Annotated in this window: 61 protein-coding genes (2 of these 61 running past the window's edge); 53 read left to right on the top strand and 8 right to left on the bottom strand. The window is 38.9% G+C overall.

Features of this window, described 5'->3' with window-relative positions:
- The 10 genes from MLOOGBEN_RS15925 to MLOOGBEN_RS15880 all read left to right on the top strand — a co-directional run.
- A protein-coding gene (locus MLOOGBEN_RS15925) for a phosphoribosyltransferase family protein (protein WP_179159241.1) crosses the window boundary here: on the top strand, positions 1–967 show its 3' portion. 365 nt of this gene lie to the left of the window's left edge; the window shows 967 of its 1332 coding nt (coding positions 366–1332); its start codon lies off the left edge, out of view; the stop codon is at positions 965–967.
- A gap of 14 nt (positions 968–981) precedes the next feature.
- Entirely contained in the window at positions 982–2103 is a 1122-nt protein-coding gene (locus MLOOGBEN_RS15920; RefSeq protein WP_179159240.1) for a cysteine protease StiP family protein, read from the top strand.
- Positions 2100–2909 carry a hypothetical protein gene (locus tag MLOOGBEN_RS15915; protein WP_179159239.1) on the top strand — a complete coding sequence of 270 codons (810 nt, stop codon included), beginning with the start codon at positions 2100–2102 and terminating at the stop codon, positions 2907–2909. Before MLOOGBEN_RS15920 ends, MLOOGBEN_RS15915 begins: the two co-directional genes overlap by 4 nt.
- A 503-nt stretch (positions 2910–3412) precedes the next feature.
- The gene (locus tag MLOOGBEN_RS15910) at positions 3413–5050 is read left to right on the top strand and encodes a YceG family protein (RefSeq protein WP_179159238.1); all 1638 of its coding nucleotides are present in this window, start codon (positions 3413–3415) and stop codon (positions 5048–5050) included.
- A 33-nt stretch (positions 5051–5083) separates the two neighbouring features.
- Positions 5084–6157, top strand: coding sequence for a toxic anion resistance protein (locus tag MLOOGBEN_RS15905; protein WP_483296395.1), 1074 nt, complete (start codon positions 5084–5086; stop codon positions 6155–6157).
- Positions 6158–6197: 40 nt separating this feature from the next.
- Positions 6198–6824, top strand: a complete 627-nt coding sequence (locus MLOOGBEN_RS15900; RefSeq protein WP_179159236.1) for a TerD family protein — start codon at positions 6198–6200, stop codon at positions 6822–6824.
- 60 nt (positions 6825–6884) lie between these two features.
- On the top strand, positions 6885–7463 hold the full coding sequence (locus MLOOGBEN_RS15895; protein WP_179159235.1) for a TerD family protein: 579 nt from the start codon (positions 6885–6887) through the stop codon (positions 7461–7463).
- A gap of 148 nt (positions 7464–7611) precedes the next feature.
- Positions 7612–8316 carry an anthrax toxin lethal factor-related metalloendopeptidase gene (locus tag MLOOGBEN_RS15890; protein ID WP_179159234.1) on the top strand — a complete coding sequence of 235 codons (705 nt, stop codon included), beginning with the start codon at positions 7612–7614 and terminating at the stop codon, positions 8314–8316.
- Between the two features lie 77 nt (positions 8317–8393).
- Positions 8394–9188, top strand: coding sequence for a thymidylate synthase (locus MLOOGBEN_RS15885; protein ID WP_179159233.1), 795 nt, complete (start codon positions 8394–8396; stop codon positions 9186–9188).
- Positions 9185–9685, top strand: coding sequence for a dihydrofolate reductase (locus MLOOGBEN_RS15880; RefSeq protein WP_179159232.1), 501 nt, complete (start codon positions 9185–9187; stop codon positions 9683–9685). The genes MLOOGBEN_RS15885 and MLOOGBEN_RS15880 overlap by 4 nt, the downstream gene beginning before the upstream one ends.
- 63 nt (positions 9686–9748) lie before the next feature.
- Here MLOOGBEN_RS15880 and MLOOGBEN_RS15875 read toward each other — a convergent pair whose 3' ends face one another.
- Positions 9749–9988 carry a hypothetical protein gene (locus tag MLOOGBEN_RS15875; protein ID WP_095250552.1) on the bottom strand — a complete coding sequence of 80 codons (240 nt, stop codon included), beginning with the start codon at positions 9986–9988 and terminating at the stop codon, positions 9749–9751.
- Positions 9989–10297: 309 nt separating this feature from the next.
- Between MLOOGBEN_RS15875 and MLOOGBEN_RS15870 the strand changes: the two genes are divergently transcribed.
- The 15 genes from MLOOGBEN_RS15870 (at position 10298) to MLOOGBEN_RS15800 (ending at position 23072) form a co-directional block, all read left to right on the top strand.
- A complete protein-coding gene (locus MLOOGBEN_RS15870) occupies positions 10298–10492 on the top strand; it encodes a twin-arginine translocase TatA/TatE family subunit (RefSeq protein ID WP_045524138.1) in 195 nt (64 codons plus the stop codon).
- A 123-nt stretch (positions 10493–10615) separates the two neighbouring features.
- Positions 10616–11362 carry a twin-arginine translocase subunit TatC gene (gene tatC / locus MLOOGBEN_RS15865; RefSeq protein ID WP_179159231.1) on the top strand — a complete coding sequence of 249 codons (747 nt, stop codon included), beginning with the start codon at positions 10616–10618 and terminating at the stop codon, positions 11360–11362.
- 217 nt (positions 11363–11579) lie between these two features.
- The gene (locus MLOOGBEN_RS15860) at positions 11580–12659 is read left to right on the top strand and encodes a hydrogenase small subunit (protein ID WP_179159230.1); all 1080 of its coding nucleotides are present in this window, start codon (positions 11580–11582) and stop codon (positions 12657–12659) included.
- The gene (locus tag MLOOGBEN_RS15855; RefSeq protein ID WP_179159229.1) at positions 12652–14373 is read left to right on the top strand and encodes a nickel-dependent hydrogenase large subunit; all 1722 of its coding nucleotides are present in this window, start codon (positions 12652–12654) and stop codon (positions 14371–14373) included. Before MLOOGBEN_RS15860 ends, MLOOGBEN_RS15855 begins: the two co-directional genes overlap by 8 nt.
- 11 nt (positions 14374–14384) lie before the next feature.
- The gene (gene cybH / locus MLOOGBEN_RS15850) at positions 14385–15179 is read left to right on the top strand and encodes a Ni/Fe-hydrogenase, b-type cytochrome subunit (protein WP_179159228.1); all 795 of its coding nucleotides are present in this window, start codon (positions 14385–14387) and stop codon (positions 15177–15179) included.
- Positions 15172–15654 (top strand): HyaD/HybD family hydrogenase maturation endopeptidase, encoded by a 483-nt coding sequence (locus tag MLOOGBEN_RS15845; protein ID WP_179159227.1) that lies wholly within the window; start codon positions 15172–15174, stop codon positions 15652–15654. Before cybH ends, MLOOGBEN_RS15845 begins: the two co-directional genes overlap by 8 nt.
- Entirely contained in the window at positions 15641–16072 is a 432-nt protein-coding gene (locus MLOOGBEN_RS15840) for a hypothetical protein (RefSeq protein WP_179159226.1), read from the top strand. The genes MLOOGBEN_RS15845 and MLOOGBEN_RS15840 overlap by 14 nt, the downstream gene beginning before the upstream one ends.
- Positions 16065–16424 (top strand): hydrogenase maturation nickel metallochaperone HypA/HybF, encoded by a 360-nt coding sequence (locus tag MLOOGBEN_RS15835; protein WP_179159225.1) that lies wholly within the window; start codon positions 16065–16067, stop codon positions 16422–16424. The genes MLOOGBEN_RS15840 and MLOOGBEN_RS15835 overlap by 8 nt, the downstream gene beginning before the upstream one ends.
- Complete coding sequence (gene hypB, locus MLOOGBEN_RS15830; protein ID WP_179159224.1) at positions 16421–17080, top strand: hydrogenase nickel incorporation protein HypB; 660 nt, start codon at positions 16421–16423, stop codon at positions 17078–17080. The genes MLOOGBEN_RS15835 and hypB overlap by 4 nt, the downstream gene beginning before the upstream one ends.
- Positions 17065–19374, top strand: coding sequence for a carbamoyltransferase HypF (gene hypF, locus MLOOGBEN_RS15825; RefSeq protein ID WP_179159223.1), 2310 nt, complete (start codon positions 17065–17067; stop codon positions 19372–19374). Before hypB ends, hypF begins: the two co-directional genes overlap by 16 nt.
- Positions 19347–19583, top strand: a complete 237-nt coding sequence (locus MLOOGBEN_RS15820) for a HypC/HybG/HupF family hydrogenase formation chaperone (RefSeq protein ID WP_179159222.1) — start codon at positions 19347–19349, stop codon at positions 19581–19583. The genes hypF and MLOOGBEN_RS15820 overlap by 28 nt, the downstream gene beginning before the upstream one ends.
- Positions 19555–20667, top strand: a complete 1113-nt coding sequence (hypD, locus tag MLOOGBEN_RS15815; RefSeq protein ID WP_179159221.1) for a hydrogenase formation protein HypD — start codon at positions 19555–19557, stop codon at positions 20665–20667. The genes MLOOGBEN_RS15820 and hypD overlap by 29 nt, the downstream gene beginning before the upstream one ends.
- Positions 20667–21668 (top strand): hydrogenase expression/formation protein HypE, encoded by a 1002-nt coding sequence (gene hypE / locus MLOOGBEN_RS15810; RefSeq protein ID WP_179159220.1) that lies wholly within the window; start codon positions 20667–20669, stop codon positions 21666–21668. The genes hypD and hypE overlap by 1 nt, the downstream gene beginning before the upstream one ends.
- A gap of 179 nt (positions 21669–21847) precedes the next feature.
- Positions 21848–22099 (top strand): DUF2535 family protein, encoded by a 252-nt coding sequence (locus tag MLOOGBEN_RS15805; RefSeq protein ID WP_179159219.1) that lies wholly within the window; start codon positions 21848–21850, stop codon positions 22097–22099.
- Between the two features lie 130 nt (positions 22100–22229).
- Positions 22230–23072 carry a DegV family protein gene (locus tag MLOOGBEN_RS15800; protein ID WP_179159218.1) on the top strand — a complete coding sequence of 281 codons (843 nt, stop codon included), beginning with the start codon at positions 22230–22232 and terminating at the stop codon, positions 23070–23072.
- Positions 23073–23101: 29 nt separating this feature from the next.
- Here the strand turns inward: MLOOGBEN_RS15800 and MLOOGBEN_RS15795 are convergent, their stop codons facing one another.
- A complete protein-coding gene (locus tag MLOOGBEN_RS15795) occupies positions 23102–23989 on the bottom strand; it encodes an MBL fold metallo-hydrolase (protein WP_179159217.1) in 888 nt (295 codons plus the stop codon).
- A 195-nt stretch (positions 23990–24184) separates the two neighbouring features.
- Between MLOOGBEN_RS15795 and MLOOGBEN_RS15790 the strand changes: the two genes are divergently transcribed.
- From MLOOGBEN_RS15790 to MLOOGBEN_RS15765, 6 genes are all read left to right on the top strand, one after another.
- Entirely contained in the window at positions 24185–25702 is a 1518-nt protein-coding gene (locus MLOOGBEN_RS15790; RefSeq protein ID WP_179159216.1) for a spore germination protein, read from the top strand.
- Between the two features lie 11 nt (positions 25703–25713).
- On the top strand, positions 25714–26835 hold the full coding sequence (locus tag MLOOGBEN_RS15785; protein WP_179159215.1) for a GerAB/ArcD/ProY family transporter: 1122 nt from the start codon (positions 25714–25716) through the stop codon (positions 26833–26835).
- Positions 26819–27976 carry a Ger(x)C family spore germination protein gene (locus MLOOGBEN_RS15780; RefSeq protein ID WP_179159214.1) on the top strand — a complete coding sequence of 386 codons (1158 nt, stop codon included), beginning with the start codon at positions 26819–26821 and terminating at the stop codon, positions 27974–27976. Before MLOOGBEN_RS15785 ends, MLOOGBEN_RS15780 begins: the two co-directional genes overlap by 17 nt.
- A 75-nt stretch (positions 27977–28051) precedes the next feature.
- Complete coding sequence (locus MLOOGBEN_RS15775; protein WP_179159213.1) at positions 28052–28630, top strand: SCO family protein; 579 nt, start codon at positions 28052–28054, stop codon at positions 28628–28630.
- A gap of 108 nt (positions 28631–28738) precedes the next feature.
- Positions 28739–29563 carry an SGNH/GDSL hydrolase family protein gene (locus MLOOGBEN_RS15770; RefSeq protein WP_179159212.1) on the top strand — a complete coding sequence of 275 codons (825 nt, stop codon included), beginning with the start codon at positions 28739–28741 and terminating at the stop codon, positions 29561–29563.
- A gap of 8 nt (positions 29564–29571) precedes the next feature.
- Positions 29572–30147, top strand: coding sequence for a YpmS family protein (locus MLOOGBEN_RS15765; RefSeq protein ID WP_179159211.1), 576 nt, complete (start codon positions 29572–29574; stop codon positions 30145–30147).
- Between the two features lie 32 nt (positions 30148–30179).
- On the opposite strand, the gene MLOOGBEN_RS15760 is transcribed toward MLOOGBEN_RS15765, so the two are convergent.
- Positions 30180–30926 (bottom strand): DUF4397 domain-containing protein, encoded by a 747-nt coding sequence (locus MLOOGBEN_RS15760; RefSeq protein ID WP_179159210.1) that lies wholly within the window; start codon positions 30924–30926, stop codon positions 30180–30182.
- A gap of 307 nt (positions 30927–31233) precedes the next feature.
- Here MLOOGBEN_RS15760 and rsgA point away from each other — a divergent pair, with 307 nt between their 5' ends.
- From rsgA to msrB, 3 genes are all read left to right on the top strand, one after another.
- A complete protein-coding gene (gene rsgA, locus MLOOGBEN_RS15755; RefSeq protein ID WP_179159209.1) occupies positions 31234–32304 on the top strand; it encodes a ribosome small subunit-dependent GTPase A in 1071 nt (356 codons plus the stop codon).
- 162 nt (positions 32305–32466) lie between these two features.
- Positions 32467–33009, top strand: coding sequence for a peptide-methionine (S)-S-oxide reductase MsrA (msrA, locus tag MLOOGBEN_RS15750; protein ID WP_179159208.1), 543 nt, complete (start codon positions 32467–32469; stop codon positions 33007–33009).
- Positions 32999–33433, top strand: coding sequence for a peptide-methionine (R)-S-oxide reductase MsrB (gene msrB, locus MLOOGBEN_RS15745; protein ID WP_179159207.1), 435 nt, complete (start codon positions 32999–33001; stop codon positions 33431–33433). The genes msrA and msrB overlap by 11 nt, the downstream gene beginning before the upstream one ends.
- 24 nt (positions 33434–33457) lie before the next feature.
- On the opposite strand, the gene MLOOGBEN_RS15740 is transcribed toward msrB, so the two are convergent.
- Positions 33458–34048: a DUF502 domain-containing protein gene (locus tag MLOOGBEN_RS15740; RefSeq protein ID WP_179159206.1), complete on the bottom strand. Its 591-nt coding sequence runs from the start codon at positions 34046–34048 to the stop codon at positions 33458–33460.
- 119 nt (positions 34049–34167) lie between these two features.
- Here MLOOGBEN_RS15740 and MLOOGBEN_RS15735 point away from each other — a divergent pair, with 119 nt between their 5' ends.
- Positions 34168–34311 (top strand): YjcZ family sporulation protein, encoded by a 144-nt coding sequence (locus tag MLOOGBEN_RS15735; RefSeq protein ID WP_179159205.1) that lies wholly within the window; start codon positions 34168–34170, stop codon positions 34309–34311.
- 181 nt (positions 34312–34492) lie between these two features.
- Positions 34493–35959 (top strand): NAD(P)/FAD-dependent oxidoreductase, encoded by a 1467-nt coding sequence (locus tag MLOOGBEN_RS15730; protein WP_179159204.1) that lies wholly within the window; start codon positions 34493–34495, stop codon positions 35957–35959.
- Between the two features lie 168 nt (positions 35960–36127).
- Here the strand turns inward: MLOOGBEN_RS15730 and MLOOGBEN_RS15725 are convergent, their stop codons facing one another.
- Together MLOOGBEN_RS15725 and MLOOGBEN_RS15720 are read right to left on the bottom strand one after the other, a co-directional pair.
- Entirely contained in the window at positions 36128–37057 is a 930-nt protein-coding gene (locus tag MLOOGBEN_RS15725; RefSeq protein ID WP_218781206.1) for an NERD domain-containing protein, read from the bottom strand.
- A gap of 319 nt (positions 37058–37376) precedes the next feature.
- Positions 37377–38741 carry a TrkH family potassium uptake protein gene (locus MLOOGBEN_RS15720; RefSeq protein WP_179159202.1) on the bottom strand — a complete coding sequence of 455 codons (1365 nt, stop codon included), beginning with the start codon at positions 38739–38741 and terminating at the stop codon, positions 37377–37379.
- A 142-nt stretch (positions 38742–38883) separates the two neighbouring features.
- Here MLOOGBEN_RS15720 and MLOOGBEN_RS15715 point away from each other — a divergent pair, with 142 nt between their 5' ends.
- The 10 genes from MLOOGBEN_RS15715 (at position 38884) to MLOOGBEN_RS15670 (ending at position 52661) form a co-directional block, all read left to right on the top strand.
- Positions 38884–42846, top strand: coding sequence for a tetratricopeptide repeat protein (locus MLOOGBEN_RS15715; RefSeq protein ID WP_179159201.1), 3963 nt, complete (start codon positions 38884–38886; stop codon positions 42844–42846).
- A gap of 103 nt (positions 42847–42949) precedes the next feature.
- The gene (locus MLOOGBEN_RS15710; protein WP_179159296.1) at positions 42950–44296 is read left to right on the top strand and encodes an aspartate aminotransferase family protein; all 1347 of its coding nucleotides are present in this window, start codon (positions 42950–42952) and stop codon (positions 44294–44296) included.
- Positions 44297–44989, top strand: a complete 693-nt coding sequence (locus MLOOGBEN_RS15705) for a CoA transferase subunit A (RefSeq protein WP_179159200.1) — start codon at positions 44297–44299, stop codon at positions 44987–44989. It abuts the gene before it with no gap.
- Positions 44974–45639, top strand: coding sequence for a 3-oxoacid CoA-transferase subunit B (locus tag MLOOGBEN_RS15700; protein ID WP_179159199.1), 666 nt, complete (start codon positions 44974–44976; stop codon positions 45637–45639). The genes MLOOGBEN_RS15705 and MLOOGBEN_RS15700 overlap by 16 nt, the downstream gene beginning before the upstream one ends.
- A 34-nt stretch (positions 45640–45673) precedes the next feature.
- A complete protein-coding gene (locus tag MLOOGBEN_RS15695; RefSeq protein WP_179159198.1) occupies positions 45674–46942 on the top strand; it encodes a peptidase in 1269 nt (422 codons plus the stop codon).
- Between the two features lie 76 nt (positions 46943–47018).
- A complete protein-coding gene (locus tag MLOOGBEN_RS15690) occupies positions 47019–48440 on the top strand; it encodes an aldehyde dehydrogenase family protein (protein ID WP_179159197.1) in 1422 nt (473 codons plus the stop codon).
- A 69-nt stretch (positions 48441–48509) separates the two neighbouring features.
- Positions 48510–49364 carry a putative beta-lysine N-acetyltransferase gene (gene ablB, locus MLOOGBEN_RS15685; protein ID WP_179159196.1) on the top strand — a complete coding sequence of 285 codons (855 nt, stop codon included), beginning with the start codon at positions 48510–48512 and terminating at the stop codon, positions 49362–49364.
- Between the two features lie 53 nt (positions 49365–49417).
- Positions 49418–50803, top strand: coding sequence for a sigma-54 interaction domain-containing protein (locus tag MLOOGBEN_RS15680; protein ID WP_179159195.1), 1386 nt, complete (start codon positions 49418–49420; stop codon positions 50801–50803).
- A gap of 132 nt (positions 50804–50935) precedes the next feature.
- Positions 50936–52369: a lysine 2,3-aminomutase gene (gene kamA / locus MLOOGBEN_RS15675; RefSeq protein ID WP_179159194.1), complete on the top strand. Its 1434-nt coding sequence runs from the start codon at positions 50936–50938 to the stop codon at positions 52367–52369.
- A 10-nt stretch (positions 52370–52379) separates the two neighbouring features.
- Positions 52380–52661 carry a YokU family protein gene (locus MLOOGBEN_RS15670; protein WP_179159193.1) on the top strand — a complete coding sequence of 94 codons (282 nt, stop codon included), beginning with the start codon at positions 52380–52382 and terminating at the stop codon, positions 52659–52661.
- A gap of 36 nt (positions 52662–52697) precedes the next feature.
- Here the strand turns inward: MLOOGBEN_RS15670 and MLOOGBEN_RS15665 are convergent, their stop codons facing one another.
- The gene (locus tag MLOOGBEN_RS15665; protein ID WP_179159192.1) at positions 52698–53801 is read right to left on the bottom strand and encodes an AI-2E family transporter; all 1104 of its coding nucleotides are present in this window, start codon (positions 53799–53801) and stop codon (positions 52698–52700) included.
- Between the two features lie 116 nt (positions 53802–53917).
- Between MLOOGBEN_RS15665 and MLOOGBEN_RS15660 the strand changes: the two genes are divergently transcribed.
- Together MLOOGBEN_RS15660 and MLOOGBEN_RS15655 are read left to right on the top strand one after the other, a co-directional pair.
- Positions 53918–54139 (top strand): YozE family protein, encoded by a 222-nt coding sequence (locus tag MLOOGBEN_RS15660; RefSeq protein WP_283955837.1) that lies wholly within the window; start codon positions 53918–53920, stop codon positions 54137–54139.
- Between the two features lie 127 nt (positions 54140–54266).
- Positions 54267–54977: a hypothetical protein gene (locus MLOOGBEN_RS15655; protein ID WP_179159190.1), complete on the top strand. Its 711-nt coding sequence runs from the start codon at positions 54267–54269 to the stop codon at positions 54975–54977.
- A gap of 3 nt (positions 54978–54980) precedes the next feature.
- On the opposite strand, the gene MLOOGBEN_RS15650 is transcribed toward MLOOGBEN_RS15655, so the two are convergent.
- Positions 54981–55148 (bottom strand): hypothetical protein, encoded by a 168-nt coding sequence (locus MLOOGBEN_RS15650; protein ID WP_179159189.1) that lies wholly within the window; start codon positions 55146–55148, stop codon positions 54981–54983.
- A 178-nt stretch (positions 55149–55326) separates the two neighbouring features.
- Between MLOOGBEN_RS15650 and MLOOGBEN_RS15645 the strand changes: the two genes are divergently transcribed.
- From MLOOGBEN_RS15645 to MLOOGBEN_RS15625, 5 genes are all read left to right on the top strand, one after another.
- Positions 55327–55500, top strand: a complete 174-nt coding sequence (locus MLOOGBEN_RS15645) for a YozD family protein (protein ID WP_081954691.1) — start codon at positions 55327–55329, stop codon at positions 55498–55500.
- 172 nt (positions 55501–55672) lie between these two features.
- On the top strand, positions 55673–55852 hold the full coding sequence (locus MLOOGBEN_RS15640; RefSeq protein WP_179159188.1) for a hypothetical protein: 180 nt from the start codon (positions 55673–55675) through the stop codon (positions 55850–55852).
- Between the two features lie 44 nt (positions 55853–55896).
- The gene (locus MLOOGBEN_RS15635) at positions 55897–56658 is read left to right on the top strand and encodes a serine/threonine protein kinase (RefSeq protein WP_179159187.1); all 762 of its coding nucleotides are present in this window, start codon (positions 55897–55899) and stop codon (positions 56656–56658) included.
- Between the two features lie 13 nt (positions 56659–56671).
- The gene (locus MLOOGBEN_RS15630) at positions 56672–57442 is read left to right on the top strand and encodes a sporulation protein (protein ID WP_179159186.1); all 771 of its coding nucleotides are present in this window, start codon (positions 56672–56674) and stop codon (positions 57440–57442) included.
- Positions 57443–57540: 98 nt separating this feature from the next.
- Positions 57541–57671, top strand: the 5' portion of a protein-coding gene (locus MLOOGBEN_RS15625) for a YodL domain-containing protein (RefSeq protein ID WP_179159185.1). 178 nt of this gene lie beyond the right edge of the window; 131 of the gene's 309 nt are visible here — the first part of the coding sequence; its start codon is at positions 57541–57543; the stop codon falls past the right edge of the window.

Genomic DNA, 57671 nt, shown 5'->3' with positions numbered 1-57671 from the left:
CGGATTTGCTGAGACTGCGACGGCACTAGGGCATGCTTTTTTTGATTGCTTTGAAGAGGCAGAGTTTTTCCATACGACACGAGAAGAGATTAGTAGTTTAACACCTAGTATAACATTTGAAGAAGAGCATTCTCATGCTACCTCGCATCGCTGCTATATTCCACTGGATATGATAAATAATGAACGTGAAATTATCTTAGTAGATGATGAAATGACCACGGGAAAAACAGCCATCAATATTATTCAATCCATCCATGCTCAGTTTCCTAGGAAGGAATATAGTGTTGTATCGATTTTGGATTGGCGCTCTGAGGAAAACAAACAACAGTTTGCACAGCTAGAAAAAACACTTGGGATAACGATTAACATTGTAAGTTTGATAAGTGGCAAGGTTCAAGTAGAAGCGAAAGGTAAGCTTCAAGAAATAGTGCAACCAAATACACATCCAAGGATTAAATCATCTATTGAAGAAGTCTCATTATCAGCTATCTTTGATAAAGCTTGTACCTCAATTAATAATAAAACTCCACTTATCAAAGAAACAGGTCGCTTTGGGACAAATAGCTATGATAATCAAGTACTTCATAAGAAAATAAATGCTGCAGCTGCTTTGTTAAGACAGTACAGGACGGGAGATAACACTCTTTGTTTAGGAACTGGGGAATTCATGTATTTGCCAATGAAATTGGCTGCGGAAATGGGTAGTAATGTCTTCTATCAATCAAGTACTAGAAGCCCCATCTATATTCAAGATATAGAAGGCTATGGGGCAAGACATGGAATCGGTTTTCCCAATCCAGAGGACCAGGATGTTGCCCATTTCGTTTACAATATTCCTCCAGGGGAATATGATGAACTATTTGTCTTTTTTGAGAGAAAAGTACAGGCTGAAAACCTTCAGCCATTATTAAAACAAGTAGAAAAATTACAGATAAAGTCGATTAAAATCGCCTTTTTCTCGAATTAATAGGGGTGAAAAGAATGTCGATCATAACCAATCAGCCCGCGAAAATGGGAAGCTATTCTGAGGAAGATGTTCTTTTTCTATTAAAGGATTTAAGTGATATTGAACTCGAAGATTCTACCGTGAATCGAGAATTGAGAGTTCAATCTGGTCAGCATTACAGTGAATCACTGCCGATTGAATACCAGCCGCCAAAGGAATATGTAGATTTGTTTTGGAATACCACCAGTGAATATAAAACGAAGGTTGCTTTATGCGTTGGGATTGTTGCGGAGCAAATCTATCGTCTAAAGGGGAAACAAGCCATTCTTGTATCCCTTGCTAGAGCAGGAACGCCTGTTGGAATTCTGTTTAAAAGATATATTCATTTACGGTACGGCATCTCTTTACCGCATTATAGTATTTCTATTATCCGCGACAGAGGCATAGATGAAAATGCGCTTCACTATATCCTCGCTAAACATCCTGAAGGAAATATTCAATTTGTGGATGGCTGGACAGGAAAGGGAGCCATTTCGATTGAACTGACAAAAGCATGCCAGGAGTTTGAAGAAAAGTATCAAATCAAACTTGATGATAAACTTGCCGTAATTGCTGATCCTGGTTATTGTACCACGCTTTTTGGCACGCGAGAGGACTTTCTAATTCCGAGTGCTTGTTTAAATTCAACCGTTTCAGGTCTTGTTAGCCGGACTGTATTAAATAATCAATATATTGGAAAATATGATTTTCACGGTGCTAAATATTACAGGGAGCTTCTATCCAGTGATGTCTCCAATGAATATATCAAAATGATTGCAGCTGAATTTCCAGCCATTATGGACGAGGCTGAAAAAGCTGCTTCACAAAACGTAAAAGAAGAGATAAAAACAGAATTTTTGGGTATGCAGGATGTTAAAACCGTCCTGGCAGAATTTGAGATTGATAGTACGAATTATATAAAACCAGGAGTAGGGGAGACCACACGTGTCCTTCTCCGAAGAGTCCCATGGAAAATCCTAATGCGCGATCCTTCTAGCCCTTTTGTGAAACATATACTCATGCTCGCTAAAGAAAAAGACGTAGAGGTCGTTGCCTATCCAAAAATGAATTATCTATGCATGGGCTTAATTAAATCGGTTAAGGGGACTAGCAAATGATTACAGCATCAGATCTTGATCGAACACTCATGTATTCCAATCGGGCACTCGAAGAATTCGGTATCCCGGGGAATATCGTGTTAAAGCCGGTTGAATTTTATAAGGGAAATTGGACTGGATATATGACGGAAGCTGCTTTTTCTATGTTAAAAGAAGTCAGCTCGCATAGCTTGTTTATACCCGTAACAACGCGAACGACAGAACAATTTAAGAGATTTGTGATATTTGAAAAAGAAATACCCTTAACTTATGCGATTACTACAAATGGAGCTCATATATTGTATAAAGGAGAACCTTTAAAGGATTGGTCTGAACAATTAATCATTCAATTAAAAAATGGATGTGCATCAGAAGAAGAGGTGCTTTCTGCCTTAAAAAGATCTGGAATTACATTGGATGGGGTAAGAAAACAGGCTGAGAATCTATTTTTTTACTTTATATTAAATTGTCTTCCGACCCCATCTGAACTGATAGAAATCCGTGAGCTTACAGCCCAATATGGCTGGAAAATGAGCCTCCAGGGAAGAAAACTCTACTTTATTCCAACTGCTATTAGCAAGGGGAAGGCACTTGAATTTATTTGTAACCGAGAAGGAATGAAAGCAATGGCAGGCGCGGGTGATTCTGTTCTAGATTGGGATTTTCTAAAAAACTGCACCTATCGATTCGTCCCAAGCCATGGAGAACTGCTTAAAGTGATGGGACCAGATGATATCACGCTGACAAACCAGCTCGGCGTTGCTGCAGGTGAAGAGATTCTTGAGCGTTTCCTAAATACATTATCACTCAAAGTTAACTTTTCTTAATATAAGGGTAAAAGAAATAAAAATAGATACAATTGAACAAAGCAAAAGAACCGCAAAAAAATAAAACTGACATACTAACAGTGGCAAGGACGGGAGAAAGTAACAGTGTGAAAAGTAAGCATAACCAGAACAAATCGATCATAACGAAGGTTTTTGAGACCATTAATTCCATAATGATACTTAATTCCTCGCTAACATCTTCCATTCTTGGCCGCTTATATATAAACCGCATGAAGTCACCTACTTATATGTGAGTACTCCAATAATATGTAAGGACAGGGAAAAAGGTGAAAAATGAGGAAATTCCATAGGAAAAAATGATTTGCTTTTTTCCCTCGGAAAAATGAACTGCTTTTTTCCACTAGGAATGAAACATTTTACGATTACTTTCGTATAAACAATGAACCAATTATTTAACTGTGATATGATGGTAAAGAATACCCTTACATAATTTTACTATATGAATAAAAAATCTTTCGCTTTTTTGAGGGAAGGGATTATGAATGAACTTACCATACAACCAACTGAATGTCCGACCTGTATCCCTTTCATATGAAAATTGGCTTGATATGCTGAAAACGCCCCTGTCAGAACGGCCAGAATTTTCAATAGACAAGGGAACTATTCAGATTGGGCAAGTACTGGGGAAATTTCTTGGAATTCCAATTGACAGTGATGAGTATTACAATCAGCTTTTTGAGTATGTTTCATCACCTGACCCTGACTTACATTTAATAAGTGAGGAGTCACTAAATAAAAATATTGATAATCAGCATTTTCAATCAATTCAAAAGGTGTTTAATATCGGTCAAGAACAAAAGCTTTCAATTAATCGGTTCACCGCTTTTCTAGATGGTGAGCAGCTGCTTTATAAATCAAAAATCCCAGCCATACATCGAAAAGTAAGGGAAGCCATGATTGGGACTCTCGAACTTTTTACTCATCGTGAAAAGGACGGATTAAAAAATCATGAACTAAGAAGGGTTCTAGTCGACGTGATCAAGTGGTCGATGAACCATCTAATTCCTTTATTAGAGAGTGTTGACATGCAAAAGGGAATGCCAAAATTCCTTTGGTATGGCGATATGAAAAGAAGTCAGCCTTATTTTGTTTATTATTTAATAAAGCTTGGCTGCGACTTAGTTATTTTCCATCCTGAGGGGAAGGATGAGTTAGCTGGATTTCTCGATGAAGATATCTTTACACACCATTTCCCTAATAAACAGCAGCCTGAACCTTTTCCAAAAGAGAGAAGAAACCGTCAGACCACTGTCGCTTATCGAGCATCAAGGGAAATTGAGACCATACTCAATCAAGAAGGCTCTGGGTTATATAAACCCTGGCAGTTACGGGATTACACACCATCTTCTATTACCTTAAAAACAACCTATGACGAACTGTTTATTCTTGGAAGAGAAATGGCAATGGTTCGCCCGGGTTTTGAGGTGGTGGCTGGACAGGTGAAGATTCCTTCCCTGTTTTCGAAAATACAAGGAGTAAGTAAAAATCGAAAAGAGTACTGGGATCGAATTCAAAATCTCACAGAATTCGAACATTGCTTGTTGATTCGTCAGCTGCCGTTTACATGGTCAAGCTCCAACGATTTTCGCTTTCATTATCGAAACGCGCTTTCTAGTGAAGGATTGTTGAATCCTGAAGTCATGATGCAGGCCCATTATTGGCCGTATTCATTCTTGCCAACTGGCTTACAAAAAGGGATTGCTAATGCAATACGGCGAATTTGTGAAAAGCCGGGTTTAAAGTCGTTACCAGGGGAAAGCATGGAAGAGGTAAGCATTTATTTATTTAGTCATGCGATGTTTACACCAAAAGAGATTATTCAGTTAATGGAGAAATTTGATTATTCCCAGCATGTACCGAAGCTAATTATTTATAACAATGAAAATCGCGGTATACTATCTCGATCCGATGCAGCTCTTATTTTACTTTTAAATCAATTTGGAATTGATATTATCGTTTATAACCCGCCAGGTCATAACGATATTGAAAACTTCCTTCAGGAAAGTCTATTTGATACACACTGGCTAGAGGATGTTGTTTTTGATCTAGAATATAAAGAACCTTTTAAGTTGAGAAGAAAGTTCTTTCAAGGAATCTTAAAAAATTTAAGGGGAGACTAAATCATGAATCTACAAAAACAATCTGCTGACTTAATGACGACAACTACAGATGATACACTGAGTAAAGCGAAGATTTCAGACATTAAGCTTGCCCTTCGGAAGGAAACAGAGGTTCAGAATCTCGCAAGGTCGATAGATGAAAGAGACCAGATTAAGATTTTGGAATTTGGTAAAGAGCCTGCGGTTCAAATATCTCGTTTTTCGGATCAAATTTTAGGCAATATGCGCACCACAAAGGTTGAGGACTCTGGTGAGCTTTTGAAACAGCTGACCAAAATAATGGATAGGTTTGACCCGAAGGATTTTCAAAAAACCTCACCCGGATTTTTCGGGAAGCTCTTTAAGAAGGGCGAAAAGATGATTGAAAAGGTTTTCGGCAAATACCAATCAATGGGTTCTGAAATTGATAAGGTATATGTGGAAATTTCAAAGTACCAGCATGAAATGGTAGATTCCACAAAAATGCTTGAGCAAATGTATGAGCAGAATTACCAATACTATATGACCCTTGAAAAATATGTGGTTGCTGGTGAAATGAAGGTAGAAGAGCTAAAAAACAATCAATTGCCACAGTTAGAAGCACGTGTTGCTGCAGGTGATCAGATTGCTTCGATGCAACTAGATACACTAAAAAATTCGATTGAGGCCCTAGAACAGCGAATTTATGACCTTGAAATGGCGAAAATGGTTTCGTTGCAGACAGCTCCGCAAATCCGCTTGCTGCAACGAGGAAATACGAAGCTGATTGGTAAAATTAATTCAGCCTTCGTAACCACAATTCCAATTTTTAAGAATGGTCTTATTCAGGCGGTTGCGGCAAAAAGGCAGAAGCTTGTCGCTGATTCGATGAGTGAGCTTGATCGTCGTACCAATGAAATGTTGCTAAAAAATGCGCAAAACATTTCTAAGCAAAGCACAGATATTGCAAGGCTCGCCGGTGGTCCAAGCATTAAAATCGAGACCATTGAAGAATCCTGGAACATTATCATTAAAGGTATGCAGGAAACACGAGTCATTGAAGAAGAAAACAAGCGCTTACGTGTAGAAGGAACAAAGCGTTTAGAACAGCTTCAGGATAACTTTAAAAAATTGAAACAACAATATTAATTGTTATATAAAACCAAATCTTATAATGAGGTGAATGAAATTGGCTATTAGCTTACAAAAAGGTCAACGAGTAGATTTAACAAAAGGAAATCCAGGATTATCTAAAATCATGGTAGGATTAGGCTGGGATCCAGTTCAAAGCGGTAAAAGTGGAGGCGGGGGTCTCTTCGGTGGATTGTTTGGCGGCGGAGGAGCAGGCGGCGGTGCCAATGTTGACTGTGACGCTTCCGTTATCATGCTTGGTGCCAATGATAAAATCCAAAACAACAATGACGTTATTTACTTCGGTAATCTTAAGAGTAAAGACGGCAGCGTGCAGCACTCTGGCGACAACTTAACAGGTGATGGAGACGGTGACGACGAACAAGTCATGGTTGACTTAAGCCGCGTTCCTACAAGCGTACAAAAGCTTGTTTTCGTTGTTAATATCTATGATTGCGTAAAAAGAAAGCAGCACTTTGGTATGATCCGCAATGCGTTTATTCGAGTGGTAAACCCATCTAATAATAATGAAATGATTCGCTACAATTTATCCGATGATTACAGCGGTCAAACATCATTAGTGGTAGGCGAAATTTATCGTCATAACACTGAATGGAAGTTCGCGGCTGTAGGTACTGGTACAACCGCAGCAAGCCTAAGTGAAGTAGTTCGTTCTTACAGTTAATGTCAGAGGAACAAGCCCAGCTTGTTCCTTCCAATATTTAGTGCTAAAGAGGTGATCTTGTTGGGCATCAATTTATCTAAAGGACAAAGAATTGATTTAACCAAAACAAATCCTGGATTAACAAAGGCGGTTATTGGTCTTGGCTGGGATACAAATCGCTATCATGGCGGTAACGACTTCGACCTTGACGCATCTGCATTTCTAACTGACGTCAATGGCCAAGTAACACAGGACTTAGATTTTATATTCTATAATAATTTAGTTCATACGTCTGGCGGAGTCGAGCATACAGGCGATAACCGCACAGGTGAGGGTGACGGGGACGACGAACAAATTCGTATTGATTTCAGTAAGGTTCCTTCGCACGTGCACCGGATTGCGATTGCGGTCACAATTCACGATGCAGACTCCCGGAACCAAAACTTTGGACAGGTTTCAAATGCCTTCGCTAGGTTATTTGACGAAGAGACCAATCGTGAAATCCTGCGATTTGACCTAGGCGAGGATTTTTCTGTTGAAACCGCCGTCGTGATCTGTGAGTTATATCGTCACAACGGCGAATGGAAATTCAACGCCATAGGAAGCGGTTTTTCAGGCGGATTAGCTGCACTTTGCCGCAATTATGGACTAGAAGTATAGTTTTTTCAGAAAAGCTGCCCAATTGGGCAGCTTTTCTGCAATTATATGGGGAATTTTTAGTTTGTAGAATCAAAAATTACCAAATCTACCTGCTCATCTACCATGTTATAATTCTAGTATATGATAAAACTACTAGGAGGATCATAATATGCGTAAATGGGTCGTTTCCTCCGTCATTGCCGGATTATTTATGTCGATGATTACCACCTCTAAAGCCTCATTTGACAGCATTACACTTGGTGAGTATCCAAGAAACTCTGAACTCTACCAATTTATAAATAACGAAAACTCCCTCCAACATCTATACCAAATGATTATATTACCAAACAGCCTTTTTGATGAAAAAGCAGCTGCCGGAATTATTAATAGAATGGCAAACTTGCCTGAAACGCTACTTGAAAAAATAAACCAAAATGATATTACTCTTAAACTGTTTACAGGAAAATTAACGGATAACAAAACAGCTCGATATCTAGCAGGGCAGATACCAAGAGGCTATCATTCACAAACAACGTGGGATGCAGTCCCGGGAATTGGCGGCTCACAGGTGGTTTTAGTGAAAATAGGACATAGCGAAAAAGGAAAAGGGCATGGATCGGTTAACTTAGAATTACATGAAATGGCACATTCAGTTGATAAGTTAGTTTTCGAGAATGTTAGCAAAAATAAAGAATTTCAACTGATTTGGGAACAAGAGAGAGGAATATTGTTTCCCGGAAACTCTTATTTCATCCTGCATGTGGAGGAATATTTTGCGGAGACATTTGCGATGTACCATTTAAACAAAGAAACAAATAAACAATTAAAATCCGCCGCTCCTCTTACGTATCAATTTATTAGAAATCTTCACTAACCTTTCATGTTAAATTGGAAGGTTTATTCTTTTATGGTAAAATGAAAAACATATGTAAGACAAGGGGAGTGTCGGTTTTGAAGCAATATTTAGAGCTATGCGAGCATGTTTTGAAAAATGGCCAGGAAAAGGGAGATCGCACCGGAACAGGGACGATTAGTACATTTGGCTATCAAATGAGATTTGATTTAGCAGAAGGCTTTCCATTATTAACAACTAAAAAGCTTCACTTAAAGTCAATTATTTATGAATTGCTTTGGTTCTTAAATGGTGATACCAATGTCCGTTATTTGCAGGAAAATGGTGTGCGAATTTGGAATGAATGGGCGGATGAAAATGGGGAGCTGGGTCCTGTTTATGGACATCAATGGCGTTCATGGACCGGTGCTGATGGAACGACGGTAGACCAAATTAGTGAGTTAATTCATCAAATTAAAACAAATCCTAATTCACGAAGACTGATTGTGAATGCCTGGAATGTCGCAGAGATTGATAAAATGGCGTTAGCACCATGTCATTGCTTGTTTCAATTTTACGTTTCAGATGGTAAATTATCCTGTCAGTTGTATCAGCGCTCTGCGGATGTGTTTCTTGGCGTACCGTTCAATATTGCCTCTTACGCGTTATTGACCATGATGATTGCGCAGGTATGTGATTTGGAGCCAGGTGAATTTATCCACTCGTTTGGAGATGTACATATCTATCAAAATCATATTGAACAAGTCAATATGCAGATGGACCGCGAGCTTCGGACATTACCGAATGTGAAAATAAATCCAAACGTAAAAGATATTTTTTCTTTTGCCTTTGAAGATTTCGCTTTAGAAGGTTATGATCCGCATCCACATATTAAAGGAGCCGTCTCTGTATGATTTCCTTTATTGTGGCTATGGATGAAAACAGAGTCATTGGCAAGGATAATCAATTGCCATGGCATTTACCAGAGGATTTAAAGTTCTTCAAACGAACAACAATGGGGCACCCGATTGCCATGGGCAGGAAAACACATGAATCTATTGGACGAGCTCTTCCAGGCAGAGAAAATATCGTGATTACCCGGCAGCTGGATTATAAGGTCAATAATGTGAAAGTTTTCTACTCTATGAAGGAATTTGTTGAATATTGTAGAAAACAGGAAGATGAAATCTTCGTAATTGGCGGGGCAGAAATTTTCAAAGAAACGTTTGAATACGCAGACCGTCTTTATATCACACATATTGAGGAAGAGTTTGAGGGGGATACCTACTTCCCAGAGTTCAATGATCGTCAGTGGGAACTTGTCTCCTCTGTAAAAGGAATAAAAGATGAGAAAAATCCTTATAAGTACGAATATAGAATTTATGACCGCATTAAAAAAGGCAGCCGTTAACTTTCGCAGGTAGAAATATACATCATAAAGAAAGAAGCATCGACAACGATGCTTCTTTTTGTGTTAAAAATATGCGCCATTTAATTCATAATCAGTAAGTTTATCAAGCATCCCTCTGAATTCATCTGGATGGCAGAAGTCTTCCTCATGGAAATGAGCTTTCACCCATTGAATTAATTCATTAGGGCTATTAAAGTATTCCCCACTTCGGTCGCTCTTGCGAATCATGTACCTTCCGTTCTCTTCATCGATGGTGACTTCTACAGGCAGGGCTCCATCAAAACTACTGAGTGAAAATTCCATCTTCATCACATCCATTCATTTGAGTTTCCAATAGTATATGTTCCTATTGATGAAATTATAAACGAACAAATACCTAATTGTCAAAATATTTATACAATTCAGTATGCCATTTTACATTGACTTCATGTGCCGTTCTTGGTAAATTGTTAAGAGGAAAAGGTTCATATATAAATGCCGAATATCACATCTAGGTAATTTTTCATAAATAATGTGAATTTAATATGAATTATTACGTATATTTAACTCAAAACGGTATATCAATACTATAATCGTAGTAGAAAGATAATTAACTAAAGGGGATGTAAATGCATGTTCTCAAATATTGGAATACCAGGATTAATCCTTATCTTAACTCTAGCTCTCATTATTTTTGGACCTAAGAAATTACCTGAAATCGGCCGTGCCTTTGGACAAACGTTGAAGGAGTTTAAAAAGTCTACTCGTGAATTAACAGACGATGTAATGAAAGACATCGATGAGGAAAAACAAAAATTGACTAAATAAGGTGTAAGAATCTTTCTTGCACCTTTTTTTCTTCAATTTTCTTTTAAACTATAAAAACGGTGTCAATCTAGTTTTTCTAAAGAATGATTACTTTTCAACCTTTGAAATTGGCAGGGGAAATACATGGAAGATAAAGAATTGCAATTAGTTGATCATTTAGATGAACTGCGTAAACGGATTATTATTTCCGCAGTTGCTTTTGTTGTTTTTTTCATTGTTGGATTCATTTATGTTACAGATATCTACAGTTGGTTAGTTCGTGATTTAGAAGTGAAATTGATTGTCCTCGGACCAAGCGATATTATTTGGGTTTACTTTATGATTGCGACTATTATTGCTATTGCAGGTACCATCCCAGTGCTCGCAAGCCAATTATGGGCGTTTGTTAAGCCGGCGCTTAAACCTATCGAGAGAAAAATAACCCTTTCGTATATACCAGCGCTGTTTATTTTATTTATTGTTGGACTTGCTTTTGGTTACTTTATCATTTTCCCAATGGTGCTAGAGTTCTTAGTTAAAATGGGAGCTGAAATGTTTGTAACGAACTTTACGGCTGACCGATATTTCCGTTTTATTTTGAATATGACCCTTCCGTTTGGTGTATTATTCGAGCTGCCAGCGGTAGTTATGTTCTTAACATCATTAGGAATTATTAATCCATTCGTGTTAGCGAAAATTCGTAAATATGCATACTTCGTGTTAATCCTAATTGCAATCGTTATTACACCTCCGGATTTTATGTCGGATTTTGTAGTAACGCTGCCATTGTTACTACTTTATGAAATCTCGATTAACTTATCGAAGTTTGTCTACAAGAAACGAATGAAAAAGCTTCAAGAAGAAGAAAAAGAGTTTGCCGAAGAAGCATAATTACTGTGAAAAAGGCCTTCAGAGATTCGATTCTCTGAAGGCTTTTTTTTCTGAAATAACATTATTTACAAGTTAAAAACTAAAATCAATATACTTATACACTTAAGGATTCTTTGTGTATTTTTTTGAAAATTCAGGACGAAGGGAGTCGTTTTATACTACAATTTTTTTGAAATCATGTTTTTAACCTTATTAGTGTATATGGGAGGGGAAACGGATGAAGAGACAGAAAACCGTGTATGAAGCGGCTATGGACCATGGGTTTAGCCGTCGTGACTTTCTCAAGATGTGTACAGCATTAGCAGCGACATTAGGTCTAGATTATACACAGTCCAATCAAGTGGTAAAAGCTATGGAAATTAAAAATCGAGTACCAGTGGTTTGGCTGCAATTCCAGGATTGCACAGGCTGTTCAGAATCGTTTATTCGATCTTCACAGCCAAAAACCGAAAGTGTACTACTAGAAATGATTTCACTCGAATACTCCGAAGTACTATCCGCACCATCTGGCCACCAAGCAGAAGCATCGATGAAGCAAGTTTTAAAAGATTACAAAGGCGAATATATCCTTGCAGTTGAAGGAAGTATTCCAGATGACGACGCCTTCTTAACAGTCGGCGGCGTGTCAGCGAAAGAGACTTTTCTTGAAATGGCAGCAGGAGCTCAGGCAATCATCGCATATGGATCATGCTCATCATGGGGAGGAATTGCTGCGGCACATCCAAATCCAACAGGTGCTAAACCAGTTACTAGCTTTATTAAAGATACTCCAACCATTCTTGTCCCTGGCTGCCCTCCAATCGCAGAGGTCATGACAGGTGTGATCGCACATATCATCACATTTGGAAAACTTCCAGAATTAGATCATTTTGGCCGGCCAAAAGCCTTTTATCGCCACCGTATCCATGATAAATGTAATCGTCGTGCTTATTTTGATGCAGGGCTTTTTGTCGAGTCGTTTGACGATGAAGGAGCAAAGCAGGGATATTGTTTATACAAGGTCGGCTGTAAAGGTCCAACAACTTATAACTCCTGTGCAGAAATGCGCTGGAATAGCGGCGTAAGCTACCCAATCCAATCTGGAAATCCATGCTTTGGCTGCTCTGAACAAGATTTCTGGGATAATGGACCATTCTACACCCGCAGAGCAAAAATTCCGGGAACACAGACCACCATTAATCCAGATACCGTTGGTTTAGCTGTTATCGGTGCAACCACTGCTGGAATTGCCGTCCATGCTACTGGAACAGTAATTAAGAAAAAGATAGATGACAAACGGGGTGAAGAACATGAGTGAACGAATAGTAGTAGATCCGATTACGAGAATTGAAGGTCATCTTCGTGTTGAAGTAGATATAGATGAAAACGGTGTCATAAAGGACGCTTTTAGTTCTGGTACTTCCGTCCGCGGACTCGAACTCATTGTAAAGGACAGAGACCCGCGTGATGTTTGGGCATATGTACAAAGAATATGCGGTGTTTGTACAACCGTCCATGCCCTGGCTTCTATTCGTTCTGTGGAGGATGCCTTACAAATAAAGATTCCGAGAAACGCTCATCTTATTCGTGACATCATGAACGAAACATTGTTTATTCATGACCATGTTGTCCATTTTTATCATCTGCACGCTCTAGACTGGGTGGATGTAGTGAGCGCTACAAATGCAGATCCAGCTGAAACCTCTAGAATTGCTCAATCCATCTCAAGCTGGCCCAAATCTTCACCAGGCTATTTTACTGATGTTCAGAATAAGGTCAAAAAGTTGATTGCAAGCGGTCAATTAGGGATTTTTGCAAATGGCTATTGGGGTCATAAAGCCTATAAGCTTCCTCCTGAAGTGAACCTTCTTGCCGTTGCACACTATTTAGAAGCATTAGATTGGCAGAAAGAAATAGTGAAAATCCATACGATATTTGGCGGTAAAAACCCACATCCGCACTATGTTGTCGGTGGTATGGCGACACCGCTTGATATTGATAGTGATAACGGAGTACATGCTGAACGATTAATGCATGTTTCACGACTTATTGATGAAGCGCAGCAGTTTGTTAATCAAGTCTATATTCCTGATTTACTCGCAATTGGTTCTTTCTATAAGGACTGGACCTATGGCGGCGGAATAAACAATTACCTTTGCTATGGTGATTTCTCGACTGGAGATATTTATGATACAAAGCTATACAGAATGCCTAGAGGAATTATCCTTAATGGCAACCTCAACGAAGTATTAGATGTCGATTTAAAAAATCCTAAGCATGTTCAGGAGTTTATTGATCATTCCTGGTACACCTACGATGGAAAACGTGCTGGAAAAGGAAAGCACCCATTTGATGGGGAAACAACCTTTGATTATACAGGACCAAAGGCTCCGTTTAAAACACTGGATACCGAAAAACAATATAGCTGGCTGAAGGCACCGCGCTGGAAAGGTCATCCAATGGAAACTGGACCATTAGCGAGGATGATGGTTGGTTATGCCTCTGGAAGAGAAGATATTGTAAATATCGTTGATGATACTTTGAAAAAGCTTGATCTTCCAGTATCAGCCTTACAATCTGCATTAGGAAGAACTGTTGCTCGAGGTCTGGAAACCGTTCTGATATCGGGCTGGCTGAGGGATGATATGGATAAACTCTTAAAAAATATAAAGGGTGGCAATCAAGTTACCTTTGACCGGACAAAATGGGAGCCAAGTACATGGCCAGAACGTGCCAAAGGTGTGGGCTGGATGGAAGCACCCCGCGGAGCACTCGGACATTGGATCGATATTAAAGATGGAAAAACGGAGAACTATCAAGCAGTTGTTCCTACTACCTGGAATGCTTCACCACGAGATGCAAAAAACAAAATTGGTGCATATGAAGCTGCACTAATAGGCACACAAATGCTAGATAAAGAGCAGCCGTTAGAAATCATGAGGATTATTCACTCGTTTGATCCATGTCTTGCCTGTGCCGTTCACTTGACAGATTTGGAAACGAACAAAAGCACCGAAATTCGTTTGGGTTAGGAGTGAGATAAATGGCTGCACCAAAATTACCAAATCACGGGCCGAATCCACCTGATATCAAAATTGATCCCAACTGTGAAAATATATTTCACACAGAACGGCCAATACTTTATAAGCCTGTAAAAAATGAAGTAAGAGCCTATGTATGGGAACTGCCGGTAAGGATTTGGCATTGGGTCAATATGCTGGCAATCATTGCCCTGACGGCAACGGGTATCTTTATTGGGAATCCGATGACCGCTGCTATCATCCCGGAAGAAGCCTATTATTCAAACTTAATGGGCTGGGCGAGATATATCCATTTCTTTTTCGCTTTTATCTTTGTGATTAATCATATGTACCGCTTATATTGGACCTTTGTCGGAAATAAGTTTGCAACCTCAAATCCTTTCAGGTGGATATTTGTGAAGGAAGTATTTGAAGCGGTTAAGTTCTATTTATTCTTACCAAATAAAAAGCCTCACTATGTCGGTCACAATCCATTGGCGCAGTTAAGTTACTGGATTTTCATCGGATTGTGCTCATGGATTGTCATGTTAACCGGTTTCTATATGTACTTTGAGCCGCAGCTCAATTCCTTCTGGGGGAAATTGTTTACCTGGGTGCCGTTTGTTTTCGGAGGCGACAGCTTTACCGTCCGTTCATGGCATCACTGGGGGATGTGGGGTTTCATGTTATTTACAGTTATTCACATTTATCTAGCTTTCCGGGATGACTATCTTGATCGAAATGGCTGTATTTCTTCCATGTTCACAGGCTATAAAACAACAACGAATAAGTCAGTTGGTGAAAAAAATAATGAATAGAAAAATCACGATATTAGGAATTGGCAACACCCTCTTTTCTGATGAGGGTGTTGGCATTCACCTTTTACCATTATTGAGAGAAGCCTTGTCAGATTATGAAGATGTCGAAATTATCGAAGGTTTGACGGATGGGATGAGATTGCTAGGACCGGTTGAGGATGCGGAAAACCTAATCATTATTGACGCGATCAATGCCGGAAAGGTGCCTGGCACCATCATCACGTTAGTGGGTGATGAAATTCCTGCTTATTTCGGTATCAAGATGTCCGTTCATCAACTTGGTTTTCAAGAGGTATTGATGGCAGCAAAGCTAAGAGAACGCTATCCGAAAGAAATTGTTATGTTTGGAATGCAGCCGTACTCGCTGGAATTAGGTGTTGAATTAACAGATACAATCCAACAAAATCTTGGAGCGCTTAGAGATGTGGTGCTTAATCAAGTTAATTATTGGAGACAGAGTTATGAAACGGCTTGATTTTTTTAAAGAATTGGGCGATGGAGTATTCCAAACTGTAAAGTCTGTCTATGAACCTTTCATTCAAGGTGATTTAGAAAAACTTGAAGGTGCGGCGGATAGAGCGCTCGGTATAACCTGGATTCCTTTAATGAAAGAAAGTGATTGGATCAGCGACCTTGAAATGAAATATTTTCATGGAAAAGCGGTTATTCTAGTGCGCCACGGTGTGAACATGCAGGCATGGAATGGAATTTGTCCTGTATGTTCACAAATTATTACTCTTTCGACACTATATTCAAGTGGGAAATGTTTGAATTGTCAAAAAGAATTTAATTTTAAGACAAATACAGGAGAATTACGATTAACATCACTACCATTTAGGAAGAGGGACCAAATCTATCAAATCGGTTTCGCGAAAGGTGATTTTCATGCATGAAATGGCGCTAATGGGAGATATCCTTCAGCTTGTTCACGAAGACGCAGCCTCAAGAGGGATTGAAAAAATCGAAAAAATTGAAATAATTGTTGGCGAAATTTCGAATGCCATGCCAGATTCTCTCAGAATGGCCTTTGATATCTACCGTGATCAAAATCTTCATCTTTTTACTACAGGTGCAGAATTGGTCATTCATATTGAAGAAGCCAAGGCTTCCTGTGTCTTATGCGGAAGTGAATATCGTCCAGATATGAAAATAGCACTCTGTCCTAGCTGTCATATTCCTTCGGGAAAAGTAATGGCAGGGGAAACATTCCAAGTTTTATCATACGAAGGGAGTAATGGCAAATGAAGGTAGCACTAAGAACAGATGTATTAACGAACAACAATAAGGCAGCAGAATTTAATCGAGAGCTGTTCACAAATACAAAAACCTTGGTAATTAATTTAATGAGTTCTCCTGGTGCGGGTAAAACGACACTGCTTGAGGAAACCGTCCGCGAGCTGTCTGGAAAGTATAAGATTGCGGTCATTGAGGGTGACCTAGCAACGGAGAGGGATGCTGATCGGATACGGGCAATGGGTGCCAAAGCCGTTCAAATCAATACCCACGGAGGCTGTCATCTTGATGCGAGAATGGTAGCCGCTGCACTAAGTGAATTTGATCTCGATGAAGTAGATATTCTTTTCATTGAAAATGTCGGTAATCTTGTCTGCCCTTCCGGCTACGACCTTGGACAACAGCATAAAGTCGCTGTTCTAAGCGTGCCAGAGGGTAATGATAAAATCCCTAAATATCCACAGATGTTTATGCGTACCGAACTAGTTCTATTAAATAAAATCGATTTACTACCTTACTTAGATTTCAGTGTGGAAGAAGCGCGGAGAGATCTATCAGAAATCAATCCAAATTCTTCTTTACTTCCTCTGTCTGCACGAACAAAGGAAGGGCTGCATGAATGGTTCTCATGGATTGAAGGAGCATATGAGCGATGCGTACGGCCGTAAAAGTTGCCGTGAGAGGAAGGGTACAAGGGGTTGGATTCCGACCGTTTGTCTTTCAACTTGCCGATACCTACCTATTGAATGGAACTGTACAAAATAATATGGACGGCGTCAAAATTCATCTTGAAGGTGAGTCAGTAGCAATACAACACTTTCAATCTGACTTAAAAAATAAAGCTCCAAGACTATCAAAAATTAATGAAATTGAAGTAGTAGAGACAGAAGTACAGGGTTTCAACGACTTTACTATTATTCCAAGCGAGCGTAGCGGAACCTCGATGCTCGTTATTCCGATTGATTCCGCCATTTGTGAGGATTGTATAAACGAGATGAATGACCCAGAAGATTTCCGTTATCAATATCCGTTTATCAACTGTACCCAGTGTGGGCCGCGCTACACGATTATTGAAGAATTACCCTATGATCGCCCCTATACTTCAATGAAATCCTTTCCGATGTGTGAGGATTGCAAGAGAGAATATGAGGACCCGACAAACCGCCGCCATCATGCACAGCCGATTGCCTGTCCGGAATGCGGACCAAAGGTGTGGCTGCTTGATAAAGATGGAATGGAAAAAGATTCAGATAATCACATTATGGAAACTATCTCTCTATTAAAAGCAGGGAATATTGTTGCCATCAAAGGCATTGGCGGTTATCACCTTGCTTGCGATGCAAGGAATCAAGAAGCAGTAATGGCACTAAGAAGTCGAAAGAAAAGACCTAATCGACCGCTAGCTGTTATGGCTTCATCACTATCGGCAGCAAGGGGATTTGCGGTGATTAGTAAAGATGAAAGGGAAGTACTGACCAGTCCCGAATCACCAATTTTAGTAGTAAAGAAAAATAAACAGTACCAACTAGCAGAAGGTGTAGCACCTGCGACGGGGACAATTGGTGTCATGCTTCCGTACTCACCATTGCACCATTTATTGTTTGTAGATCCTGAGCTGGATTGCCTTGTGATGACAAGTGCGAATCCTTCGGGAATGCCTATTCTTTATAAGAACGAAGAAGCGTATCAATATTTAGCGGGAATTGCTGAATACTATCTGATCCATAATCGTGAGATTCTCCACCCAGTAGATGACTCCGTTGTCCAAATCAATGACGGAAAGGTTGATTTCTTACGGCGATCACGGGGATACGTTCCCGACCCTTTTTCGACAACTGTCGATGTATCGGGAATTGTAGCGTTTGGAGGTCAGCAAAAGACGACATTTACCATCGGACGGAATGAGCAGATATTTGTTGGTCCACATATAGGTGATTTAGAAAATGTAGAGACCATTCAACACTATCAACAGGAATTGGAACATCTTTTAAAATGGATAGATACCCCGAAGTCTGTGGCTGTCATCGACGCCCACCCTGACTACCAAGTTCAGAGATTAGTAAAAGAATATGCGTTTGAAGAGGTTATTGAGGTCCAGCATCACCATGCACATATGGCAACCGTTCTGGAAGAGCATCATATAGAAGGAAAAGCATTTGGGATCATTTTAGATGGCACTGGTTATGGTCTTGATGAAAACATCTGGGGGTTTGAAATTTTCTATGGTGACACTGTTGAATTTGAACGCATTGCTCATTTACACTATACGCCGCTGCCAGGAAGTGAAAAGTGTATTCGTGAACCATGGAGGAATGCAGTGGCAATGCTGATTTCGCTTCTTGGTGAAAAAGGAGAACAACTTGCAAAGATTATTTTTTCAGAGAAAGTTTCTGAGATTGATATATTAAAAATCATGATTAAAAAAAATATTAACACCGTCCAAGCAGGTACATGCGGAAGACTATTTGATGCAGTGAGTGCACTGTGCGGAGTTACGAAGGTATCAAGCTATGATGGGGAAGCAGCGATTAAATTAGCTGAACTGGCTGATGAAAGGGTTGTTTATGAACCTTATCCTTATGATTTGCTTGAAAAAGAAATTCTCACCATTGATTTTTCGAGAATGATCGAAGTAATAGCCCTGGATGTATTAGCGGGGGTTAATGTAACTCTAATAAGTGGGAAATTCCATGAAACTGTAGTCCAAGCGATTGTTGCTGCAATGGAAAAATTGTTAAGTAGAATGCCTGCTGCAAATCACAATGTTGTTTTATCAGGAGGCAGTATTCATAACCGTTATTTGCGGAAAAGACTAAATACAGAACTAAGAGAAAGAGAGTTTAACGTTTATTTTTCGGAAAAGGTTCCTTGTAATGATGGAGGATTATCCTACGGGCAATTAGTTGTTGCCGCTGCAAAAAGGAGTGCTAACGAATGTGTGTTGGAGTACCAGCTAAAGTAATCGAAAAGATGGAATATAGTGCAGTAGTTGATGTAATGGGATCACAGACTACAGTGGGGACAATCTTTATCCCCGAGGTAGAGCTTGGGGATTATGTGATCGTTCATGCTGGTCAGGCAATGAGTATTGTCGATGAAACCTATGCAAGACAAAGTTTGGAGGAATGGAGGAAGCTAATTCATGCTCGAAATTCTGAAGCAGTCAAATAACCCAGAAATCTGTAAACCATTGGTAGAAGCCGTAATTGAAAAAGCAAAGGTGTTTCAGCAAAAATTCGGCCGCAAGCCTGCCTTCATGGAGGTGTGCGGATCGCATACGATGGCACTAGCGAGAACAGGTGTGAAGCAATGCTTGAAGGACGATGTTAACTTAATTTCTGGACCGGGATGTCCTGTGTGTGTAACCGATCAACGTTCGATTGACGCGATGATTGCCCTTGCAGAAGGTGATAACCGGATTATCTGTACGTTTGGCGACATGATGCGTGTACCTGGTTCTAACAAAACACTGCTAGACTCAAAGATTGCTGGCAAAGATATACGAGTTCTTTACTCTCCAGTAGATGCAGTAAAGATTGCGGAAGAAAACCCTGACAAAGAGGTTATTTTTCTTGGAGTAGGCTTTGAAACTACCATTCCTATCCTAACCTTGATGGTGGGAGAGGCTGAAAAACGTGGCGTTAACAACTTTTCAATTTGGATGACAACGAAGCTAGTGGAACCAGTATTGCGCTACTTACTAGATGCTGGTGAAGTGAATTTGGACGGCTTCTTATTACCTGGACATGTGTCCATCGTATTAGGGAAAGAATCCTATCAATACTTAGTCGATAAATACAATATTTCCGGTGTCATTACCGGATTTGAGACAGCAGAATTACTATCTGGAATCTATAAAGCAATTGATTTGGGAATAAAGGATCAAGTTGCCATCATAAACAATCATCCAGCAATAGTTACGAAAACTGGTAATCAAGTAATCCATCAATGGTTTGAAAAATACTTAACAGAATGCAATGAAGCATGGAGGGGAATCGGGGTCATTCCGAACAGCGGCTTAGATTTAAAAGCAGAGTATGACCAATACAATGCGAAGAAACGATTCGCGGTGAATGTAGGAGAACCGCGAAAAACAAAATGCCGCTGCGGCGAGGTGATCAGAGGACTAATCTCACCATCTGAATGTTCATTATTCAGTAAAGCTTGCCACCCAATGAACCCAATCGGACCATGTATGGTTTCTGCAGAAGGAAGCTGTGCCGCACACTATCAATACATGAGGGAGAGTTTATGATGGAAAAATATATCAGTCTAGCACATGGTGATGGTGGTGAACTAAGCCACTTGTTAATTCGTGATTTATTTGTTGAGGCATTTGGCGAAGGAAAAGCAGCGATGTTTGATGCTGCAGAAATAACACTAACTTCCAAGCAAATTGCTGTCTCAACAGACTCGTTCGTTATAAAGCCAATCTTTTTTCCAGGTGGATCGATTGGAAAGTTAGCTGTTGCAGGAACAGTCAACGACCTTGCGGTTAGTGGAGCAAAGCCATCCTTTCTTACCTGCGGGTTTGTGATCGAAGAAGGCTTTCCTATTTCGGACTTAAAGAAAATTGTCACCGATATGGCAAATGAAGCGAGAAAAACAGGTGTGGCGATTGTAGCAGGAGATACAAAAGTAGTCGAACGTGGAAGTGCAGATGGTGTTTATATCAACACAACCGGTATAGGTATTTATGAACCAGGTATTGGCTGCAGTCTTGAATTTGAAGAAGGGGATGCAATAATTGTATCTGGTACAATCGGTGATCACGGTATTGCCGTCCTAGCTGCCAGGGGCGAATTAGGAATAACTGTACCGATTAATAGTGATTGTGCTTCACTTAATAGAATGTTAGCTGAAGTTCTCCAACAGACAAGCGGAGTCCGAATCATGCGTGATCCTACAAGAGGCGGATTAGCAACAACTCTTGTAGAAATCGCAGAGGATTTTCATTTAACGATGAAAATCAATGAAGTTGATTTACCTGTTAGAGAAGAAGTAAACGGGGCATGTGATATATTAGGCTTTGATCCACTTTACCTTGCAAATGAAGGAAAAGCGATAATCATTGTATCCGCTAAGGAAAAAGATAAAGTGTTAGATATTTTACGAGATTTCTTTGAAGGGCACGATGCAGTAGTTATTGGTTCTATTATAGGAAAACAGAAAGGACAATTACTATTAGAAACACCACTTGGATCAAAGAGATTGTTGAATAGATTAACAGGAACGATGTTTCCGAGAATATGCTAAAAAAAATGCCCTCATTTAATAAAACGAATGGGGGTAATTATTTTTGTTTTTTCTATTCCCCATAAAGTTTTCTTTAATAAATGTTTCTAAATATTTTTTAATCCAAGCAGATTTAGACACATTTCGAGCGCTCTTAGGTGTATAATATATACAAACGGGTGAAAAAGAGGATTGATATTTTGTTATTCAAAAGCCTAGAGTTCAAAAATGTTGTTGGACAGAAGGTTAAAGTCATGGATATTCCTGTATTGGAGGAAGGTAGCACTTATAAATTTATGATCCAAGTCCGTTTACAAAATTTTATTACGTCGCTTTATCAGGAAAAGAAACCGAAAAAATGCTATTCGTTTAAAGAGTATTTGAAAAAGGTAATGAAATGGCCTGATTATGAAGCACTGTTTAAAGTAGAAGAATTAAAGAATAACGCTTAATACCTTTCGAACATCGGATATCCGGTGTTCTTTTATTTTTCACATTTTTTTCATGAAAATAGGTGGATTTATATCATATAGAATAGGGAACATGTATAATACAATGGAGTAATTCTAGGGATGTGAGTAAATGAGCAAGATTAAGATTGTCACGGATTCAACGATGGATATGACAATAGAACAGGCTGACCAACTAGGTGTTGTGGTTGTGCCTTTATCCGTAACGATAAATGGAGAAACCTATCTAGACCGTGTAGAAATTCAACCTGCTGAATTTATGGAAACGATGAAAGGCTTAAAGGATTTACCGAAAAGCTCGCAGCCTTCTGCTGGAACCTTCCTTGAAGTGTATGACAAACTCGGGGAAGAAGGCTATGAAGTGATTTCTATACATATGACAGGTAAAATGAGCGGGACGGTTCGTTCTGCTGAAAGTGCTGCGCAAATGACGAAGACCAAGGTAACAGTGGTTGACTCTGAGTTCATTTCGATTGCCCTTCAGTTTCAGGTTCGAGAAGCTGCTGAAATGGCAAAGCAGGGTAAAAGTCTAGAGGAAATCCTCGGCCGTCTCGATTCTGTCCGTCAAAACTCGAAGCTATATATTATGATAGATACATTAGAGAATATGGTGAAAGGCGGACGGATTGGGAAAGGGAGGGCATTCATTGGTTCCTTACTTAATATTAAGCCAATCGCTTCATTAGAAGGTGCCGAATACAATCCGGTAGCAAAGGTCCGAAGTCATTCACAAGTAGTTAAATGGCTCGCCAAGCAATTTGCAGAGGATGTAAAAGGAAAGACTGTCAAACGTGTGGGCATTGTTCATGCAGAAGCACTCGAGTTGGCTGTAAAATTAAAAGACTCTATCATAGAATTAACAGGCTACGACGATATTTTTGTTGATTACACAGGTCCAACAATCAGTACCCATACAGGACCGGGTACAATTGCTATCATGTATTACTTCGAATAAAGCGAGGATGGTGCAGTTATGCACCATCCTTATTTGTTGACCAACTGTATTTCAGATCCATGAACTGAAAACCCAAGTCGCTTCAAATGCTTGCGAAGCCCGCTCCGTTCCCACGTCTTCAGAATCAACACATCAAGCATTTTTTTCGGATAAAAGATACCGATATTTGTTAACTCTTCGAAATTCATTCCCTGAAGTACATACCTTTCAATTATTTCGTCACGTTGTTCAATAATCCCAATAAAAATGCCCATAGCTTCTATAAATTCTTGTCTTGTGAAAACTCCTTTTTGATGGCCGGTGATGTAGGTTTCTGCATCCAACTCTAATAGTACTTTACTCGATGCAATAAATTCGTCAATATCCCCATCGGTGCCAAAGTACCACGGTCCAAAGGAAGTCATATCGAAATCACCAGCATAGACAACGCCAAGTTCTGTGAAATAGGGAGAAGTATATCCTTTTGTATGCCCAGGTGTATGTAGAAAGTTTACCTTTACACCACTAAAGTTGTATTCTTCATCGTATTGATACGTTCCGGAAATTTCACCGAGGTTTTGAACCCATTCCTTTGGCATGTGCTTTCGCAATGCTTCTACACCTCCAGGACCCCACTCCTGGTAGATTCCGTTCCCTCTTGCAATTCCTTCGATTGACTGAATGGTTTCAAACTCCAATGGATTTATCCATTTTTCTATATCTCGAAACAAATGGTTATGCAATGTATGATCAGGATGGTAATGGGTGTTGACAACCAATTCCACTCCATATTCTTCATTTAATGCTAGCAGCTCTGCTGGGTCTGCACCGGTATCAATAAACACCTTATCTTTACTATTAATATACAAGCTTCTTGAAAATGGAACTTTACTATGATTTGCTCCTTCAATAATCATAATTGGACCAATTGTTCTCATCAATTATCACCTCAACTTTTATTTATCATAATATTCCGTCTCAATGAATGAATACTCATTCATGATACCATAACTTCATATTTCCATAAACCTTATTGCATAGTGTCTATTGCGTTAACTTTGCAGAGTTGTTTTTGGGTAAAATTAGAATATTTGGTAAAGCTATAAAAAATTGATTTTTCAAAGGTGCTGCCAATGTTTAAATGGATGTCCGGAAAAAAAACGCCAGAAGGAGAAAAGGCACATAGCCTTGTGATTGATGAATTAAAGGAACAAATAAAAAAAGAGCTCGTTGCCTGTTCAGACTTATTGTTTCGAACATTAAAAAGAAATGATAAAAAAATAGTCATTTGTTTTGTCAGCAGCTTGATCGATAAAACGGGTGTGGATGATTACATTCTAAAGCCAATTCAAGAGAAAACAGAAGTAGGCTGGAGTGTTGAGGAGCTCGCACAAATTCTTCCGATAACTGATTTATCAGGAGCTAATCAATTAAATGAAATTGTTAAGGCTTTAATCGAAGGGAAAACGTACATTTATTCGGAAGGCGAACCATTCGGTTTGTTAGCCAATTTGAGTAATACGGTTGAAAGAAGTTTATCACATGCAGAAACGGAATCACTTGTTTTTGGTCCGAAAATTGCTTTTACCGAATCGCTTCTTGGGAATGTCAACATAATAAGGAACAATATAAAAGATCCTGATTTATGTATGGAAGATTTGAAAATTGGAACCAGGTCAAAAACGAGTGCGAAACTCGTTTATATAAAGGGCATTGCAGAAGAAGAAAATATTAATACATTCAGGCAAAGAGTAAGTCAATTAGAAATCGATCATGTGCAAGGGACCACAGTGCTTGGTCAGTTAATTGAAGGAAACAGCTGGTCTATTTTCCCGCAATTGATGACAACCGAGCTTCCAGATCGGATTACGCTTGCGTTAATGTCTGGAAGAGTTGCCGTCTTAATGGACCGAAGTCCTGATGCCATTTATGGTCCAACACCCTTTTTCACTTTTTTTGAGTCAACGGAAGATGTATATATGCGCTGGAATATGGGTTTTTTCCTACGAATTCTGCGCTTAACGGCCACCTTTTTATCTGTACTTTTAACCCCTGCCTATGTAGCGGTATTGACGTATCATTATGAAGTCATTCCATCACCATTACTTGTGTCATTAGGTCAATCAAGGTCAAATGTACCTTTTCCACCCGTCTTTGAAGCCCTTCTACTTGAATTTGTCATTGAATTATTACGAGAGGCTGGAGCCAGGCTGCCAACAAAGGTCGGTCAGACGATGGGTATCGTAGGCGGTATCGTTATCGGGCAAGCGGCAGTAGAAGCAGGATTTACAAGTAATATTTTGATAATTATTATCGCATTAAGTGCTCTTGGCTCATTTACAACTCCTAGTTATTTGATGGGTACTGCCATAAGGATTATTCGCTTTCCCATCATTTTATTGGCTGGCTTTTGGGGGGGGATTGGGATTATGGTCGCATTTTGCTTTTTCATTATTCACCTTTTGAAATTGGATACATTAGGCAGGCCATACCTTGCACCAGTCTATCCATTGAACTTGAGGGATTTGGGGTATAGTATATTTCGATTTCCGAGTCAATTTCTTTCCTACCGTCCTGTAACAAACCAGCCTGGAGATAAAGATCGATATTCTGCAAAAAAAGCGAAACAGAAAAAGGATGTAGATGAATAGGAGCGGTCATGATGAAAGTGAACTTACATCCGAAGGAAGGATTACTTTTTAATACGTTTCTTCTATTTTTTCTAATTCATGGCGTTCAAACCGGGGTAGGTATTGTAGGACTTCCGAGGGTCGTTTATTTGGCGGCCCAGCATGATGCATGGATTTCTGTGTTGATAGCAGGGGCAGTCACCGCTATCGTCCTTTGGTTTATGATCATGATGCTCAGGCAATATGATAGTGCTGATTTATATGGGATCCATCTCGATGTGTTTGGTAAATGGCTCGGGAATAGCCTTAGCTTTGTATACATCCTCTATTTAATTAGTAGTTTTTTCGTTATTTTTATGAATTATGTCGAAATCGTTCAAGTTTGGATTTTTCCAAATTTAGTAACATGGCAGCTCGCACTTGTTCTCATCTTATTAACCATATACGGTGTTTACGGAGGAATTCGAGTGGTTGTCGGAATTGCCTTTCTCTCTGTGTTGGGAACCATGTGGATCTTGTTTATTGCTTTTATACCACTTCGGTATGCAGACTTCAATCATTTGTTTCCAATCATGAATAGTGATATTAAATCAATTCTGAAAGGGGCGCAGAGTACAACCCTTTCGATGATGGGATTTGAATTAGTCATGTTTTTTTATCCCTATATAAAGGAAAAAAGAAAAAGCATGAGGTATGTTCAGATAGCCAATTTGTTTACAACGTTGATGTTTAGTTTTATCACATTGGTCTCAATTGTGTTTTTTGCCGGTGATAGTCTCAAAGCAGTAATCTGGCCTGTTCTATCTATGTTTAAAATTGTCCGACTTCCAAATCTAGAGAGATTTGAGTTTATTGCCGTATCCTTTTGGATGTTAATCATTTTACCCAATATGTGTTTGTATTTGTGGGCAGCTTCAAAAGGGTTTTCGAGGATTTTAAAACGAAAACAAAAAACAGGAATATGGTTTTTTGCAATTCTTACTTTTGGTGCTACTTTTTTAATCCAAGCAAGGTATCAAATGAATATGGTAACAGATATCATTGCAAAAACAGGTTTCTACACTGCTATATGCTATCCTGTTGTTCTTGCTATGATTGTCCTCATGAAAAAATGGTGGTTAAAGAGGAGAAATAGCCATGCCAAGACGTCATAAATGGAGAATCCTCGTATTGTATATTGCTTTTGTGGTAATTATGTCTAGTTGTGTAGAAACGAAACAATTGGAAAAATTAGGTCTAATAACAGCACAGGGCTATGATTTAGAAAAAGAAAACCAAATTAAAGGAACAGTAGTTGTTCACAAGTTCGATCCTTTAGCAGAAAACCTAACAAAGGTCATTACAGTAAAAGCTAATACAAGTAAGGCATTAAGACAAAAGCAGAATCTGGAGATTGATCAAAAGCTTGTTCTTGGGCAGCTTCGCTGTGTGATTTACAGTAAAGAGCTTGCTAAGAAAGGAATCTCTCAGCTTGTGGATGCGCTAAACCGTGATCCTACCGTGGGAAATATGGTTTATTTAACCATAGCAGAAAATGATGCGATTTCGATTATGACTATCGAAGAGAAGAAACTTAAGGTGAACTTAGGAACATATCTATACAATTTAATTAAACAAAATGTTGAGAGTGAGCAGCTAACTTCGCCTACACTGCATGAATTTAATCATAATTTCATGGATCATGGTAGAGATCCGGTCCTACCGATTTTAAAGATTAAAGACGATGGAGTAATCATCTCTGGGATCGCACTTTTTAAGAATGATAAGATTGTTGGTGAATTGGCAAGTGATAAACTATTTTATGCAAAGGTTCTTTCGGATCGATACAGATCAGGGACACATGAGATGGGTTTCAACCGTTCACAGTTTAAAAAAATTATTAAGAAGAGGGACCTAGGAGAAAGCAAGGAGGTCTACGATAAATTATTTATCAGCATAGATAGTATTCGCAGCAATGCGAAAATTAAATTGATTGATAAGGAAAAACTCCATTTTCGTGTGGATGTTAATTTAGATTCACGTTTACTCGAAACAACAGAGCCTTTAGATTTGACCACTGCCAAAAACATTAAGTTTATTGAAAAAATAATAAATAAAGAAATGGAAAAGCAAATCAAACAGCTGCTGGAATATTTCCGAGAGAAACAGGTAGATCCAATTGGAATCGGGAATAAATACATGGCGAAAATTCGCACAAAACCGCTTACTGAAAAGGAATGGAGGGAGTTGTATAAGAACGCAACATTCGAGGTAAAGGTGAATAATACAATTGTAAAAACAGGGGTAATAGATTAAGAATCGCTTTTCTTTTCTCTTTCGTAAATCTTTGTTAAACTTATCACGAATATAAAAAAGCTGCGAGGGATCTATATGAAGTATCGGTTAGCGTTTCTATTATTAGTGATTAGTGCATTGCTGCTATCTGCTTGTGGACAAAAGGGGATTCAGAACCCGCTAGATTATCCAGTCAAAGATTTTACGGCTGTGACGCAAGAAAATAAACCATTTGAAAAGAAGAACTTGAATGGAAAGATTTGGGTAGCTGACTTTATTTTTACCAATTGCGCAGATGTATGTCCGCCAATGACGGCAAACATGACCAAGCTGCAAAAAATGGTCGAAGACGAAAAGTTGGAAAATGTTGAGTTTGTTTCATTTAGTGTCGACCCTACTGTTGATACACCCGAAAAACTTACAGAGTACGCGAAGAACTTCGGGCTGAAGGATGATAATTGGACTTTTTTAACAGGCTATTCACAAGAATTTATTGAGACCTATGCGAAGGAAACATTCAAAACCTTAGTGAAAAAGCCACAAGAAGGTGACCAGGTTATTCACCAGACCTATTTTTTCTTAGTGGGACCAGATGAGAAGGTTAAGAAAATCTACGATGGGTATAAAGAAGTACCGTATGATGAAATGATTAGTGATATTAAAGCGTTGCAATAGACCTTTTCCCAGGTCTATTTTTTTGGAAATGAATAGGATATAGTACGAGCATGTTTTGAATTATTTACGTCATGTTATAATATCATTAGTAACAGGGTGGTGAAGAAAATGAAAGAAGTTTTCATCCTTCTCATTCTTTCGACTTTTTTCTTAAGTTCTTGCAGTCAATCCGATCGCTGGGATTTGCATGAAGAACGGATGGCTTCAGCTGTTGTTTATGCAGAGGTTCCTGCCGATTTTGTCCCAAAGGAGATAAGCATTATTTCCGCTGGTGATTCCTTAACAGAAGGTGTTGGCGATAGTACAAAAACAGGAGGATACCTGCCTTACTTAAGAACTTTGCTCGAGGAAGAAAAGGGGATTAAGGAAGTTGATTTCTATAACTTCGGTGTAAAAGGTAATCGTACCCCGCAATTATTAAAAAGGCTGCAAACAGATGAGATAAAAGACAAACTTTCTACTGCTGATTTAGTCATATTAACCATTGGCGGCAATGATATTATGAAGGTAGTAAAGGATAATATCTCAAATCTACAGCTATCCATCTTTGATAAGGAAAAAGAAGTATATATTAATCATTTATACCAGATCATGAATACGATTATCCGAGCAAATCCTGATGCCTATATTGTTTTGGTGGGGGTATACAATCCATTTTCTCAATGGTTTTCTGATATAAAAGAGCTCGACCAGATTGTTTCCGATTGGAACGTCGCAAGTCAAAGTGTCGTTGCTAATTATCAGAATGCTTATTTTGTAGGAATTGAAGATTTATTTAAGAACCCAACAGAAAGTCTACTTCATAGTGATAACTTTCATCCGAATAATAAAGGGTATGAATTGATTGCACACCGGTTAAATGAAACCTTAGAAGAACGGACATTACCTGATCTCGTTAAGAAGGCGTATATGGTCAGTAAAGAGGAGAATTAGGGATTTCTATGAAAAATAAATGGAAAACGGGATTCTTTCTTATAGTAGGGTTAAATCTTTTTATTGTTATCATTCTTTTATCTTTAATCATGGTTCCTGCCGATGAGAAAGGAAAAATTCAAAGTGTCCCAGACGACAGCAGTGTTTCTTTTCAAGTCAAATCGAATAAGGCTGATTTAAATGTGTTAATCAACCAGTATATTAAAAAGGAAGCGGCTGATTCACCGATAGATTATAGTGTCCAGCTCCAGGATGAAGTGGAATTATACGGGACATTAAAATTCTTTAGTCAAGAAGTAGATTTAAAACTCACCTTCGTTCCAGAGGCATTAGATAACGGCGATTTGGTCCTAAAGCAGAAGTCGATTTCGGTTGGCAGCCTGCCATTGCCTGTATCCTATGTGCTGAAATTTATCAAAGACAATTATAAGCTCCCAAAAGGAGTCGATATTCTGCCAAATGATAAAATGATTCACGTACACATGCAGCAATTAAAGTTAAAGAGTGATGTGAAAATAAAGGCAAATAAGTTTGATTTAGTAAAAGATGATATTGCTTTTACCATAGTTGTACCCGTTGAATAAGGTGCCTCACACATTGTGAGTCACCTTATTTTTTAATCTTTTAAAATCATCGCTTGTAATGCAGGATCTTCCTTTGAAAGGCCAATCAATACTATCGTATAGGTTTCATTTGGACGAAACTGTGCTTTTGGCATTGGCAGGACGATGTTTTTCGTTCCAGCCTCTCTAATCTCTAAATCCACTGTCATCGGCATAATACCTAGATAGTCTGTTGTCTGTTTGTACGAGATATTCGGAAAGACTACATCTCTGTCTTTAACAGCAATATCTATAGTTCCTGTATCCGGTGATAAGTGCAGAAAACGGATTTTTGATTCATTAATTGGAACTTCTGGTTGATTAAGGTACGGAAGCAGACGCATTTTTTTAACCGGGTCGATTATTGCCAGCGTATATGATTTATCAGGTTCAACGGTAATCCTCTTATTGAGCATACTATCTACTGAATTTCCCGTTGGGTAGATATCAATATGATACTTTCCAGGTTTTAATGGCAGATAATTGCTAGCCACTCTAAAAGGAAGGCGTTTCACTTTCATTTGACCATTTATATAAATGTCAACCTCGGGGGCATCAGGTGAAGTGTGAAGGAACCGGACCCTTCCTTCCGTTTGAGATTGTTGGATATTACGTTCCATCATTGCTTTATTCATATATTTTAGATGTTTCAAATAGTATTGCATGTGTAGGTTTGGATTAGAGTATTTATAATTGTGAGCCAATAAATCATACATCGCAGCTCGTTGAAGATAATCAGAATGATTTCTATTTCCAGACATACCCTTCGCTCCTTTCTTTCGTTCTTTACAAATTAATTTATTCAAGCATGTTTAGGTGGGTGTCTATATTTGGATTTTTTGTTTACAAATGGATAAAGATAACATATACTTATTACAAATAAGTCGGAAGGCGGGTGAAGTGTAATGTTAAATGAAAATACGTTAATTGCCGTTCATTTCAATAACTCTTGCACAGCCCGCGGATTCACCAGTTAGGGGAATCTATACCCATTATTCCTTTTGTGAATAAAACCATGGGCTGTGTTGCCTATGGTTTTTTATTATGCAAATTTTTGGAGGAATATGGATGAATTTAATTAATATTGGATTAACTGAAAAAATAAATAACGATTTTTTAGCGCAAAAACAAAGTGAAGAGATGATTATCGGTCGAGTGGCCTTAGAACATAAACATATGTATCGTGTCTGGACGGAGCATGGAGATTTACTTTGCGAGGTTTCTGGAAAATTCAACTTTGAAGCGTTAAGTCGCGAGGACTATCCTGCGGTCGGGGATTGGGTCATGCTGAAGCCCCGGGTGGAGGAAGGTAAAGGTACGATTTATTCGGTAATGCCGCGGTTCAGCAAGTTTTCTCGTAAGTCGGCAGGGAGGACGGCTGAAGAGCAAATTGTTGCTGCAAATGTGGATACCGTTTTTCTTGTGAACTCCTTAAATGATGATCTTAATTTAAGAAGAATAGAACGCTATCTGTTGCTCACATGGGAAAGTGGTGCCAATCCTGTTATTGTTTTAAGTAAAGCAGATCTTTGTGAAAATATTGAAGAGAAGCTTGCAGAAGTTGAAGCGATCGCTTTTGGAGGAGTACCGGTGATAGCGATTAGTGCTGAAATGAAGAGGGGAATTGAAGAGCTTGAGCCTTTCCTACAGCCTGGAAAAACCATTGCATTGTTAGGTTCCTCGGGTGTAGGAAAGTCAACCTTAACGAATTTATTGTTGGGAGCTGAAAAGCAGGCTGTCAAGGAGATTCGTGAAGGGGATGACAAGGGTCGCCACACCACCACACACCGCGAAATGATTCAACTTCCAAATGGCAGTGTCCTGATCGACACTCCAGGAATGCGAGAAATACAGCTTTGGGAGAGTTCAGATGGTTTAACCGAAACGTTTTCTGATATCGATGAGTTAGGAGAAATGTGCAGATTCCGGGATTGTAAACATAAGGATGAGCCGGGCTGTGCGGTATTGGAGGCCATTGAAGAAGGTACATTGGATTCCGGACGCTTAACCAGCTATAACAAGCTGCAAAAAGAACTCGCCTATATCGAAAGAAAAGCCGACAAACGCGCACAAACAGAAGAACAGAAAAAGTGGAAGAACATCACGAAACAAACGCGGCAAAAAAAGAAAATTAAATAAGGGAATTCAGCCGAACCAGGAGACTGGTTCGGCTTTTGTGCGTGTGTTAGGATTTTTTTAAAAAGGAAATTTTCATTTTGATTTAATCATCAAATTGTATTTCTATGAAGAGTTTCGGTATACTCATTATCAAAGCATATAAATTCCAAAGGGGTGGGTATCATGGAAGAAAGTAAACAACTAGCTACATTTGCTGGAGGCTGTTTTTGGTGTATGGTGAAGCCATTCGATGAGCAGCCAGGAATTATAAGTGTCCTTTCTGGATATACCGGCGGTCATGTTGAAAATCCTACATACCAGCAGGTTTGTTCTGAGTCAACAGGGCATTATGAAGCAGTTCAAATTACCTTTAATCCAAAAAATTTTCCATATGAAAAACTTCTTGAATTATATTGGCAGCAAATCGACCCGACCGATCCTGGGGGTCAATTTTACGACAGGGGTCAGTCTTATCAAACAGCGATTTTTTACCATAATGAAAAACAAAAAGAGCTTGCTGAACAATCAAAGGAGAACCTACAGGATAGCGGAATTTTCACAAAACCAGTCGTAACGCCGATTTTACCAGCAAAAACCTTCTATCCAGCGGAAGAGTATCATCAGCATTACTACAAGAAAAATCAAGCTCATTACGAAGGATACCATGTAGGTTCAGGGAGAGCCGGTTTTATCCAGGCACATTGGGGGGAGAAAAATGAAAAATAAGGAAGAACTAAAGAAAGAATTATCACCAATTCAGTATGAAGTAACGCAAAATAACGGAACAGAGCCTCCTTTTCGAAACGAATATTGGAATGAAACTAGAGACGGGATTTATGTTGACCTCGTTTCTGGAAAGCCGCTATTTAGCTCGCTTGATAAATTTGATGCAGGGTGCGGATGGCCGAGTTTTACCAAGCCAATTGTTGAAGAAGAAGTAATCGAAAAAGAGGATTACAGCCATTTTATGGTTCGAACAGAAGTTAGAAGCAAAGCCGCAGATTCCCATCTGGGTCATGTCTTCGATGACGGACCAGGTCCAAATGGATTGCGCTACTGCATTAATTCTGCAGCCTTACGATTTATTCCCGAAGAGGAATTGGATGAGCAAGGATACGGAGCTTATAAGAAGCTATTTGATGAAAATTAAGAAGCCGCGAATTCGCGGCTTTTCCTATTTTCCTTTTACTTTAGAAGTGGAAGTCATTCCACCTGAAAGAATAAATTTCATTGCTTCCTCGGGTTTAACATCGATAATCTCTACTTGCTCCTTCGGAATTAAGAAAGTAAATCCGGCAACTTGAAAGGTTTGTGGAACATAAACAGCTACATGGTCCTTAAGCGGGCTGTAAAAATCCTCCAACTGTTCCGAAGTTATAAACCCCATACTTCTCATTTCCGTTCCAGGAATGACAATAAGCGCCACTTTTGAAAAAGACTTTTTCTCCCCCAAAAAGGATTGAACCGTATCTTTAATGACTGAGTAAATGGTTTTGACAATAGGAATTTTTTCAAGCCATTTATCAATCAGTTTAATAATGCTTCCTGTTACAAATTTTGTAGATAACCAGCCTAACAGCGTAATTAATACAATGGTTGTTAGCAAGCCAAACCCAGGAATATAATCTTCCTTTAAATAAGGCCTTAAGGTGTTACCTAACAGTCCATCGAGGAACAAAAACGTTTTGTAAATAACAAAGATTACAAGAATAATGGGAACAATGGTCAAAATACCGTTAACAAAGCTCTTCAAGAGAGTTTTCATTTTATCACCTACAATTTCATCATTGATTCTCATAATATAGGCGAATGCACAGACAGGTCAAGTACCTATTACATAAAGTAAGAGTGTTAACAGATAAAAACCTTAAGGAGTGAATATGTATGCATTATGGGCATGGTTTTGGTCAAGATTGCTGTGGCTACGGTTTTCCACAAGTTGGTGGGGTTGGTTATGGTTCGGGCACTTTCGTATTAATCGTGGTGTTGTTTATTCTTTTAATCATCATCGGTGCTAGCTACTGCTGAACCCAAAAGACTCAGGCATAAGTCCTGAGTCTTTTTTTTGTTATTTTCAAAAAAAGAGCAAAACACGAACAATGTGGTTTTTATTTTACAAATAGTTCGTTTTTATTGTTGACTGAAAGAAAAATCTCTGATATATTTACCAAGGGTTAAGTAAATACATACGTCTTGGAGGTTTTGGACAATGGAAAATAGATATGATGTAATAGTAGTGGGTGCAGGCCCAGCGGGGATTTTTACCTGTTATGAACTTACACTAAAAATGCCGAACGCAAAGGTGCTGTTAGTGGATAAAGGGCATGATATTTATCGGAGAAATTGTCCAATTTTAGAAAATAAAATTGAGAAATGTCCTCCAGCAGCGGGCAAGAAGGAGTATGCAGGATGTTTACCAGCTTGCTCGATTACTAGCGGCTTCGGCGGTGCAGGTGCATATTCGGATGGAAAGTTTAATATCACGAGTGAATTTGGCGGTTGGATGACGGATTATCTTCCAGATTCTCAAGTTGTCGATTTGATTAATTATGTAGATGAAATTAATTTAAAGCATGGTGCAACAGATAGTATTACCGATCCACTTACAGATAAAGTTAAAGATATCGAACGCCGCGCCTTTGCAGCTGGATTAAAATTGTTACGTGCTCAAGTTCGCCACCTAGGAACAGAGCAAAACTTGAAAATTATGAAAAGTATCTATGAATACTTAAATGATAAAATTGAAATGTCATATAAAACAGAAGTCCAGGATTTAATTACTGAAAGGACTCCTGATGGACATGTCGTTAAGGGAATCAAGCTGAAAGGTGATAAGGACATTTATGCAGAAAAGGTCGTTATCACTCCAGGTCGTGATGGTTCAAAATGGCTGACTGAGATTCTTAAGTCACGCCGCCTGAAAATGACAAGCAATCAAGTAGATATCGGCGTTCGTGTAGAGACGTCTGACATCGTTATGAAGGAGATCAATGACAATTTGTATGAAGGGAAATTTATCTTCAATACATCCGTTGGAACACGAGTCCGGACGTTTTGCAGCAATCCTTCCGGACATGTGGTCGTTGAAAATCACTCAGGTATCATGCTTGCCAATGGGCATGCTTATAAGGATCCAAAGCTTGGAAGTCCAAATACCAACTTCGCATTGCTTGTATCCCATACATTCTCCGAGCCTTTTGACAAGCCAAACGAATATGCGCACGAGGTATCACGACTTGCGAACTCCCTATCAAATGGCGGCTTAATCGTGCAAAAGTATGGAGATATATTAAAGGGACGTCGTTCAACGGATAGAAGAATAAAAGAAGGATTCATCGAGCCAACCCTTAAAGAGGCGGTTCCAGGGGACCTTGGACTAGTTCTTCCATATAATACCCTTAAGAGTTTAATTGAGATGACCGAGGCGTTAAATCAAATTACGCCAGGATTGGCTTCAGAACACACATTATTCTACGGAGTGGAAGCGAAATTCTATTCTGCACGACCAAAGCTCAATGACCGTTTTGAATCAGAAATCAGCGGTTTGTATGTCGGCGGCGACGGCGCTGGAATAACCCGCGGTCTAGCCCAAGCAAGTGCATGCGGCGTCTGGATAGCAAGAGATATCATCCAAAAAGCAACAACTGAACGCAAAAAAGAAGTAGTCATGTCCTAAACCCGCTAAATTAGCGGGTTTGTTTTGTTTTTGAGCTAGTTACAGAAGGGTTAATCTGCGATAAATAGGTATATCTGCGTTAATTGATTTATTTCTGCGATAAACAGAATATATCTGCGTAAATTCAAATATATCTGCGTTAAACGAATTATATCTGCGTAACTGTTTTCACCAAGGAACTGTCTCCGGAAAATAATATCGACCCTTGTTCGTTCCAGTGGTATTGAGATTTGTAGAACGTAGTATTCTTCCGGAAGTATCAGGTGAGGTTATTTGAGCAAAATCCCGAAATTGCTTGTTTGTTATTTTCATATTGAAAAGTAAAAAATAATCCATTAATGCGAGAATGTGAGCATCATATGAATACTCTTTGCATGAGGGGCAGAACCACTGCTTTTTATTACGGGTAATCGGCAGGTTAAAACACTTAGGGCAATGAACACCTGTTAATATATCGGTTAATTTAATTTCATATTGTTTCAAAATAGAGTTTGTTGGTGGAGTGTTTAATTTTAGAAGCAGTCTGCTTAGTTTTCGGAGATCTTTGTTTGTTATGATACTTTCAGTATGGATTTTTTCAATTTGAGGTACTCTTTTGTGAAAGCTGTGAGATTTACAAATACGTTCTCTTACTTCGGGGCTGGTTCCTTTAAATACAAGTACAGCATTTGAGTTATTGATTACAATCAGATAATCAACTGGGACAGGAGGAAAATTATTTTCAGCTAACAGTTTTTTTATGTAAGATTGATGTCTTTGAACCTGAGTAACCGGATCCGGATAGCCTTTAATTTTATCACCAACCTTTTGATAAAACTGATCATTTATGGAATCGAATGTTAATTCTCCAGTCATATTTTTGACTTCGATAATGAGGGCTAATTGCGGAGAAATGAGAAGATTATCAATTTGGTAGCTGTTATTGCCGTCGGAGAAATTTATATCGTGGAATATGATGAACTTACTTCCGAGGAGTTGTTCGAGTTGTGTGTCTAGGTATTCTTCACTTTGATAACCGGCTTCTCTTCTTGATAATTCCTCCTTAATTTGTACTCGTTTTGGATGATTCTTGGAGAGTCGTCGTAGTAAAGATCTCAAAATCAATATTTTTAAGGGAATCGACCTTAATTTTCCTATCAAACTCATCATTCCTTTCAGTTTTATAAGTTATTTCGTTAAAAGAAATCGATTTCCCTGCAAAATCAATAGAAATTTATCGAATATTGTCAGTTTTGTGTCTGGAATTAAATAGACGATACATGTGAAAATATTATATCTGCGTAAATCTCAATATATCTGTGATAAATCAAATATATCTGCGTAAATTCAATTATATCTGCGTTAAATGGATTATATCTGCGTTGCCTCTGATTCCATGAAAATTAACACAAAAAGACAGGGAGATTACCCCTGTTTTTTAACCAATCGTAACTTTTTCTTTTGGATAATGAATTTTCTCCTGACCAGTATCCTTGCCTCTTAGGATCAGTAGGCAGGTTACAATCCCCAATCGTCCGATAAACATTAATAAGATAATCAGGATTTTCCCAAATGTCGTTAAAATCGGTGTTAAACCCATCGACAATCCATTCGTTCCAAACGCCGACGTAACTTCAAAGATTACTTGAATCAAAGTTCCTTTTTCCGTAATAGACAGGATTAATATCGAGGTTAAACAGAGCATGGCAGCTGTGGAGATCACGATAAAGGATTTAAGCACATCCTCAGTATTCAGTTCTCGTCTAAATACTTTAATGGAACCTTTTCCTCGTGCATAAAAGAAAATCGCTAACAATACAATTGCAAACGTTGTCGTTCGAATTCCACCGCTGGCGCTGCTCGGTGAACCGCCGATAAACATTAATACCGACATAAAGAGCTGATTACTTGGTGTGAAATCATTCAAATCCATCGTTGCCAACCCTGCACTTTTGGTAGTGGCAGAATTAAATAAGGAATAGAAAAACGTTTCATGCCAAGATTTATCGGCAAAAAAGTGATAACTATCAAGCAAATAAATCATAATGCCGCCTGCAATAGTGAGGATGACAAATGTTGCAGTGGTTAATTTCGTAAATAGGGTGAAATGGTATCTTTTCTTACTTTTTAGACTTAGAAAATATTCATAAACCTCAACAATAACTGGGAAACCAATGGCTCCGATAATCATCAATAAAATGATGATCGTTTGAACAAAGTAATCATCCCTAAAAGGGATTAATGAACCTCCGGTAATATCAAATCCTGCATTTGTCGTGGCACTAATGGAGCCGAAAAATCCATGTTTAAAAGCAGATAACGGGCTGTCAAAGTATTTCAAGAAGCGTAATCCTAAAATAATCCCACCGATAATTTCAAATGAAATGATGATGATAAAAATCCTTTTTGCCAGCTGTACCAAACCTGATAAGTTGGATTGATTTTGGTCAACCATGATCAGCTGGCGTTCTTTTAACCCTACTTTTTTACCAATCATAATCCATAGGAAGGTGCTAAGAGACATTACACCTAATCCACCTAATTGGAGGATGATACACAATAGAAATATTCCAAAGTTATTAAAGGTATCTTTTATCGAGATGACACTTAGACCTGTTACGCTGACGGCACTTGCGGAGGTAAAAAGGGCATCAATGAAACTAAGTGATGCATTTTCACGATGTGCCCATGGTATTAACAAAAGTAGGGTTGAAATGATTAATGCAGATAAGTAAAAAATTACAATTAATTGAATTGTCGATAATTCTCTCTTTTTAGATATTCGTTTATTCGATTTATTCATTTAATCCATCCTTATGTAAATCTAAGTGTTATTCTATATTAACCGCCCTCAAAAGTAAAAGATAGTTTTCCTACTAGAATTTTCTGACATTTTTATATATGCTAGTGTTAGAAGGACAAAGGATGCCTGGGGGACTATAGATATGATCACAAAGCTAAAATCCTTATATGACCAAAGAGAATACTATCAAGCTTTAGAAATCATAAATCAAGAGATACTTGTGTTAAAATCGCTGCGCTACTCTGAATTAAAACAAGAGCTTAACAGAATAAAGTCTGCCGAAGAATTTCAAGTATTGATTCGGTTGACAGACCATTTTTTGATGTATCAATATAGTTCTTTTATAGCTCGTTACGCTTACCGCCGTTTCCCTTCGGTTTTAACAATTTCTTGGTATTGTGAGGAGCTTCTTGATAATGGAAAGCTGTTAGAAGCAGATGAGCTTATTTCCGCCGCAATTGCCGAAAATCAAGAGGATATTCAGGGTTGTGAAGAATTAGAACGGCTTTATTTTTGTAAGATTCGTTGTTTGTTAGAAATGAAGCTATTTAAGAAAGCAGAAGAGTTTCTGGAAAAGGTGAAGGAATCTTCCCGCCCTCTGCATGACAAAATTGGATACGTATTTATGCAAACCGGGAATAGGGAGAAAGCGGAGAAGTACTTTCAACAAGGCCTTAACGATTTTGAAAAAGGACGGATTTGTTATTTGCTCCTGGCCGATTTAAAAGCATCAAATGGACAGATTGAAGAGGCTTTAGCGCTTATCGAACAAGGGGAAAAACTCTACCCTGAAACACCTTCCTTCCTATTAGAAAAAATAAGACGTTACCGTGATCTCGGCAAAATGGAAGAAATGCTTGAATTGATAGAGGAATTGAATGAAAGAATAGCTGAGCATGCCTATCAAAAATATTTTCGCCATTTAACCAATTTCGCATACTACCAATTAGGAGAATTTGAACTCATAAGAAACGAAGATAAGGGGGAGAAATCCCTTTTTATAGTAAAAAATGAACAGGGTGAATTAATTAAACTTACTATCAAGCCCATTATTCAAAAAAGCAATTATTGTGTTCCAGCAAGCTTAGAGATGATTCTGACCTATTTTGGAAAAGACATTACCCAGGATGAAATTGCCACTCATATTTTTGATTTTACTGGTTCGAAGCTGTCGACGACCGTTGATTATCTTGAAGAAAACGGATACGAATGCCGATATTTTGTGGGTAAAAAAGACCTTTATCAAGAATTATTGAAAAAGAATATTCCGATACTGTTAAGTGTTGATTTCGAGCATTCTTCCCATGTTCAAGTGATGACAGGATATGACAGTGTGTTTGATTTTTATCATATACAAGATCCTAACCTATTGGAAACGATGTATTTAGCTGCAGATGATCTCGAAAAGGCAAATGCGTCAACGAGTTATATGTCCATCGTATGTGTTCCAAAGGAAAGAGCAGATGAAATTTCCTTTTTATCAAAAGAAGAGGATGATTATTTCCGCAGATTGCATGATTTAGGCGAAAAGCTGGAGGAGGATGAAGAAAAGTACAAAGAGACTTTTTTAGAATTCTTAAAGGCTACTATTGATGTCCCATATTCACCCATTTATGTGATAAAGCATTTTTCTTTTGAGGAATATAGTGATTTCATTCTTCAATGTGCTGAAAAACTGTTGCAGTCTTATCCAAATAATGACTTTATGAATCTGCATGTGGCCCAAGCCTATATGCGTCTCCAAAGAATGGAGCAGGCTAGAGAGCAGCTTAACCATACGGCACGGACAACCTTCTCTCCGCTTTATCATTTTCTAAATGGAAGAATTGCTCTTTACTTTGACGAAATGAAAGAAGCGATTGGCTACTTTCGGAATTCCCTGCAGCTTGATCCGGACCAATACTACACATGGAGCTATCTTGGACTATCCTATCTTTTTTCAAATGATGTTAAGAAGGCAGAGTATTTCTCTTCTATTAGTATGGAACTTGCACCGAAAGAAAGATTTGTCACTCTCAATCATGCAGCTGTGTTAATTGAAAAGCAGGAGTACGCAAAGGCACGGGGGATTTATGATCAGCTGATTCGGGAAATACCGAAGGATGGTCATGCGTGGTATGAACGAGCACGTCTTGATCAGAAACTGGGGAAACTAAGAAAGGCTTTGCGCGGTTATTTAATGGCGATCAATTTAGAGGACAATATTCCGTTTGCTGTCCTTGCAGCTGCAGACCTATATGAATACGAGCTGGAGAAGCCTGAAAAAGCAGAAGGAATTTTACAATTAGGGATAAATACCGCTGTTTCTGCTCAGCTCTTGGTACGTCTCGGAGATTTCTATCGTGAACATGAGGAAATCGAAAAGTCTAGGGACTGTTATCAAAGATGTATCGATTTATTTCCAGATGAAGGTTTTTCCTATATTGGGTTGGCAGAAATCCTAGCCAGTCAGGAAAATAAGGAAAAGGCAATTGAATTTCTTAAGGCCCATGCAGCCAGATTTGATAAGGATAGTGAATACTTGATTAATAGTGGAAGTATGATGGCTGAATGGGCGATAAAGGAAGATAATAATCAGTTAGTAGAAGTATCATTAGAGCTTATAGAGCGTGGAATCAACCATATTCACTCCAATTTCAATGAGGCTATAGAGCATTATGTGAAAATAGCCGGAGAGACATCGTTCATTAACAGAGCAATTGATTTTCTAAAACAAAAGTTCACAAATAATTCTAAGGTGATAGAGTTCAAATGCTATGAGGGAACGTTGTTCGAGGAAAAACAGCAATTCTCTCAGGCTTTGGATTGTTATAACACTGCTATTCAGGTAAGTAAAGATTCTTTTCCTTATTATCGATTGGGGGAAGTATACTTTAAGCTTGGAATGTATGAGCTGGCAGCAAATGCGTATTTAACGAGCATAAGTATTGACCCTGCAATTGAGCCTGCCTATTTGCGGCTTGCTGAAATAGCAGCATTCAAGGAAAATCATGAAGAAGAAGCTAAACATCTACTAGATCTGCTGGAATTTGCTCCGTTAAGTGTAAATATAGAGTATTTAGTTTCTATTTTAGCTGAAGAGAAACTGAGAAACTTACTGGGAACACTTCAAGCACTGTCTAATGGAAAGAATGAAATATGGAGGCTTGATGCGGAAGCCTATGTATATGGCGCACTAGGTGAAACGCAGCTTGAACAAGAGAAGGTAACTGCTGCTCTTAAGGTAAAACCAGACTTTTCGGAACTGCTTCTTCATCAGGCTAAGATTTTTATTAAAGCAAAAAAGTGGAAGAAAGCTCGGTCTATTCTTACATTGCTATTAAAAAATAGCCCCAAAAATGTGGAGATATATCGAACACTCATTATCTACAGTGCTGCTGCAAATAAATGGTCAAGGCTCCCGAATTTCTTGACAAAACTTGAGGGGAAAAGTGAGGATAAAAGCACGAGGTTTTTATTAGCTGCAGAGGCGGGGAAACAGTTCATCTTAGATATGACTTGGAGTGGAAAAGAGGAAGGGAATGCGTTTGGTCGTTTTGTCACGAAATTAAAAAACCACACAAAGCAAATTTATCTTTTTGGTTCTATCATCGAGCTGTATGAGATGGCGATTAGATTGGATAAAAATAATTTATCAGCAGTAAGTCATTTTGCTAAACTTTATGAGGAGTTTGAACTAGCTGAGGATGCCATAAAAATTTTACAAAAGGCTCTGAAGAAACAGTGGGATGAACGACTTGCCTATCAGCTAGGAATGAATTATTTGAATGAGGAAGATTATTTTTCAGCACTGCCGCTGTTTGAACGTCAATTAAACAATGATCGGGAGGATTCCCATCTCCGCTATTTGGTTGCATTGTGTCATTGTGAAATGGGAGAAACCCGCGTGGCAGAAGAAATGATGATGAGGATTATCGAGGAAAATCCTTTTGAACAAGACGTCTATTTACGATTAGGACGTCTGTTGAATGAACAGGGCAGACATTTAGGGGCTGAGGATGTCCTTGAAAAAGGAATGGAATACCATCCATACGATGATGATATCAAAGAAGAGCTTCTCCTAACTAAGAAGCAATTAGAAAAATCAATAGTACTAACTAACTAAACAGATACGCAATACGTGTCTGTTTTTTTCTTTATATGAATATAAGATGAAAGTATTAAAAACTCCACTCATACAATGAACTAAAAGGGGATGTGGTTTGGTGGTGGAACGTACGTATTTAATTAAACCATTACTCGATGAATCCTTGCCGATGATTGATTATGGTAAAGGGATTTATTTGTATGATAAGGAAGGAAAAAAATACCTTGATGGCGCATCAGGCGCTGTTACTGCCAACATTGGACATGGGGTCCCTGAAATTATTGAAGCGATGCAGGAACAGGCGAAAAAAGTCTCTTTCGTGTATCGCTCGCAATTTACAAGTGAAAGTGCAGAGAAACTCGCAGAGAAAATCGCAGCATTAACACCGGCTGACTTAAATTGGTGCTTCTTTGTTAATAGCGGTTCTGAAGCGGTAGAAACCGCAATGAAAATGGCCATCCAATATTGGCAGGAGAAAGGCATACAAACGAAAACGAAGGTGCTGTCAAGGTGGGTCAGCTACCATGGAATTACGTTAGGTGCGCTTTCATTGTCCGGCCACACGGGCAGGAGAGCACGATTTGTTCCGCTGCTCGAGGATTTTCCAGTCATTAATCCCCCTTATTGTTATCGTTGTCCCTATAACCTTGAAGCCCCTTCCTGCGGCTATCTCTGCGCACAGGAATTAGAAATTGCGATTAAACGAATTGGTGCCAATCATATTGCGGCCTTTATTGCAGAACCTGTCATTGGTGCAGCGGGCGGAGCAATTGCACCACCAGTGGACTATTTTAAGACCATCAAAAAAATCTGTGAAGACCATGACATCCTTTTTATTGCAGACGAGGTGATGACTGGTTTTGGGCGAACAGGATCGATGCTTGCTATGGAGCAATATGGGGTTATTCCTGATATTGTGGCTTTAGGAAAAGGAATGGGGGCAGGCTACGCCCCCATTGCGGCTGCACTTGCAAGTGAAAAGGTGATTGAGCCCATTTTAGCGGGGACAAAAGTAGTGATGAGCGGACATACCTTAAGTGCCAACCCGCAATCCTGCGCAGTGTCACTAGCGGTACTAGAATATTTGGAAAAAAATCAGATTGTCAGTGAAGTAGAGTCTAAGGGAGATTACTTAAAAAATATGCTTTTAAATTTAAAAAATCAGTATTCCTTTATCGGAGACATTCGCGGTAAAGGCTTAATGCTCGGAATCGAATTTGTCGAGGACATCAAAACTAAAGTACCTTTTCCTAGGGAGGCTCTCGTTACCCAAAAGCTAATCTCCCTTGCTAAGGAAAAAGGACTGCTCGTTTATCCGGCAGGTTCTGGTATTGATGGTGTCAACGGTGACGCCATAATCATCTCTCCGCCATTAACCATTACTAAAAATGAAATAGAAGAATTGGTTTCACTCATGCAAGCAACCTTCGATGCTTTTACTCAGCAAATGAAATCGGGTGGTGTATAAATGGAAAATCCATTTGGAAAGATTACAACCTTAGAGGAGGTTTTAAAGCTCTTTTTTAACGAGATGACGTTAATGTTTGGTGGTTTTGGCGGTGTTGGAACTCCGCCAACTCTGATTGATGCTATCCTTGAAAAAGGGGTAGAAAAGTTGACTCTAATTGGAAATGATACAGGGTTTCCTCACATCGGCATTGGAAAATTAGTTAGTCAGGAAAGAGCAATAAAGGTGATTGCTTCTCATATTGGTTCCAACCCCATTGCCGGAAAACTCATGCATGAAGGAAAACTAGAGGTGGAGTTTTCACCGCAAGGAATTTTAGCAGAAAGGATTCGTGCTGGAGGAGTCGGTCTTCCTGCAATTCTAAGTGATATTGGAATGGATAATGAGCTCGTATCAAAAAACAAACCCCATTTTTTCCTCAACGGAAAGGACTACTTAATTGAAACAGCTCTAACCGCAGATGTATCAATACTATATGCAAAAAAAGCAGACCCCTATGGAAATTTAATTTATGACAAAAGTGCCCGAAATACAAATCCGCTTGTCGCAATGGCAGGGGATATCACGATTGCAGAGGTAGAGGAGATAGTTCCGCTTGGAAGCCTCAATCCTGATGAAATTATTACCCCTGGAGTTTTCGTCGATCACATTATCCCTTCGAAGGGAGTGAACTGGAAATGGGCTTGGGAATAGACTTTCGCAACACAATAGCAAGAAGAGCAGCAGAAGAAATCACGAATGGAATGGTTGTTAACCTGGGTATTGGTATCCCCTCCCTCGTTCCCAATCATTTACCAAAGGATACGATGGTGATGTTCCATGCTGAAAATGGGATTACTGGTATGGGACCAAGCCCAGAAAAAGGAATGGAAGATGAGAATTTATGTAATGCTGGAGGTTTTCCGGTAACTTTGAACCAAGGTGGTTCTTATTGTGATAGTGCGATATCTTTTGGAATGATTCGCCGAGGCCGTGTTGATATCACGATTTTGGGTTCCCTCCAGGTTAGCCAGCAAGGAGATTTGGCTAATTGGATTGTTCCAGGAAAAAAAGTTCCTGGTATGGGCGGTGCGATGGAATTAGCTCAAAAAGCAAGAAAAGTGATTGTATTAATGAATCATTGTGATAAAGCGGGAAATCCGAAAATTATGACAACCTGCACATTACCACTGACCTCTAAATCCTGCGTTGATATGATCATTACCGAATTAGCTGTTTTCAGGGTGACTCCTGAAGGGTTATTGCTAACAGAACTTTTTCCGCCCTATGACTTACAAGAGGTCGTAAATAAAACAGAATGTGAGTTCAGAATTAGTGAAGTTGTCCGCAAAATTTCCTATTAGTTTCACCCATCCTTAAAAAGAAGGAGTGAACGTGTTGACCAATTATGAAGAATCCATCAAACAGTGGTTGAAGGACAATCGTGCCAGAGGGACGAGGTTCTTACAAATACTTGTCCAAGAAAATAGTACAAGGGGAAACGAAAGTAGTGCTCAGGCTGTCATTATTGAAAAATGCCGGCAGTTAGGATTGAATCTCGATATCTGGGAAATTGATAGAAATGAGCTCATCCAGCATGAGTCGTTCTGCTGTGATCGGGAAAGCTTTGAAGGAAATCCAAATGTAGTCGCAGTGTTAAAAGGGACTGGCGGCGGAAAGTCTATCATTCTTAATGGACATATCGATGTGGTTCCGGTTGGGGATGAGAAGAACTGGGAGCATGACCCGTTTAGCGGGCATATTGAATGTGGGAAGCTTTATGGACGCGGAAGTACGGATATGAAGGGCGGAACTGCTGCTTTGATTATGGCGATTGAGGCAATCATTTCCACCGGAATTAAGCTTAAAGGGGATGTTATTTTTCAAAGTGTAATAGAAGAAGAAAGCGGCGGTGCCGGTACACTGGCTGCGGTTCTAAGAGGATATCGTGCTGACGGTGCTATTATCCCGGAACCAACAGGTATGAAAATTTTTCCGAAGCAGCAAGGCTCCATGTGGTTTAGAGTGACCGTGAAGGGCAGGGCCGCACATGGCGGAACGAGATATGAAGGAGTAAGCGCCATCGAAAAGGCAGTATTGGTCATCCGGAAACTGCAGCAATTAGAAAAAAATCGAAATATTAAAATCACAGATCCGCTATTTAACAAAATTCCGATTCCAATCCCGATTAATATTGGAAAAATAAATAGTGGTGAATGGCCGTCATCTGTTCCTGATTTAGCTGTAATTGAAGGGAGAATGGGCGTATCCCCTGAAGAAACGATATCAGCGGCACAAGGGGAAATGGCTGCGGTGTTAAATGAACTCAATGAACAAGACGAGTGGTTCCAAAAGAATCCCCTTGAGATTGAATGGTTTGGGGGGAGATGGCTTCCAGGTAACCTTGAAGTCGATCATCCATTAATGAAGACACTTTCTGAGAGCTTTGTGGAAATTAAGGGAGAACAACCGGTTATTGAAGCAAGTCCTTGGGGGACGGATGGTGGAATTCTATCAAATGTCGGAAATACTCCTGTAGTTGTTTTCGGGCCGGGGATAACAGCAACGGCACATGACGCGAATGAACATATCCAGTTGGAAGATCTGTTTGCTGCAAGTAAGATTATTGCTCTAACTCTATTAAAGTGGTGTGAAATCAGTGATTAGACATCCCTCCTAAAACAGAATTAGCAAAGTTTGGTACAATATTATTAAGAATTTTATAGCATTTGGAGGGACAATGATGAAGAAGAATTTGTGGATAGGCGGGGAATATCAAAGTGCTTCTTCCTACATGGAGTTGAAGAATCCATTTAACTTGGAAATTCTTGCTCATATTGGTATTGCCAATCAGGGGGATGTACTGTCAGCCATTAAGGCTGCAGAAGATGCTAAAGATATAATGACTGAAATGCCTGCATTTGAACGGGCAGAAATCCTTGAGAAAGTAGCACAATATCTAAAGGATGACCGAGAGGAATGTGCGAGATTAATAGCTTTGGAGGCTGCAAAACCGCTAAAGGCAGCGAAGTCAGAGGTGGACCGGACGATTATGACCTATACCTTTGCGGCACATGAAGCGAGAAGAATTCATGGCGAAACGGTCCCGATGGACGCAGCACCTGGAGGTCAGGGCAGACTGGCCTTCACAATTCGGGAACCAATAGGCGTCATTGCCGCGATTACACCATTCAATTTCCCAATGAATTTAGTTGCCCATAAAGTGGGCCCGGCCATTGCAGCTGGAAATAGTGTTGTTTTAAAACCAGCGAGTCAAACTCCTTTATCTGCATATAAGATAGCTGATTACTTTCACGCTGCAGGCTTACCGGCAGGTGCATTGAATGTAATCACGGGCAGTGGCAGTAAAATCGGAGATATACTAATGAAAGACGACCGTATCAAAATGATTACCTTTACAGGCAGTCCTGAGGTGGGCCGGTATATTCGAGAAAACTCTGGATTAAAGCGGGTAACCTTGGAATTAGGCTCAAATTCAGCATTAATAGTTGACGAAGGTGTTCAAATAGCGAATGTCATCCCTAGAATTGTGAATGGGGCCTTTGCCTATCAGGGGCAGGTTTGTATTTCTATTCAGAGAATTTATGTCCATGAAAAGGTTTTTGAAGCTTTTGTGGAGAAATTTGTTAGTGAAACCCATAAGTTAAAAGCAGGTAATCCCCTGGAGGAAGATATTGATATTTCAGCGATGATTACACGAGGTGACGTACAGCGAACGAAGGATTGGGTAGAAGAAGCGATTAAGAATGGAGCGGAATTAAAGGCTGGCGGACACTCCGAAGAAGGGATTTTCCAGCCTACCGTTTTAGTAAATGTCGCCTCAAGCGAAAAGGTGAGTTGTGAAGAGGTATTTGCACCCGTCGTGCATATTAATAGCTTCCGTCATTTTGATGATGCAATCAATTTAGTAAACGACTCTAAATATGGGTTGCAAGCAGGAATCTTTACGAATGATATCCATAAAGCCCTTCAAGCTGCCAAAAAACTACATGTTGGCGGTGTTATGATTAACGAAATTCCTACCTTCCGCGTTGACCAAATGCCATATGGCGGTGTGAAAATGAGCGGAATGGGTCGGGAAGGCATTAAATATGCGGTTGAAGAAATGACAGAATTAAAGCTAATCAGCTTTAAAACAGAGTAGAAAAAAATGTCTGGCTGATTTCCAGTCAGACATTTTTTTCACTTACTAAATTGGGAAGGAGTCTAAAAGATGAATCAAAGTGCCTCCAATATCCAAATTGAAGAAAGTAATTTTTTTCTAGAAGTTTACCTGGATCCTTTTAATAAAAGAATTCGGATTGACGATTACCGCGGTAATACGAATTTGGTATTAGAAAAGGCAGAGCAGCTTGCCCGTCACCATCAAGCAGAAAAGTTAATTCTAAAAGCACGGTCCGAGGATTTTTTACCCTTATATGAAAAAGGCTTACAGCCGGAAGCGGTGGTGGACCGATATTTTATCGGATCTGATGCTCACTTTTTTTCAAAGTTTTATACTGTGGAGCGAAAGAAGAATGACCATTGGATTACCGAGGACGGAATGATTCACAGTATTTATCAATTGGACACCACCATTGATAAGCCCTATCCGCCAAAGGAGTATGAATTAAAAAAAGCAGATGAAACTTGTGCTGAAGAGCTATCAGGATTATATCGCCAGGTGTTTCCCATTTACCCTACACCCTTACATGACCCTGAATATGTGAAAAAGACGATGAAGGAAGGGACCATCTATTACGTTTTCTTTTATCAGGGTAAAATTGTCAGTGCTGCATCAGCTGAAGTGAATTCATTTTATAAAAATGCAGAATTAACCGATTGTGCGACCTTAACGGAGCATCGGAAATATGGGTTAATGAAAATTATCCTCCGTGAGATAGAAGGTGAACTGAAAAGGCAGGGAATATTCTGTGCCTATTCAATTGCTAGGAGTTTATCCTTTGGAATGAATGCTGTTTTGTTTCAGCTTGATTATAAGTATCGCGGCCGATTAATGAATAACTGCTATATTTACGACAAGCTTGAGAATATGAATATGTGGGTAAAGAATCTGGCAAAATGCTAATATTTCGGCTTTAGGTGACGAATTTTCGGCACCTTTTAAAAGGGGGTGAAGCAATGGTTCAATTAACTGCTTTAACGAAGGAAGTTCTTTCAGCCATCCTGAAAACCATCGATGAAGGAATCCATGTGGTTAATACAGAAGGTAAAACCATTTTTTATAATGAGGTTGCGGCAAGGCATGATGGAATGAATGTGAAGGAAGTTCAGGGTAAAGACCTGCTGGATGTCTTTCCTTCCTTAACCGAGAATTCAAGTACCCTGCTCAGGGTGATTAAAACGGGCAAACCCATCTATAATCAGACACAGGTTTATGTAAACATCCATGGAGTGAGAATTGATACCATTAATACGACACTTCCTATTTTTGTTGATAAGCAAATTATTGGTGGTGTTGAGATTGCAAAGAATTATACTCGGATGAAACAATTATCAGAAAGTCTATTAGATTTACAAAAGAGTGTGAATAAAAACAAAAAGAAAAAAACAACGAAAAACGTCAAGTATACGTTAGATGATCTAAAGACTGTTAATCCGATATTCCAGAGCCTAAAGGATGAAGCTGGAAAATTGGCAAAATCCGATTCTCCCATTCTTGTATACGGAGAAAGCGGGACAGGGAAGGAGCTGTTTGTTCAAGGGATTCATCATGCTTCTCTCCGTGATGATGGTCCTTTTATCGCTCAAAACTGTGCCGCCATCCCAGAAACGCTGCTTGAAAGTATTCTTTTTGGTACGGCAAAAGGAAGCTATACCGGGGCGGTTGAGAGAAAAGGGCTTTTTGAGCTGGCAGACGGCGGTACACTATTTCTCGATGAACTTCATACCATGCCGATTGAGCTGCAGGCTAAGCTGTTAAGAGTATTAGAGGATGGGATGGTACGAAGAGTCGGAAGCGCACAAAATATTTCGGTTGATGTCCGCGTCATTGCAGCGATGAATGTCCATCCCAATACGGCCCTTGAAAATCAAAAGCTCCGCTCTGACCTTTACTACCGTTTAAATGTTTTTACCTTTTCGCTGCTGCCGATTCGGGAACGAAAAGAGGATATCCTGTATTTAACGGATTATTTTATTCAGTTTTTTAATAAGAAATTGAATAAAAGGATTAATGGGGTAGAGAAGAAATTGGAGAGCTTCTTTATGAGTCACCTTTGGCCAGGAAACGTAAGAGAGCTAAAGCATACGATTGAGTACATGATGAACGTGTGCGAGGAGGAAGTCCTTCAAATGGCAGACCTGCCAATAATGATGAAACAGCATGCAGTAGTAAAAGAAAATGTAGAGAACAGCCTCTCTCTAAGAAAAAATGTCGAAGAAATGGAAAGACAACTAATAGATTCAGCACTGAATATGTCAGACGGCAACATCAATCAAGCGGCCAAGCTATTAGAAATACCAAGACAAACCCTCCAATACAAACTCAAAAAGATTAGAGAATAAACGCCGAAAAATCGGCGTTTTTTTTTGTATTTTATAATAAAAAGTTAAGATGTAGAATCCTTCCCCGGACTACGTGCATTGGCATAATTCTTGCATATTATCTAAGTAAAGCAAGGTAAGGAGGAATTTTAAATGAAACAGACATTATATAAGCCGGATAGGCATTGGAAAGATATAGAACTATGGAAAGATGTGAGTGATGAGCAATGGAATGATTGGCTATGGCAGCTAACAAATACCATTCGTACATTGGAAGATTTAAAAAAGGTGATCAACTTAACTCCAGATGAAGAAGAAGGAGTAAGAATCTCAACCAAAACGATTCCCTTAAATATTACACCCTATTATGCTTCGCTAATGAACCCTGATGACCCACGCTGTCCGATTCGGATGCAGTCCGTTCCAATTTCTAAAGAAATTCATAAAACGAAATATGACCTTGAAGATCCACTTTATGAGGATGAAGATTCACCTGTACCAGGCTTGACACACCGTTATCCAGATCGTGTTCTATTTCTTGTTACCAACCAATGTTCGATGTACTGCCGCTACTGTACGCGAAGAAGATTCTCAGGACAAATTGGAATGGGCGTACCAAAGAAGCAGCTAGATGCAGCGATTCATTATATCCGGCAAACGCCACATGTAAGGGATGTGTTAATTTCTGGCGGTGATGGGCTGCTCATAAATGATAATATCCTTGAATATATTTTGAAAAATCTTCGTGAAATTGACCATGTGGAAATTATTCGGATTGGAACTAGAGCACCAGTAGTATTCCCGCAAAGGATTACCGAAAACCTTTGTAACATCTTAAAAAAATACCATCCCATTTGGTTGAATACTCATTTTAATACATCCATCGAAATTACGGAAGAATCTAAAAAGGCTTGTGAGATGCTTGCTAATTCTGGTGTCCCAGTTGGGAACCAATCGGTCATCCTCGCCGGTATTAACGACAGTGTGCCGATTATGAAAAAACTTATGCATGATCTTGTGAAAATACGTGTTCGACCATATTATATCTATCAATGTGATCTATCCGAAGGAATTGGTCATTTCCGGGCACCTGTTTCCAAAGGGCTTGAAATAATAGAAGGACTTCGCGGACATACGAGTGGCTATGCAGTGCCAACTTTTGTGCTCGACGGTCCTGGCGGCGGCGGGAAAATTTCACTTCAGCCGAATTATTTAATCTCACAAAGTCCAGAAAAGGTTGTCCTCAGGAATTTTGAAGGAGTAATTACGTCTTATCCAGAACCAGAAAATTATCAGCCTGGAACTGCTGAGGGTTATTTTAAAGAGATTTATCCGGACATGGAGGAAAAACGCTCTAATGTTGGAATTGCAGGAATTATGAATGACCAGCATTTCAACCTTGTTCCAGAGGGCTTACAGAGATTAAATCGTCGAAAAGAATACAATCAAAATCCTACCCATACCACATTGAAGGATAAACGAGGCAAGCGTGATGAGTTGAAGGAAAAGAAATTCCAGGCACTTCAAAACAAACCAGCACCAGCTGAAAAAAATGATTCTGATGCGAACTCTGCATCGAATGAATAGAGGGATGAATATGGGATTAGTCTGTGAATGGTGCGGGAGTGCTGCTAAAAATGGTGAGAATATCGTTTATTGGGAGCTTCCTGACGGCACAAGAGCCATTCAAATTATAGAAACCCCGGCAGTGGTTTGCGATGATTGTAACATGGTCTATCAAACAGATGTAATAACAAAGGAAATTGAAGATCAATTATTCCTGATTGATACGAAGAAAATTGGAGATAGCATCAGCTATAAAGAGTTAATGTCCCTTCCAAGGCTTTTGAAGAGAAATTATTTTGACTTTTCTTCCTAAAACAAGAACCCCTATCAGACGATAGGGGTTCTTTCATTATTCAGTTTGTATAGGTTTTGCTGCGTTTTTTCTCGCTCGTAAAAACTTAACCAGGTTTAAGACAATGGTTTTCATGACTGCATAGAATGGGATTGCCAGAACCATCCCTAGGACCCCAGCCAGATTTCCGGCAGCAAGTAATATAATGATGATGGTTGCTGGATGGGTGTCCAAGCTTTTTCCAAGAATGAGCGGCGATAATACATTCCCTTCCACCTGTTGCGCGATGAGAATAACTATTATGACTAACAATGCTTTCGTAGGAGAATCGAATAAAGCTACGATTACCGCAGGTGCTCCTCCAAGAATTGGACCGATATAAGGAATAATGTTAGTAAATGCTACGATTAAGGCCATGACAAGTGCAAAGGGTAAATCAATAATCAGGTAACCGATAAACGCCAGCGTGCCTACAGCCAATGCTACAGTAACTTGGCCCTGGATATAAGCAGAGAGTGTATCGCCTGTTTCTTTAAGAATGGATAAGCCTTCCTCCCTGTATGGGTTGGGAAGGAATTTTGAGATTGCTGAAGGAAACTTGTGTCCATCTTTAAACATGTAAAATAATAAAAAAGGAACCGTGACTAGAATAATAGCTATATTGGTTATCACACCAAGTATATTCGTTATGCTTCCTGTAATCGTGTTAGGAAGAGTATTTGCAAATTCGATGAGCCGTTCCTGGACAGTTTCAAGAAGATCCTTTTGCTCGTCCATTATCCATTTAAATTCAGATGATTTCATGACATTGTCAAAAAACTGCATGGTTTTGTCTGCATATACTGGAAGTTCGTTCGCAAGAGCCGTAAATTGTTTTGTAATGGCAGGAATTAAATTTCCAATTGCAAGTACACAAATGAGTATAAATACAACGTAAATGATAATGATGGCTAATAATCTAGGCACTTTATGGCGCTGTAGAAAATTAACAACTGGGTTAAGTAAAAAGTAAAGAAAACCTGTAATCAGAATGGGGAAAAAGATGGTTGAAAAAAAGATTCCGATTGGTTCAAATAAGAAGGATATCTTTGTTGAAACCCAAATGATGGTTAAAATTAACAAGACCTGAATTAACCAGTATTGAAATTTTTTCTTTGCCAATGTATGTACCTCTGTTTCTATATATTTGGTAAAATTATATCAAATCTTTATCTGTTATTGTATCTTTAAGTTAAATCCATTTTTGTCGTAGGATAGAAAGAAAGGCGCTATGTATGATTAAATCCTTTTATCACTTTTTAATGAAATACCGGCACCCAGAACCAAAGGATGCCATCAGTGTTTTTGCGAATGAGGCTTTTTTAGACCATAGCTTCCCAAAAACATCGGAAGACTATCATGAGCTCAGTTCTTACCTGGAATTTAATGGTCATTATTTAGAGTCCATGACTATATTTGATGAAGCCTGGGAACTTTATGTGCTTTCGGAAAGTAATTAAATTTATGTAAATCCCTTTAGATCGTCTCTGTAAAAAGAGGCGATTTTTCTTTTTCCCCATTGTGCGCGGGTACATCCATTGGTGCATATACTATTGTAATCAAAATTCACGACTCATCATTGAGAGGATGGAGGAAATGAAAAGAAGGAATATACCGAAGTATAAGGTCGGTGATACGGTCGTGATAACGATGTATGGTACTGTTGGCAAAATAACCGATGTCAAGTTGATTGACGGGAATTATGTGTACGAAGTGAATAAAAGTGATGGTCTTTTTGTTGAATCAGGACTGCAGCTCCTATCAGAATATGAAGGAGATTTGGTGGAACAAGAACAAATAGATATTGAATATAAATTCTTTTTCGGAGATTTAGTTCAAGTCGCAGGATATGGCGCAGATTTGTTTAAGATTGTCGGATTTCGAACTGAAATTTGGCGCTATAAAGAAGATGCATGGGAAGATGTTATCTACGAACTTTCAAGAATTAGTGATGGGGAATGGCTGGAAGCCGGTGAAGAGGAAATGACACTCGTTGCAGACGCTGAGAGTGCGGACACGTTTATTCAAAAACTAGGACTCCTTTATTTAGTAAATAACGAAGAGAAGCAGCAGGTCGCAATTTCAAAAACACAAAAAAATATTGTGAGAAAAGCAGAACTTGAAGAAATTGAACGAAAAAAGGAAAAGAAGCTGTTAATCGATAATTTATTAGATATTTTTAATGATTACAAAATTTTATATACAATGTTCCACGACCAGGAGTATTATCAAGTTATGCGTGTCATTTTAAGGAAATTAAAGAGTATCGTAAATGATGATGGTAAAAGCCATGTCTAGCTTCTACCACCTGGAAATTGCTGCTAATAAGGAAATGACTAAAGGAATCCCACCCCATTTAATTAGAAAAAATAGGCACTCTAAAATCTTTTCAAAGGCAGTGATAATTAATCCATCCTCCTGATTCACATCATCAAGAATAGCTTCAAATTTCGCTTGTAAATATGACATACAATCACCTCATAATCGTTTTTTTATTCATCCTATGCTTGTCCAAAGAAAAAAAGACATATTTAATCTTTTATTTTGCACTCTATGTTTAAGCTGTAGAATATTTACCGATTCTTCTAGAAGTAAATAGCATGAATGTGCAGAATTCATCATACATTCGTAAAAAGGGGGCGATGCTATGAGAGAAATTGAAGTATTTATTGATACGGAAGAGATTGCTGAATTTTTCTTTCATGAGCTGGTGAAAAGAGGATACGTTCCTACGGAAGAAGAATTGGAAGAAATCGCTGATATCACCTTCGAGTATCTCATCGAGAAAAGTATTATCGACGAAGAAGTAGAAGATGAATAGGTAAAATATCACGATACGCTATTCATCTTTTTAATAAGAAGCAGCGAAAGACGAGCATTTGAATCTGCTCGCTTTTTGTTTGTGATATTTTTTTTGCTATTTTTCATTAATTGGTGAAACTTTACTATTTCTTTACCGTATTAAGAATAGCGAAGATGAGGAGGAATGATGGATGCTTAAAAAGATTTTAAAATCAATTCTTGGAAGTAAACTTCATCATCAAAAAAAATATTCACATTCAAGTAATGCTTGGAAGAAAATGAACCACCACAAACATAAGCACCTAGGACATAAGCACTATAAGAAGAAGCATAAAAGCGGCAGTTTCTTTTCAAGCTTCTTTAGCAGTTAATTACTTATATGTTTAAAAGAATGACTTTATTTGCTGCTAACATAATGGAAAGTAGATTTCAGCAAAATGAAACGATTGCAGAAAGATACGAGATTATCACCCATTTAGGCGTTGGAAGCTATGGAAATAGTTACTTAGTATTTGATCAGGTCTCGCAGCAAAAGAAAGTATTAAAAGCATTACGCATCCATAAAAGAATCACGAAGTCAGGAAAAAGGGATTTTGAGCTTGAAAAAGATTTGCTTCGATCCTTAAATCACACTGGGTTTCCTCGTTTTTTCGAAGATGGAATTTACAAAAATATACCATTTTATACAATGGAGTATATAGAAGGTAAGAATTTCGAACAGCTAATTTTTCAGGATGGTCAAAAATATTCAGAAATAGAAGTTTTTAGAATTGCTTATCAATTACTAGAGCACATAAATTTTTTACATGAACAGCAGCTAATTCATAGAGATATTCGAATCCCAAATGTAATTGCGAAGGGTTCTGAGATCGTACTTATAGATTTAGGGCTGGCTAGGAAATATAATCATGAGACTGCAGCCGGTAAAAAGGGAATACGGCATTTGCGAAAAGAGGTAAATCCCCAGGCAGACTTTTATGGCCTTGGTCATTTTTTGTTGTTTTTACTTTACTCCAACTTTTCTTTTCCAAAACAATTGAAGGAAAGCAGCTGGGAAGAGGAATTGGAGATTTCATATCATGCAAAGCACATCATCAGCAGACTTTTACAAATAAAAGACTGTTATGAGTGCTGCGCACAAGTAAAGTCAGATATCCAAAATTTAATTTTAGTATAGGGAGGAAATAAGAATGTCTTTTTTTGACAAAGTATTTGCTAGTGTAGGAATTGGTTCAGCAACGGTTGACACAAAACTCGAGAGGGACACGTATAAGCCGGGAGAAACGGTAAATGGTATCGTTGAAATCAGAGGTGGAAAGGTAGACCAGCAAGTAGATGATATCTATTTGTCATTAAATACTACCTATTTAAAAGAATCAGATGATAAAAAGTATAATGTTACAGCTACAATTGATCGTTTCCGAGTTACCAGCCCATTTACAATTGGAAAAAATGAACGAAAAGAAATTCCTTTTTCCTTCCAGCTTCCACTAGATACACCGCTGTCTATCGGCAGGTCCAAGATTTGGGTAACAACTGGTTTAGATATTAAAAACGCCGTGGATCCTGGTGATAAAGACTATATTCAAGTTGTTCCTGATCAATTAATGAATGCCATCTTTAATGCAGTCGACAGCCTTGGATTCCGTTTGCGTGAAGCAGATTGTGAAGAAGCATCCTACAAAGTTCGCGGTCGCTTGCCATTTGTCCAAGAATTTGAATATGTACCAACCTCTGGACCGTTCCGTGGAAGATTAGATGAGCTGGAAGTAGTACTCAGACCATCTGGTAATGGTGTAATAGAGTTACTTTTACAGGTTGACCGTCGAGCACGCGGATTGGGTGGATTATTTGCTGAAGCAGCAGGTTTGGACGAAAGTAATGTAAGATTAACGGTAACATCCGCCGATATTCCAAACCTTCAACAGCAAATTCAAAGCGTTATTCAAAGATTCTCTTAATAATCGACAAAAAAAGACAGGTTTCTCCGGAGGATTCTCCTATATCCATCTCTAATTATTAAGTAATATGAATTACTTTAAAAGTTGGAGGGGATAAGATGATCAAGGCGATAACCAGAAGAGCAAGTATTCAATATGATGTGACAATCTTTCAAACTCCAAAGTACAGAGAATACAAAGGGTACAAACAAGTATATCGTACATTCATTCATGCAGGCAGCCATGAAAA

Source organism: Bacillus sp. EB106-08-02-XG196, from assembly GCF_013396335.1.
Taxonomy (GTDB): Bacteria; Bacillota; Bacilli; order Bacillales; family Cytobacillaceae; genus Neobacillus.
Note: the sequence above shows the minus strand (reverse complement) of the source record. Positions and strands in the feature narration are given on the sequence as shown.

Coding starts and splice junctions, on each gene's coding strand:
- MLOOGBEN_RS15920 (WP_179159240.1), top strand. CDS start 982: ATGTCGATCATAACCAATCAGCCCGCGAAAATGGGAAGCTATTCTGAG.
- MLOOGBEN_RS15915 (WP_179159239.1), top strand. CDS start 2,100: ATGATTACAGCATCAGATCTTGATCGAACACTCATGTATTCCAATCGG.
- MLOOGBEN_RS15910 (WP_179159238.1), top strand. CDS start 3,413: ATGAACTTACCATACAACCAACTGAATGTCCGACCTGTATCCCTTTCA.
- MLOOGBEN_RS15905 (WP_483296395.1), top strand. CDS start 5,084: ATGACGACAACTACAGATGATACACTGAGTAAAGCGAAGATTTCAGAC.
- MLOOGBEN_RS15890 (WP_179159234.1), top strand. CDS start 7,612: ATGCGTAAATGGGTCGTTTCCTCCGTCATTGCCGGATTATTTATGTCG.
- MLOOGBEN_RS15880 (WP_179159232.1), top strand. CDS start 9,185: ATGATTTCCTTTATTGTGGCTATGGATGAAAACAGAGTCATTGGCAAG.
- MLOOGBEN_RS15875 (WP_095250552.1), bottom strand. CDS start 9,988: ATGGAATTTTCACTCAGTAGTTTTGATGGAGCCCTGCCTGTAGAAGTC.
- MLOOGBEN_RS15870 (WP_045524138.1), top strand. CDS start 10,298: ATGTTCTCAAATATTGGAATACCAGGATTAATCCTTATCTTAACTCTA.
- tatC (WP_179159231.1), top strand. CDS start 10,616: ATGGAAGATAAAGAATTGCAATTAGTTGATCATTTAGATGAACTGCGT.
- MLOOGBEN_RS15860 (WP_179159230.1), top strand. CDS start 11,580: ATGAAGAGACAGAAAACCGTGTATGAAGCGGCTATGGACCATGGGTTT.
- MLOOGBEN_RS15855 (WP_179159229.1), top strand. CDS start 12,652: ATGAGTGAACGAATAGTAGTAGATCCGATTACGAGAATTGAAGGTCAT.
- cybH (WP_179159228.1), top strand. CDS start 14,385: ATGGCTGCACCAAAATTACCAAATCACGGGCCGAATCCACCTGATATC.
- MLOOGBEN_RS15845 (WP_179159227.1), top strand. CDS start 15,172: ATGAATAGAAAAATCACGATATTAGGAATTGGCAACACCCTCTTTTCT.
- MLOOGBEN_RS15840 (WP_179159226.1), top strand. CDS start 15,641: ATGAAACGGCTTGATTTTTTTAAAGAATTGGGCGATGGAGTATTCCAA.
- MLOOGBEN_RS15835 (WP_179159225.1), top strand. CDS start 16,065: ATGCATGAAATGGCGCTAATGGGAGATATCCTTCAGCTTGTTCACGAA.
- hypB (WP_179159224.1), top strand. CDS start 16,421: ATGAAGGTAGCACTAAGAACAGATGTATTAACGAACAACAATAAGGCA.
- hypF (WP_179159223.1), top strand. CDS start 17,065: ATGCGTACGGCCGTAAAAGTTGCCGTGAGAGGAAGGGTACAAGGGGTT.
- MLOOGBEN_RS15820 (WP_179159222.1), top strand. CDS start 19,347: ATGTGTGTTGGAGTACCAGCTAAAGTAATCGAAAAGATGGAATATAGT.
- hypD (WP_179159221.1), top strand. CDS start 19,555: ATGCTCGAAATTCTGAAGCAGTCAAATAACCCAGAAATCTGTAAACCA.
- hypE (WP_179159220.1), top strand. CDS start 20,667: ATGGAAAAATATATCAGTCTAGCACATGGTGATGGTGGTGAACTAAGC.
- MLOOGBEN_RS15800 (WP_179159218.1), top strand. CDS start 22,230: ATGAGCAAGATTAAGATTGTCACGGATTCAACGATGGATATGACAATA.
- MLOOGBEN_RS15795 (WP_179159217.1), bottom strand. CDS start 23,989: ATGAGAACAATTGGTCCAATTATGATTATTGAAGGAGCAAATCATAGT.
- MLOOGBEN_RS15790 (WP_179159216.1), top strand. CDS start 24,185: ATGTTTAAATGGATGTCCGGAAAAAAAACGCCAGAAGGAGAAAAGGCA.
- MLOOGBEN_RS15785 (WP_179159215.1), top strand. CDS start 25,714: ATGAAAGTGAACTTACATCCGAAGGAAGGATTACTTTTTAATACGTTT.
- MLOOGBEN_RS15780 (WP_179159214.1), top strand. CDS start 26,819: ATGCCAAGACGTCATAAATGGAGAATCCTCGTATTGTATATTGCTTTT.
- MLOOGBEN_RS15775 (WP_179159213.1), top strand. CDS start 28,052: ATGAAGTATCGGTTAGCGTTTCTATTATTAGTGATTAGTGCATTGCTG.
- MLOOGBEN_RS15770 (WP_179159212.1), top strand. CDS start 28,739: ATGAAAGAAGTTTTCATCCTTCTCATTCTTTCGACTTTTTTCTTAAGT.
- MLOOGBEN_RS15765 (WP_179159211.1), top strand. CDS start 29,572: ATGAAAAATAAATGGAAAACGGGATTCTTTCTTATAGTAGGGTTAAAT.
- MLOOGBEN_RS15760 (WP_179159210.1), bottom strand. CDS start 30,926: ATGTCTGGAAATAGAAATCATTCTGATTATCTTCAACGAGCTGCGATG.
- rsgA (WP_179159209.1), top strand. CDS start 31,234: ATGAATTTAATTAATATTGGATTAACTGAAAAAATAAATAACGATTTT.
- msrA (WP_179159208.1), top strand. CDS start 32,467: ATGGAAGAAAGTAAACAACTAGCTACATTTGCTGGAGGCTGTTTTTGG.
- msrB (WP_179159207.1), top strand. CDS start 32,999: ATGAAAAATAAGGAAGAACTAAAGAAAGAATTATCACCAATTCAGTAT.
- MLOOGBEN_RS15740 (WP_179159206.1), bottom strand. CDS start 34,048: ATGAAAACTCTCTTGAAGAGCTTTGTTAACGGTATTTTGACCATTGTT.
- MLOOGBEN_RS15735 (WP_179159205.1), top strand. CDS start 34,168: ATGCATTATGGGCATGGTTTTGGTCAAGATTGCTGTGGCTACGGTTTT.
- MLOOGBEN_RS15730 (WP_179159204.1), top strand. CDS start 34,493: ATGGAAAATAGATATGATGTAATAGTAGTGGGTGCAGGCCCAGCGGGG.
- MLOOGBEN_RS15720 (WP_179159202.1), bottom strand. CDS start 38,741: ATGAATAAATCGAATAAACGAATATCTAAAAAGAGAGAATTATCGACA.
- MLOOGBEN_RS15715 (WP_179159201.1), top strand. CDS start 38,884: ATGATCACAAAGCTAAAATCCTTATATGACCAAAGAGAATACTATCAA.
- MLOOGBEN_RS15705 (WP_179159200.1), top strand. CDS start 44,297: ATGGAAAATCCATTTGGAAAGATTACAACCTTAGAGGAGGTTTTAAAG.
- MLOOGBEN_RS15700 (WP_179159199.1), top strand. CDS start 44,974: ATGGGCTTGGGAATAGACTTTCGCAACACAATAGCAAGAAGAGCAGCA.
- MLOOGBEN_RS15690 (WP_179159197.1), top strand. CDS start 47,019: ATGAAGAAGAATTTGTGGATAGGCGGGGAATATCAAAGTGCTTCTTCC.
- ablB (WP_179159196.1), top strand. CDS start 48,510: ATGAATCAAAGTGCCTCCAATATCCAAATTGAAGAAAGTAATTTTTTT.
- MLOOGBEN_RS15680 (WP_179159195.1), top strand. CDS start 49,418: ATGGTTCAATTAACTGCTTTAACGAAGGAAGTTCTTTCAGCCATCCTG.
- kamA (WP_179159194.1), top strand. CDS start 50,936: ATGAAACAGACATTATATAAGCCGGATAGGCATTGGAAAGATATAGAA.
- MLOOGBEN_RS15670 (WP_179159193.1), top strand. CDS start 52,380: ATGGGATTAGTCTGTGAATGGTGCGGGAGTGCTGCTAAAAATGGTGAG.
- MLOOGBEN_RS15655 (WP_179159190.1), top strand. CDS start 54,267: ATGGAGGAAATGAAAAGAAGGAATATACCGAAGTATAAGGTCGGTGAT.
- MLOOGBEN_RS15650 (WP_179159189.1), bottom strand. CDS start 55,148: ATGTCATATTTACAAGCGAAATTTGAAGCTATTCTTGATGATGTGAAT.
- MLOOGBEN_RS15645 (WP_081954691.1), top strand. CDS start 55,327: ATGAGAGAAATTGAAGTATTTATTGATACGGAAGAGATTGCTGAATTT.
- MLOOGBEN_RS15640 (WP_179159188.1), top strand. CDS start 55,673: ATGCTTAAAAAGATTTTAAAATCAATTCTTGGAAGTAAACTTCATCAT.
- MLOOGBEN_RS15635 (WP_179159187.1), top strand. CDS start 55,897: ATGGAAAGTAGATTTCAGCAAAATGAAACGATTGCAGAAAGATACGAG.
- MLOOGBEN_RS15630 (WP_179159186.1), top strand. CDS start 56,672: ATGTCTTTTTTTGACAAAGTATTTGCTAGTGTAGGAATTGGTTCAGCA.